At 45.8% G+C, this 57,671-nt stretch carries 43 protein-coding genes, 6 tRNA genes, 2 rRNA genes and 1 pseudogene (1 of these 52 running past the window's edge); 32 read left to right on the forward strand and 20 right to left on the reverse strand.

The features are described 5' to 3' along the window. From AC6R05_RS16840 to AC6R05_RS16850, 3 genes are all read left to right on the forward strand, one after another. Positions 1 to 1,266, forward strand: a 23S ribosomal RNA gene (locus AC6R05_RS16840); the annotation flags it as partial. Positions 1,267 to 1,359: 93 nt separating this feature from the next. Then, positions 1,360 to 1,475: ribosomal RNA gene (gene rrf, locus AC6R05_RS16845) — 5S ribosomal RNA — on the forward strand. 69 nt (positions 1,476 to 1,544) lie between these two features. Next, positions 1,545 to 1,635, forward strand: a tRNA-Ser gene (locus tag AC6R05_RS16850). 126 nt (positions 1,636 to 1,761) lie between these two features. Here AC6R05_RS16850 and ilvY read toward each other — a convergent pair. After that, positions 1,762 to 2,652 carry an HTH-type transcriptional activator IlvY gene (gene ilvY / locus AC6R05_RS16855; protein WP_150870594.1) on the reverse strand — a complete coding sequence of 297 codons (891 nt, stop codon included), beginning with the start codon at positions 2,650 to 2,652 and terminating at the stop codon, positions 1,762 to 1,764. 147 nt (positions 2,653 to 2,799) lie between these two features. Between ilvY and ilvC the strand changes: the two genes are divergently transcribed. Beyond that, on the forward strand, positions 2,800 to 4,284 hold the full coding sequence (gene ilvC, locus AC6R05_RS16860; protein WP_285466793.1) for a ketol-acid reductoisomerase: 1,485 nt from the start codon (positions 2,800 to 2,802) through the stop codon (positions 4,282 to 4,284). 273 nt (positions 4,285 to 4,557) lie between these two features. Here ilvC and ubiK read toward each other — a convergent pair whose 3' ends face one another. The 4 genes from ubiK to AC6R05_RS16880 form a co-directional block, all read right to left on the reverse strand. Next, positions 4,558 to 4,809 (reverse strand): ubiquinone biosynthesis accessory factor UbiK, encoded by a 252-nt coding sequence (gene ubiK / locus AC6R05_RS16865; protein WP_032551009.1) that lies wholly within the window; start codon positions 4,807 to 4,809, stop codon positions 4,558 to 4,560. A 120-nt stretch (positions 4,810 to 4,929) separates the two neighbouring features. Beyond that, positions 4,930 to 8,052, reverse strand: a complete 3,123-nt coding sequence (locus tag AC6R05_RS16870; protein ID WP_152467921.1) for a multidrug efflux RND transporter permease subunit — start codon at positions 8,050 to 8,052, stop codon at positions 4,930 to 4,932. An 11-nt stretch (positions 8,053 to 8,063) separates the two neighbouring features. Continuing rightward, entirely contained in the window at positions 8,064 to 9,170 is a 1,107-nt protein-coding gene (locus tag AC6R05_RS16875) for an efflux RND transporter periplasmic adaptor subunit (protein ID WP_500648088.1), read from the reverse strand. 17 nt (positions 9,171 to 9,187) lie between these two features. Beyond that, positions 9,188 to 9,769, reverse strand: a complete 582-nt coding sequence (locus AC6R05_RS16880) for a TetR/AcrR family transcriptional regulator (RefSeq protein WP_150870724.1) — start codon at positions 9,767 to 9,769, stop codon at positions 9,188 to 9,190. A gap of 179 nt (positions 9,770 to 9,948) precedes the next feature. Here AC6R05_RS16880 and rep point away from each other — a divergent pair, with 179 nt between their 5' ends. Continuing rightward, positions 9,949 to 11,967, forward strand: coding sequence for a DNA helicase Rep (rep, locus tag AC6R05_RS16885; RefSeq protein WP_032551015.1), 2,019 nt, complete (start codon positions 9,949 to 9,951; stop codon positions 11,965 to 11,967). Positions 11,968 to 12,021: 54 nt separating this feature from the next. On the opposite strand, the gene AC6R05_RS16890 is transcribed toward rep, so the two are convergent. After that, positions 12,022 to 12,435: a c-type cytochrome gene (locus AC6R05_RS16890; protein WP_032551017.1), complete on the reverse strand. Its 414-nt coding sequence runs from the start codon at positions 12,433 to 12,435 to the stop codon at positions 12,022 to 12,024. Positions 12,436 to 12,731: 296 nt separating this feature from the next. Here AC6R05_RS16890 and AC6R05_RS16895 point away from each other — a divergent pair. The 10 genes from AC6R05_RS16895 (at position 12,732) to AC6R05_RS16940 (ending at position 21,062) form a co-directional block, all read left to right on the forward strand. Then, positions 12,732 to 12,808 (forward strand) — tRNA-Arg (locus AC6R05_RS16895). Between the two features lie 49 nt (positions 12,809 to 12,857). After that, positions 12,858 to 12,933, forward strand: a tRNA-His gene (locus AC6R05_RS16900). Between the two features lie 67 nt (positions 12,934 to 13,000). Beyond that, positions 13,001 to 13,077 (forward strand) — tRNA-Pro (locus tag AC6R05_RS16905). Positions 13,078 to 13,120: 43 nt separating this feature from the next. After that, a tRNA-His gene (locus AC6R05_RS16910) sits at positions 13,121 to 13,196 on the forward strand. A gap of 10 nt (positions 13,197 to 13,206) precedes the next feature. Continuing rightward, positions 13,207 to 13,283 (forward strand) — tRNA-Pro (locus AC6R05_RS16915). A 1,099-nt stretch (positions 13,284 to 14,382) separates the two neighbouring features. Beyond that, complete coding sequence (locus AC6R05_RS16920; RefSeq protein WP_500648089.1) at positions 14,383 to 16,110, forward strand: dipeptide ABC transporter ATP-binding protein; 1,728 nt, start codon at positions 14,383 to 14,385, stop codon at positions 16,108 to 16,110. Between the two features lie 94 nt (positions 16,111 to 16,204). Next, on the forward strand, positions 16,205 to 17,758 hold the full coding sequence (locus AC6R05_RS16925; protein ID WP_331441003.1) for an ABC transporter substrate-binding protein: 1,554 nt from the start codon (positions 16,205 to 16,207) through the stop codon (positions 17,756 to 17,758). A 175-nt stretch (positions 17,759 to 17,933) separates the two neighbouring features. Further along, positions 17,934 to 18,911, forward strand: coding sequence for an ABC transporter permease (locus tag AC6R05_RS16930; RefSeq protein WP_500648090.1), 978 nt, complete (start codon positions 17,934 to 17,936; stop codon positions 18,909 to 18,911). 2 nt (positions 18,912 to 18,913) lie between these two features. Further along, positions 18,914 to 19,852 carry an ABC transporter permease gene (locus tag AC6R05_RS16935; RefSeq protein ID WP_032551024.1) on the forward strand — a complete coding sequence of 313 codons (939 nt, stop codon included), beginning with the start codon at positions 18,914 to 18,916 and terminating at the stop codon, positions 19,850 to 19,852. A gap of 187 nt (positions 19,853 to 20,039) precedes the next feature. After that, the gene (locus AC6R05_RS16940) at positions 20,040 to 21,062 is read left to right on the forward strand and encodes an SPOR domain-containing protein (RefSeq protein ID WP_500648091.1); all 1,023 of its coding nucleotides are present in this window, start codon (positions 20,040 to 20,042) and stop codon (positions 21,060 to 21,062) included. Positions 21,063 to 21,145: 83 nt separating this feature from the next. Here AC6R05_RS16940 and AC6R05_RS16945 read toward each other — a convergent pair whose 3' ends face one another. Beyond that, entirely contained in the window at positions 21,146 to 23,956 is a 2,811-nt protein-coding gene (locus tag AC6R05_RS16945) for a hypothetical protein (protein WP_500648092.1), read from the reverse strand. Between the two features lie 244 nt (positions 23,957 to 24,200). Beyond that, on the reverse strand, positions 24,201 to 26,480 hold the full coding sequence (locus AC6R05_RS16950) for an Ig domain-containing protein (protein ID WP_500648093.1): 2,280 nt from the start codon (positions 26,478 to 26,480) through the stop codon (positions 24,201 to 24,203). A 225-nt stretch (positions 26,481 to 26,705) separates the two neighbouring features. Here AC6R05_RS16950 and AC6R05_RS16955 point away from each other — a divergent pair, with 225 nt between their 5' ends. Further along, on the forward strand, positions 26,706 to 27,575 hold the full coding sequence (locus tag AC6R05_RS16955) for a hypothetical protein (protein WP_500648094.1): 870 nt from the start codon (positions 26,706 to 26,708) through the stop codon (positions 27,573 to 27,575). Here the strand turns inward: AC6R05_RS16955 and AC6R05_RS16960 are convergent. The 4 genes from AC6R05_RS16960 to AC6R05_RS16975 are packed head-to-tail and all read right to left on the reverse strand — an operon-like array spanning position 27,572 to position 32,427. Further along, positions 27,572 to 29,122, reverse strand: a complete 1,551-nt coding sequence (locus AC6R05_RS16960; protein ID WP_500648095.1) for a hypothetical protein — start codon at positions 29,120 to 29,122, stop codon at positions 27,572 to 27,574. The genes AC6R05_RS16955 and AC6R05_RS16960 overlap by 4 nt on opposite strands. 1 nt (position 29,123) lies before the next feature. Further along, positions 29,124 to 29,696: an ECF-type sigma factor gene (locus AC6R05_RS16965; protein ID WP_500648096.1), complete on the reverse strand. Its 573-nt coding sequence runs from the start codon at positions 29,694 to 29,696 to the stop codon at positions 29,124 to 29,126. Beyond that, positions 29,696 to 31,132: a chromosome partitioning protein ParA gene (locus AC6R05_RS16970; protein ID WP_500648097.1), complete on the reverse strand. Its 1,437-nt coding sequence runs from the start codon at positions 31,130 to 31,132 to the stop codon at positions 29,696 to 29,698. The genes AC6R05_RS16965 and AC6R05_RS16970 overlap by 1 nt, the downstream gene beginning before the upstream one ends. 2 nt (positions 31,133 to 31,134) lie before the next feature. After that, the gene (locus tag AC6R05_RS16975) at positions 31,135 to 32,427 is read right to left on the reverse strand and encodes a serine/threonine protein kinase (RefSeq protein ID WP_500648130.1); all 1,293 of its coding nucleotides are present in this window, start codon (positions 32,425 to 32,427) and stop codon (positions 31,135 to 31,137) included. Positions 32,428 to 32,770: 343 nt separating this feature from the next. Here AC6R05_RS16975 and AC6R05_RS16980 point away from each other — a divergent pair, with 343 nt between their 5' ends. Then, positions 32,771 to 34,012, forward strand: coding sequence for an NADH:ubiquinone reductase (Na(+)-transporting) subunit B (locus AC6R05_RS16980; RefSeq protein ID WP_285466785.1), 1,242 nt, complete (start codon positions 32,771 to 32,773; stop codon positions 34,010 to 34,012). 78 nt (positions 34,013 to 34,090) lie between these two features. Here the strand turns inward: AC6R05_RS16980 and AC6R05_RS16985 are convergent. The 4 genes and pseudogenes from AC6R05_RS16985 to AC6R05_RS17000 form a co-directional block, all read right to left on the reverse strand. Continuing rightward, a pseudogene (locus tag AC6R05_RS16985) lies at positions 34,091 to 34,348 on the reverse strand (DUF6482 family protein); the annotation flags it as partial. Between the two features lie 124 nt (positions 34,349 to 34,472). Further along, a complete protein-coding gene (gorA, locus tag AC6R05_RS16990; protein WP_500648098.1) occupies positions 34,473 to 35,828 on the reverse strand; it encodes a glutathione-disulfide reductase in 1,356 nt (451 codons plus the stop codon). A gap of 229 nt (positions 35,829 to 36,057) precedes the next feature. After that, positions 36,058 to 36,756, reverse strand: a complete 699-nt coding sequence (locus tag AC6R05_RS16995) for a glutathione S-transferase family protein (RefSeq protein ID WP_500648099.1) — start codon at positions 36,754 to 36,756, stop codon at positions 36,058 to 36,060. 169 nt (positions 36,757 to 36,925) lie between these two features. After that, positions 36,926 to 37,765 (reverse strand): 23S rRNA (adenine(2030)-N(6))-methyltransferase RlmJ, encoded by an 840-nt coding sequence (locus AC6R05_RS17000; protein ID WP_500648100.1) that lies wholly within the window; start codon positions 37,763 to 37,765, stop codon positions 36,926 to 36,928. A gap of 272 nt (positions 37,766 to 38,037) precedes the next feature. Here AC6R05_RS17000 and prlC point away from each other — a divergent pair, with 272 nt between their 5' ends. Next, positions 38,038 to 40,080: an oligopeptidase A gene (gene prlC / locus AC6R05_RS17005; RefSeq protein ID WP_152467933.1), complete on the forward strand. Its 2,043-nt coding sequence runs from the start codon at positions 38,038 to 38,040 to the stop codon at positions 40,078 to 40,080. A 68-nt stretch (positions 40,081 to 40,148) separates the two neighbouring features. Here the strand turns inward: prlC and asnC are convergent, their stop codons facing one another. Continuing rightward, complete coding sequence (gene asnC / locus AC6R05_RS17010) at positions 40,149 to 40,613, reverse strand: transcriptional regulator AsnC (protein ID WP_032551043.1); 465 nt, start codon at positions 40,611 to 40,613, stop codon at positions 40,149 to 40,151. A 98-nt stretch (positions 40,614 to 40,711) separates the two neighbouring features. Here asnC and AC6R05_RS17015 point away from each other — a divergent pair, with 98 nt between their 5' ends. The 3 genes from AC6R05_RS17015 to AC6R05_RS17025 all read left to right on the forward strand — a co-directional run bounded on the left by AC6R05_RS17015 (position 40,712) and on the right by AC6R05_RS17025 (position 45,468). Then, entirely contained in the window at positions 40,712 to 43,849 is a 3,138-nt protein-coding gene (locus tag AC6R05_RS17015) for an EAL domain-containing protein (protein ID WP_500648101.1), read from the forward strand. Positions 43,850 to 43,961: 112 nt separating this feature from the next. Continuing rightward, positions 43,962 to 44,741: a class I SAM-dependent methyltransferase gene (locus AC6R05_RS17020; RefSeq protein ID WP_500648102.1), complete on the forward strand. Its 780-nt coding sequence runs from the start codon at positions 43,962 to 43,964 to the stop codon at positions 44,739 to 44,741. A 121-nt stretch (positions 44,742 to 44,862) separates the two neighbouring features. Continuing rightward, positions 44,863 to 45,468 carry a hypothetical protein gene (locus AC6R05_RS17025; RefSeq protein WP_500648103.1) on the forward strand — a complete coding sequence of 202 codons (606 nt, stop codon included), beginning with the start codon at positions 44,863 to 44,865 and terminating at the stop codon, positions 45,466 to 45,468. Positions 45,469 to 45,535: 67 nt separating this feature from the next. Here AC6R05_RS17025 and AC6R05_RS17030 read toward each other — a convergent pair whose 3' ends face one another. Continuing rightward, entirely contained in the window at positions 45,536 to 46,414 is an 879-nt protein-coding gene (locus AC6R05_RS17030; protein ID WP_500648104.1) for a carboxylate/amino acid/amine transporter, read from the reverse strand. Positions 46,415 to 46,465: 51 nt separating this feature from the next. Beyond that, complete coding sequence (uspA, locus tag AC6R05_RS17035) at positions 46,466 to 46,900, reverse strand: universal stress protein UspA (RefSeq protein ID WP_032551048.1); 435 nt, start codon at positions 46,898 to 46,900, stop codon at positions 46,466 to 46,468. Positions 46,901 to 47,087: 187 nt separating this feature from the next. On the opposite strand from uspA, the gene ftnA reads away from it, so the two are divergent. The 7 genes from ftnA to AC6R05_RS17070 all read left to right on the forward strand — a co-directional run bounded on the left by ftnA (position 47,088) and on the right by AC6R05_RS17070 (position 52,454). Further along, on the forward strand, positions 47,088 to 47,618 hold the full coding sequence (ftnA, locus tag AC6R05_RS17040) for a non-heme ferritin (protein ID WP_032551049.1): 531 nt from the start codon (positions 47,088 to 47,090) through the stop codon (positions 47,616 to 47,618). A gap of 66 nt (positions 47,619 to 47,684) precedes the next feature. Further along, positions 47,685 to 48,008: a universal stress protein UspB gene (gene uspB / locus AC6R05_RS17045; RefSeq protein WP_032551050.1), complete on the forward strand. Its 324-nt coding sequence runs from the start codon at positions 47,685 to 47,687 to the stop codon at positions 48,006 to 48,008. A gap of 209 nt (positions 48,009 to 48,217) precedes the next feature. Continuing rightward, complete coding sequence (locus tag AC6R05_RS17050) at positions 48,218 to 49,411, forward strand: BaiN/RdsA family NAD(P)/FAD-dependent oxidoreductase (RefSeq protein WP_150870553.1); 1,194 nt, start codon at positions 48,218 to 48,220, stop codon at positions 49,409 to 49,411. Positions 49,412 to 49,723: 312 nt separating this feature from the next. Then, positions 49,724 to 50,194 carry a hypothetical protein gene (locus tag AC6R05_RS17055; protein ID WP_191907599.1) on the forward strand — a complete coding sequence of 157 codons (471 nt, stop codon included), beginning with the start codon at positions 49,724 to 49,726 and terminating at the stop codon, positions 50,192 to 50,194. A gap of 279 nt (positions 50,195 to 50,473) precedes the next feature. Beyond that, the gene (locus AC6R05_RS17060; RefSeq protein ID WP_032551053.1) at positions 50,474 to 50,743 is read left to right on the forward strand and encodes a PTS sugar transporter subunit IIB; all 270 of its coding nucleotides are present in this window, start codon (positions 50,474 to 50,476) and stop codon (positions 50,741 to 50,743) included. 11 nt (positions 50,744 to 50,754) lie between these two features. After that, positions 50,755 to 52,011 (forward strand): PTS ascorbate transporter subunit IIC, encoded by a 1,257-nt coding sequence (gene ulaA / locus AC6R05_RS17065; RefSeq protein ID WP_032551054.1) that lies wholly within the window; start codon positions 50,755 to 50,757, stop codon positions 52,009 to 52,011. Further along, complete coding sequence (locus tag AC6R05_RS17070) at positions 52,008 to 52,454, forward strand: PTS sugar transporter subunit IIA (protein WP_500648105.1); 447 nt, start codon at positions 52,008 to 52,010, stop codon at positions 52,452 to 52,454. The genes ulaA and AC6R05_RS17070 overlap by 4 nt, the downstream gene beginning before the upstream one ends. A gap of 125 nt (positions 52,455 to 52,579) precedes the next feature. Here AC6R05_RS17070 and AC6R05_RS17075 read toward each other — a convergent pair whose 3' ends face one another. Next, the gene (locus AC6R05_RS17075) at positions 52,580 to 53,467 is read right to left on the reverse strand and encodes a DMT family transporter (protein WP_500648106.1); all 888 of its coding nucleotides are present in this window, start codon (positions 53,465 to 53,467) and stop codon (positions 52,580 to 52,582) included. 136 nt (positions 53,468 to 53,603) lie between these two features. On the opposite strand from AC6R05_RS17075, the gene rmuC reads away from it, so the two are divergent. The 4 genes from rmuC to ubiB form a co-directional block, all read left to right on the forward strand. Then, a complete protein-coding gene (gene rmuC / locus AC6R05_RS17080; RefSeq protein ID WP_500648107.1) occupies positions 53,604 to 55,136 on the forward strand; it encodes a DNA recombination protein RmuC in 1,533 nt (510 codons plus the stop codon). Positions 55,137 to 55,201: 65 nt separating this feature from the next. Further along, positions 55,202 to 55,981 (forward strand): bifunctional demethylmenaquinone methyltransferase/2-methoxy-6-polyprenyl-1,4-benzoquinol methylase UbiE, encoded by a 780-nt coding sequence (gene ubiE / locus AC6R05_RS17085; RefSeq protein ID WP_032551059.1) that lies wholly within the window; start codon positions 55,202 to 55,204, stop codon positions 55,979 to 55,981. 85 nt (positions 55,982 to 56,066) lie between these two features. Continuing rightward, a complete protein-coding gene (locus AC6R05_RS17090) occupies positions 56,067 to 56,672 on the forward strand; it encodes a ubiquinone biosynthesis accessory factor UbiJ (protein WP_032551061.1) in 606 nt (201 codons plus the stop codon). Further along, positions 56,669 to 57,671: the 5' portion of a ubiquinone biosynthesis regulatory protein kinase UbiB gene (gene ubiB / locus AC6R05_RS17095; protein ID WP_032551063.1), read on the forward strand. It continues 632 nt past the right edge of the window; the window shows 1,003 of its 1,635 coding nt (coding positions 1-1,003); its start codon is at positions 56,669 to 56,671; its stop codon lies beyond the right edge, outside the window. The genes AC6R05_RS17090 and ubiB overlap by 4 nt, the downstream gene beginning before the upstream one ends.

The following is a 57,671-nucleotide window of genomic DNA, read 5'->3' on the forward strand; positions in this document are numbered from 1 at the left end:
AAGGCGCTTGAGAGAACTCGGGTGAAGGAACTAGGCAAAATGGTACCGTAACTTCGGGAGAAGGTACGCTCTTATCGGTGAAGTCCCTTGCGGATGGAGCTGACGAGAGTCGCAGATACCAGGTGGCTGCAACTGTTTATTAAAAACACAGCACTGTGCAAAATCGTAAGATGACGTATACGGTGTGACGCCTGCCCGGTGCCGGAAGGTTAATTGATGGGGTTAGACTTCGGTCGAAGCTCTTGATCGAAGCCCCGGTAAACGGCGGCCGTAACTATAACGGTCCTAAGGTAGCGAAATTCCTTGTCGGGTAAGTTCCGACCTGCACGAATGGCGTAATGATGGCCACGCTGTCTCCACCCGAGACTCAGTGAAATTGAAATCGCTGTGAAGATGCAGTGTACCCGCGGCTAGACGGAAAGACCCCGTGAACCTTTACTACAGCTTGGCACTGAACATTGACCCTACATGTGTAGGATAGGTGGGAGACTTTGAAACCGCGTCGCTAGATGTGGTGGAGTCGTCCTTGAAATACCACCCTTGTAGTGTTGATGTTCTAACGTTGGTCCCTGAATCGGGATTACGGACAGTGCCTGGTGGGTAGTTTGACTGGGGCGGTCTCCTCCCAAAGAGTAACGGAGGAGCACGAAGGTGGGCTAATCACGGTTGGACATCGTGAGGTTAGTGCAATGGCATAAGCCCGCTTGACTGCGAGAATGACAATTCGAGCAGGTGCGAAAGCAGGTCATAGTGATCCGGTGGTTCTGAATGGAAGGGCCATCGCTCAACGGATAAAAGGTACTCCGGGGATAACAGGCTGATACCGCCCAAGAGTTCATATCGACGGCGGTGTTTGGCACCTCGATGTCGGCTCATCACATCCTGGGGCTGAAGTCGGTCCCAAGGGTATGGCTGTTCGCCATTTAAAGTGGTACGCGAGCTGGGTTTAGAACGTCGTGAGACAGTTCGGTCCCTATCTGCCGTGGGCGTTGGAAGATTGAAGGGGGCTGCTCCTAGTACGAGAGGACCGGAGTGGACGAACCTCTGGTGTTCGGGTTGTCATGCCAATGGCATTGCCCGGTAGCTAAGTTCGGAATCGATAACCGCTGAAAGCATCTAAGCGGGAAGCGAGCCCTGAGATGAGTCTTCCCTGGCGCTTTAAGCGTCCTAAAGGGTTGTTCAAGACTAGAACGTTGATAGGCAGGGTGTGTAAGCGCTGTGAGGCGTTGAGCTAACCTGTACTAATTGCCCGTGAGGCTTAACCATACAACACCCAAGGGGTTTTGATGGACTCATAGATACAAACGCTTGAATGAGTTTGAAGAGAACAGAAACAGCTTTCCAGATTTTAAGAATTTGCTTGGCGACCATAGCGTTGTGGACCCACCTGATTCCATGCCGAACTCAGAAGTGAAACGCAATAGCGCCGATGGTAGTGTGGGGCTTCCCCATGTGAGAGTAGGACATCGCCAGGCTTTGATTTAGTTATTTGCTACGCAAATAACAACCTCAACAGTGTACTAATCTGTTGATGACAATTTGTTGGAGGGATGGCTGAGTGGTCGAAAGCACCGGTCTTGAAAACCGGCAACCGTTAATAGCGGTTCTAGGGTTCAAATCCCTATCCCTCCACCACCATTGAAAAGCCCGCTGAGAAATCAGCGGGCTTTTTTCATTTCTGTCGTATCGAAATTCAAGTAACAAAAAAGAGCACTAGCGTGCTCTTTTATGTCATTCTATCTATATAACTGTCTCTGATAGCTAATCCGTTAAATATTTCCCTTCTGCAACCTGCCAGAACGCTCGAATGAGTGGGTTATCTAATTGCGCTCGCTTACAGCATACGCCTAATTCAAAGGGCTTGATCGGTTCTATCTTTAAGCGTTCAACCTTATCTCTTACTGGGCTGTTATTGATCACCACATCTGGGGCAATTCCAATACCACACCCAAGCGCCACCATACTAACGATCGCTTCATGTCCAGATACCTGAGCATAGATATTAGGTTTGATTTTCAGCTTCTTAAACCAGGCATTGGCGCGCTCACGAGCTGTGCCTGCTTCTGGGATGATGAATGGCAGATCATTCCAATCGATGTGTTCAGACTGTAGTTGTTGGCTGAAGCTACTGACTCCTGCTGGAGAGATAACAGATAGCGGGATATCACTAATCGTTTCAAACTCCAGGCGTGATGGAAGAATATCTGGCTTTGCGGAAATAGCGATATCGACTTCGTCATTGAGGATCTTATCTATTGCTTGAGCTGGGTCGCCCGTTGAGAGTTTAAATTCAATATAAGGATGGAGAGCTCGAAACTCAGTAATTAACTCAGGCAAATGACTATAGCTTGCTGTCACTGAACAGAAGATTCGAATCTCACCTTTCAGCTCTTGCTCTCCGCCCTTTAAATGAAGGTTGTACTGTTGCCATTCACTGACAATATTGAGTGCAACGGGAAGCAGTTGTTTTCCTGCTGGAGTGAGGTCGACACTACGGTTATCTCGAATCAGCAGCTCTTGCCCTGTTTCATCTTCGAGTTTCTGTATTTGGCGACTTAAAGCTGATGGGCTGACGTGCATCGCCGCCGCAGTCTTGCTGAAGTTTTTGCTGTCACACAAATGTATGAATAACTGTAATGATTTTATGTTCATATACTACGAATGTTTCCACGTTGCATTAATTGCAATAACTAATTGTGAATATATCACTTTAAGCAACCGCATGTCTGTTTTAGTATGAACTCATTCGGTAACAAAGCTACCGACCTCAACGGAAAAATTCTTAAAAGGAGCGCCCAGATGGCTAACTATTTCAATACTTTAAACCTACGCGAGCAGCTAGACCAATTAGGTCGTTGTCGTTTCATGGACCGCAGTGAATTTGCAACTGAAGCGGATTACCTGAAAGGTAAGAAAGTCGTTATCGTTGGTTGTGGTGCTCAAGGCCTGAACCAAGGTCTAAACATGCGTGACTCTGGCCTGAACGTAGCGTACGCACTTCGCCAGGCTGCGATTGACGAGCAGCGTCAATCTTACAAAAACGCAAAAGAGAACGGTTTTGAAGTAGACAGCTACGAAAACCTAATCCCTGAAGCAGATCTAGTGATCAACCTAACTCCAGACAAACAGCATACAAACGTTGTTGAGACAGTAATGCCTCTAATGAAAGAGGGTGCTGCACTAGGTTACTCACACGGCTTCAACATTGTTGAAGAAGGCATGCAAATTCGTAAAGACCTAACGGTTGTTATGGTTGCACCTAAGTGTCCAGGTACAGAAGTACGTGAAGAGTACAAGCGTGGCTTCGGTGTTCCGACTCTTATCGCCGTTCACCCAGAGAACGATCCAAAGGGTGAAGGTTGGGATATCGCGAAAGCATGGGCTGCTGGTACTGGTGGTCACCGTGCGGGCTGTCTAGAGTCTTCATTTGTTGCTGAAGTGAAATCGGACCTAGTGGGCGAACAGACTATTCTATGTGGTATGCTACAAGCAGGTTCTATCGTTTCTTACGAGAAGATGGTTGCTGAAGGTATCGATCCGAGCTACGCAGGTAAGCTTCTACAGTACGGTTGGGAAACTGTTACGGAAGCACTAAAGTTTGGTGGTGTGACACACATGATGGACCGTCTATCAAACCCAGCGAAAATCAAAGCGTTCGAGCTTTCTGAAGAGCTAAAAGATCTAATGCGTCCACTGTACAACAAACACATGGATGACGTAATCACAGGTCACTTCTCTAGCACTATGATGGCTGACTGGGCAAACGACGATGCGAACCTACTAGGCTGGCGTGAAGAGACAGGTCAAACTGCATTCGAAAACTACCCTGAAGGTGATGTTGAAATCTCTGAGCAAGAGTACTTCGACAACGGTATCCTAATGGTTGCAATGGTTCGTGCTGGTGTTGAGCTAGCGTTCGAAGCAATGACTGCATCTGGCATCATCGATGAGTCTGCATACTACGAATCTCTACATGAGCTTCCACTAATCGCAAACACGGTTGCTCGTAAGCGTCTATACGAAATGAACGTAGTAATCTCTGATACAGCAGAATACGGTAACTACCTATTTGCTAACGTAGCTACGCCACTACTACGTGAGAAGTTCATGCCTTCAGTATCTACAGACGTTATTGGTAAAGGTCTAGGTGAATCATCTAACCAAGTAGACAATGCTCGTCTAATCGAAGTGAACGAAGCTATCCGTAACCACCCAGTTGAGTACATCGGTGAAGAGCTACGTGCTTACATGAGCGACATGAAGCGCATCGCAGTAGGCGGCTAATTAGCATCGCAAGAATTTAGAGAACTCCAAAAAAATTGGAGTCATAAATAAAAAACACAACATCTAATTAAAAGGCTTGGTCGCCGTTGACCAAGCCTTTTTGTTTTTACAGAGCTCGCTAACTTGCTCCTGAAGATGTGGACGATGTATGTCTTCACAATCACGCCTTAAAGCAATAGAAGAGTATTGCTTGGAATATACTTTCCAGAATACAAGCGAATAAAAAAGGGTTGATGCTTACACATCAACCCTTTTGTATTTCTGTATTTACGCTTACTTGTCAGCTAGCTTCGCTTCTAGATCTGCTAGTTTTTGTTCCATCTCAGTCAGCTTCTGACGTGTACGCAGTAGAACCTGAGTTTGAACATCGAACTCTTCACGGCTGACAACGTCTAGCTTGTTTAGTTGGCCTTGGATAACTTGGCGAACCTTTTGGTCCACATCAGAACCTAGCTCTTTCACTGGCTGAGGCATAGAGTCATGGATTTGTTTCGCAATCTGCTCTAGTTTTTTTGGATCAAACATATCAATTAAAACTCCTGATTATTTCCTACTATTCTATTTAATCGCAGTGGAGATGTCGCCTGTGGCGTATAAAAAAAGGTCACCGAAGTGACCTTTTTGCGATTAACGTGAAACTTGAGGTTAGTTGTTGTCCGCTAACTCACGGTGTGCCGCTTTCGCTTCATCGACACGTGCTAGTTTCTCTAAGTCTTTATCTTCAACAAAAACCGGTAGTGGTTTGTGTTTCTCTGCTAGGTAGCTGTAGATAACAGGCAACACGAACAGAGTGAAGATAGTACCAATTGCTAGACCAGCAACGATAACAATACCGATACTGAAGCGTTGAGCAGCACCTGCACCACTTGCGTACATCAGTGGGATAAGACCTGCGATCATCGCTGCAGTTGTCATCAGGATAGGACGTAGACGAACCTTCGCCGCTTCCATTACTGCTTCAATACGTGATTTCTTGTTGTGCAGTTGCTCTTCTTTTGCCACCTCACAGATCAAGATACCGTGCTTGGTAATCAGACCAACCAGTGTGATCAAACCTACTTGTGAGTAGATGTTCATGGTTGCTGCACCCCATGCAAGGGCAATCAACGCACCACAGATCGCCAGTGGTACCGAAACCATGATAACCAGTGGATCCTTCACTGACTCGAACTGAATCGCCAGTACTAGGAAGATGATCGCCAGTGCTAGACCAAATGTTGCGTATAGCGCGCTACCTTCGGTTACGTACTGGCGAGCCTCACCCATGTAGTCATGGTTGTAGCCACTTGGTAGTTTGGTCTCTGCAATGTTCTCAAACCATGCAATCGCATCACCCATCGCAGCGCCTGGAGCCGGTACTGCACCAATCGTTGCTGAGTTCAGTTGGTTGAAGTGAGGAAGAGAGCGAGGCTCTGCCACCACATCAATGGTAATCAAACTGCCCAGAGGAACGGCTCTGCCATCAGCTGCACGTACGTAGTAGTTGTTCATCGATTCAGGGTTCAGACGGAACTTACGTTCAACCTGTGGGATAACTTCGTACGAACGACCATTCAGGTCGATACGGTTTACGTAACCATCTGACATCATAGTACCTAGCGTGATACCGATATCTTGCATTGTCACGCCGTAAGCACCCGCTTTGTCTTTATCGATGTTGATCTTCATGGTCGCTGAGTCGTAGTTCAGATCAAGATCTGAGTAAACGAATAGCGGATTTGAAGATACTTCTGCCAGAATGTCAGTTGTGATCTGGAAAAGGCTCTCAAAGCTGTTTGGTGTTGTAATAACAAACTGAATTGGAAGACCTGAACCTGCACCTGGAAGCTCTGGCATTTGGAACGCCGTTACTGCCATTCCTGGAACATCTTTAACTAACTCACCTACACGGTTAGCAACGTCAGACTGACTGGTTTCACGCTCACTCCAAGGCACCATAGATGCAATACCAAAAGCTTGGTTTGCGTTTGGCACACCAGTAAATACCTGAGCGTACGCTACTTCTGGTTGATCAGATAGAATCGTGTTGACGTCGTTCATGGTGTTTTGCATGAAGTCTAGGTTCGCATTCGATGGTGCGGTACCCATAAGCATGATTACACCTTTATCCTCAGATGGCGCGAGCTCACTCGGGATAAATTTGAACAGCATTGGCAGACTTGCAAATACGATGATAGCGAAACCAATGAACACTGGACGATGCTGCATTACCGCACCAAGCATGCGCTCATAGCGATTCGTCATGCCATCAAGAACATTGTGTACCTTCTGCTCAAACTTGCTTGGCTCAGCGTGAGCTTTAAGCATTTTTGAACACATCATCGGAGAAAGTGTCAGTGCTACGATACCCGATACAAATACCGAACCGGCAAGTGTTAGTGCGAACTCTTTAAATAGTGAGCCCGTAATACCGCCCATCATCGCGATTGGCGCATATACCGCACCTAGCGTCAGTGTCATTGCAATAACTGGAACCGCGATTTCACGAGTACCGATGATTGCTGCACGAAATGGCGATTCACCAAGCTTGATGTGACGGTCGACGTTCTCAAGGACAACGATCGCATCATCTACCACCAGACCGATAGCGAGTACCATCGCCAGTAGCGTCATCAGGTTCCATGAGAAACCCATCGCCTGCATTACCATTGCCACACCGATTAGAGACAGTGGAATAGTAACGATCGGAATCAGTACTGCACGGAACGAACCTAGGAACAGTGTGATAACGACCAGTACGATCAAAGCCGCTTCAAGAATGGTTTTAATAACCTCTTGAATAGACTCATTGATTGCAATAGTCGAGTCATACATCACGTTCATCGAGATGTTGCTAGGTAGGTTCTTCTCTAGTTGAGGAAGAAGCTCAAGTACATCTGCTGCAATGTTGATCGGGTTTGCACTTGGTGCTGCGTTAATCGCTGCAACAACCGCTTCCTGACCGTTGGCACTTGCTCGGTAAACATCGTGGCTCTTCTCTAGAGAAACCTTAGCAATGTCAGATAGACGGATAATTTCGCCTTCGCCGCTTCGTACTACAAGATTCTCTAGCTCTTCAACATTGGATACTTGGGTATCAGCACTACCGTTATAAAGTACGAACTCACCCGTCGCTTGGCCCGTCGCTGATTGGTAGTTGTTGGCGTTCAGTACCGTCATCACATCGCTAGCAGTTAGGTCAACTGCCGCCATTTTTGATGGGTCTAGCCATACGCGTAGGGCGTATTTCATACCACCATATAGGTCAACCTTAGATACACCGTTTACCGTAAATAGCTGCGGGTTGATTACACGCTCTAGGTAGTCGGTAATCTGGCTCGAAGCCAATTCATCACTGGTAAAGCCAATGTACAGTACCGCCGTTGTCGAACCCGTAGACATGGTTACAGTTGGATCTTCTGCCTCTTTTGGAAGCTGGGAACGAACCGAGTTTGTCTTGGCCAGTATGTCAGACAGAGCTGCGTTTGGATCTGTGTTCAACTTCATGTTTACAGTAATGGTAGAGCTACCAAGAACCGAAGATGAAGTCATATAGTCGATGTTATCCGCTTGAGCAACAGCTTGCTCAAGAGGTTGAGTAATAAAACCTTGGATAAGATCGGCACTCGCACCGTAGTAACTCGTGGTAACGGTTACTACGGTATTCGTCATTTCTGGGTATTCACGCACCTGCATCTTGAAGATTGCTTGCAAACCAAGCAGAGCTATCAAGAAGCTGATGGATACCGCTAGAACTGGACGTTTAATAAAAACATCAGTAAAGCGCATTGTGACTCCAATTATAACTGAGGTGTTTCAGAAGGTGGTGTGATTGCATCACTCTCAACGACTTTCACCTTGGCACCATTACTTAGACGAACTTGACCTGACGTCACGACTACATCACCCGCTTTCACACCTTCAAGGATGTGTGCGACGTCTGTAGTACGTTCACCTACTTTTACTACGTGTTGTGTAACGCGCTTCACGCCATTTTCTTCAGTCAAGATGTAAACATTGTCACCGTATAGAGTGAAAGTGATCGCTGTTTGAGGCAGCGCAACTTGGTTCTCTAAAGTCGGTAGAATGATGTTTGCACGAGCGAACATACCGCTACGTAGCTTGCCATCACTGTTTGGAATGTCTGCTTGAACTTGAATCAGACCACTTTGCACGCTTACTGCTGGCTCGATAGCGCTGATTGAACCTTCAAACGGTGTCTCTGGGTAAGCATCAACGAAGATATCAACCGCTTGGCCAACATTGATTCGTGAGATGTCTGTTTGAGAAACCGTGAAGCGCAGACGCATCACACTGGTGTCTTCTAGACGAACAATATCAGTACCAGATTGAAGGTATTGACCTAGGTACACATTACGAATACCCACTGTACCGTCGAATGGTGCGCGAATTTCACGACGAGCGATCGAAGCTTTTAGGCTCTCAATATCAGCAGATAGAGAGAAGTAGTTCGCTTCTGCTTCATCGTATGCTTCTTTTGAGATAGACCCTTTCTTGAATAGGCCTTGGTAACGCTTGTACTTAGCTTGTGCTGCCGGTAGTCGCGCTTGAGAGCTCTTCAGATTTGCTTTCTCAACGTCTGAATCTAGACGTACTAATAGTTGGTCGCTCTTAACCTCAGTACCTGACTCAAAAGAGATTTGGTCGATAACACCGCTGGTTTCGTTTGCCAGTGTTACACCTTGGTTTGGCTCGATGAAACCGATAGCTTCGATTACTGGAACCCAGTCGATCGGTTGAACGTCAGTTACCGTTACCGGGAACTCAGGCTCAGGTCGGTTTGCCATGTACTCAGCAATTTTTTGTTGTTTGAACATGTTGAACCCAATAACGCTGCCAAAAAGAAGCACAGCAATGAGTAACATGAAGAAAGTCCACTTTTTCATTATGGTCAAAACTCCGATCAGTGTTTAATTATTGCGTCCCAGCTCGCTTCAATGGCAGCTTCTAAAGCCTCATCATCGAGTTGGTAAAAACCTAAAGAATGCTTGCGGGCGAGTGACACACTTGCCGCTAAGCTCAGTCCACCTAATACTTCATTATCAAGTGGTTTAAATAGCCCTTGCTCTTTGCCTTCGTTAAACAACAGCTCAACTTGGGCAAACATTTTTCTTTCTAGTTCCCTGAAAGTTTTACTATTTGTTACAGGTAAAGAGTCATATTGAACGCGGTTTTTGATCGCCGCTAAGTTAGTGCCAGCCAGGTTCCATATGTTGAGCCACATGGTTCTGTAACGTTGCTTAATCGGTGCGGAGTCGTCTACCCCGAACTGAACCGCTTCTGCTATACGTTGTGTAACCTGAATGCGCACTTCTTCAATTAAGTGCTCTTTATCATCAAAATAGCGATATATAGTGCCTGCAGCGACGCCTGCTTCTTTCGCCAACTTCTGCATTGAAAGGCCTTGAAAACCTTCCGCAGCAATCAGTGTTTCGGCGGCAGAGAGTATCTGTAAGCGCTTATCCTGAGAGGTATGATTGGTCATAATCTCATCACTAGTGAATGAACGTTCATTCATTATAGCTCAAGAACCATACATTTGTGCAAGTAAGTTTTATACAAAAAGCGTAAAAATCTTGTATAAGAGAACGTAGCATTCAAAACATTGCAGCATTATTATAGGCGCGAATTCCAATTGACCCCTGAGATGACATCGAGAATCTAATGAGACTGAACCCAAGACAAGACGAAGCCGTGAAGTACGTATCGGGCCCCTGCTTAGTATTAGCGGGCGCTGGATCGGGTAAAACACGTGTTATCACCAACAAGATTGCTTACTTGGTTCAGGAGTGTGGCTACAAGGCGCGAAACATTGCGGCTGTGACTTTCACCAATAAAGCAGCTCGTGAAATGAAAGAGCGTGTTGGACAGACATTAGGTAAGAATGAATCTAAGGGGCTGATCGTTTCGACCTTCCACACTATGGGTTTGAACATAATCCGCCGTGAATATAAGGCGCTTGGCTTAAAAGCGGGCTTTTCCCTGTTTGATGATCAAGACCAGCTTGCTCTACTCAAAGAGCTAACGGAAAAGCAGATTGATGGTGATAAGGATCTTCTGCGCCAGCTTTTGAGCACCATCTCAAACTGGAAAAATGACATGCTCACGCCAGATCAAGCAAAAGCGCGCGCCAAAGGTGAGCAAGAGCAGCTTTTTGCTTTCTGTTTTGAAATGTACCAAAAGCAGATGAAGGCGTATAACGCGCTCGACTTTGATGATTTGATTGCAATGCCAGTATTGCTGCTGAAAACCAATCAAGAAGTGCGTGAGCGTTGGCAGTCTCGTATTCGTTATCTACTGGTGGATGAGTATCAAGATACCAATACCAGCCAGTATGAGTTAGTACGTCTGTTGGTCGGTGAACGTGGTCGTTTGACCGTGGTAGGTGATGATGATCAATCGATCTACTCATGGCGTGGTGCGAAACCGCAAAACTTGGTGCTACTAGGTGAAGACTACCCGAACCTTCGTCTAATCAAGCTAGAGCAGAACTACCGCTCAACCAGTCGTATTCTGCGAGCGGCCAATATCTTGATCGCCAATAACCCGCACGTTTATGAAAAGTCTCTTTTCTCTGAGATCCCAGACGGCGAAAAGCTCAAGGTACTCAACGCTAAGAATGAAGACCATGAAGCAGAGCGTATTACCGGTGAGATCATCGCACACAAATTCTTAAATCGTACCGAATACAAAGATTATGCGGTGCTCTACCGAGGTAACCATCAATCGCGCTTGATTGAAAAAGCGCTGATGCAGAACCGTATTCCTTACAAGATCTCGGGTGGCACGTCATTCTTCGCTCGTGCAGAGATTAAAGATATCATGGCTTATCTACGGGTGCTGGTGAACCCAGATGACGATAATGCCTTTCTACGCATTGTGAACACCCCGCGTCGTGAGATTGGCCCGGTGACACTCGAGAAGCTGGGTAGCTATGCCAACATGCGTGGAAAGAGCTTGTTTGAAGCGAGCTTTGAGATGGGCTTGGAGCAAACACTGACAGGTCGAGGGCTAGAGAACCTACGCCGCTTCACCGATTGGATTGTGCGTATCTCAGATAATGCAGAGCGTGGTAATACGGTTGATGCCGTCCGCTCTTTAGTTCGTGACATTAATTACGAAGATTGGTTATACGAAACGTCAGCGAGTCCGAAAGCGGCAGAAATGCGCATGAAGAACGTCTCTGATCTCTATAGCTGGATTGTGGCTGACCTTGAGGGTGACAACTACGATAAAGAAGAGAAGACATTGAGAGAAGTGGTTCAGCGACTGACTTTGCGTGACATGATGGAGCGAGGCGAAGATGACGATGATGCCGACCAAGTACAACTGATGACTTTGCACGCCTCTAAAGGTCTTGAGTTCCCGTATGTCTATCTGATGGGGGCTGAAGAGGGAATTCTTCCTCACCAAACCAGTGTTGATGAAGGTAATGTCGAAGAAGAGCGCCGATTGATGTACGTGGGTATTACCCGAGCTCAGAAAGAGCTGACCTTTACTAAATGTCGTGAGCGTCGCCAATTTGGTGAGTTGATCAAACCAACGCAGAGTCGCTTCTTAGATGAATTGCCCCACGATGATGTTGAGTGGGAGACAGTGAAGAAACCTCAGTCGCAAGAAGAGCGTATGGAGAAAGGCCAAGCGCATATCGCTAATATCAGAGCGATGTTTAATAAGAAATAAGCGGAAAAACAAAAAGGAGACCATGTGGTCTCCTTTTTTAGAATTTTGGTTTGCTTACAGACCAGCGATCATGTGCTCGATAGCGTCTTTGATCTCATCGTCTGAACAGTCCATACATGAACCTTTCGCTGGCATCGCGTTGAAGCCGTTGATTGCGTGGTCCGCTAGGATGTCTCGGCCTTGAGCAATACGAGGTGCCCAATCCGCAGCATCACCAGTCTTTGGTGCGCCACTTACGCCAGATGCGTGACAAGCAATACAAAAAGTACCGTAAACAGTTGCGCCATCACGAGGACCAGTTGGTTCTGCTGCAACAGGTTCGCTACCAACTAGGTAAACTTGTCCAACGGGCTTGATGCGCTCAGCAATAGCGTCATGCTCTGCTTGGCTCAGTTCTGATGCGACCGCTGTCGTTGAAAAAGTCACTGCTGCGATGACAAGGCTTAAAATTCGACGAGACATATCCATTAAACTCACTTTACATTCCCAAGGTAAGTACGTGCCTACCAATTATAGTGTTAGAGGGGTGTGTTGATTTTAGTTGCAAAAAGCGACTGTTAAATCAATGTAAATAATGGGTGATTATATCCCGATAAGTTGTTGCAATAAACAACAACTTATAGGCAATAGGGGGTTCTAGTACTCAAATAAGGGGTTTATCACATATTAACTGTCGAAAAAGAGAGCAAACGAGAAAAAAAATAAAAAAAGTACTAGACGACCTAGGGTGATATACGTATTATTCCACTCCGCCGACAGGGCATGCGCCTGTAGCTCAGCTGGATAGAGCGTTGGCCTCCGGAGCCAAAGGCCGAAGGTTCGAATCCTTTCAGGCGCGCCATCCGGACACTTGTTTCAACAAGTGAGAAATTGGCAAGAAAGAAACAATGGTGGCTATAGCTCAGTTGGTAGAGCCCTGGATTGTGATTCCGGTGGTCGCGAGTTCGAATCTCGTTAGCCACCCCATTTTTCTTTTAAAGAATATCGGTAGCTTCGGCTCCCAGTTCTGATAAAATCGGAACAAAACATAAGTCGGTGAATAGCGCAGCTTGGTAGCGCATCTGGTTTGGGACCAGAGGGTCGGGGGTTCGAATCCCTCTTCACCGACCACTATTTCAATAATCGCTTTGGCGGTTATACAAAAAAATTAGTGGTGGCTATAGCTCAGTTGGTAGAGCCCTGGATTGTGATTCCGGTGGTCGCGAGTTCGAATCTCGTTAGCCACCCCATTAATTTTGTCGGTGAATAGCGCAGCTTGGTAGCGCATCTGGTTTGGGACCAGAGGGTCGGGGGTTCGAATCCCTCTTCACCGACCACTTTTAAGAAAGCTCATCAGAAATGATGAGCTTTTTTTCTATTTGGCGAAAATATAATGGTGTTTGCGGGGGCTGGAACGCCAGCCCGGTGAAAGCCCAGTCGCATCGCCTCCCTTTTCACTGACTATTACAAGAAAGCCTCAACTAGCCGTCCCGTCAGAAATGGCGGTCTTTTTCATATCTGAAATATATTAGAGGCTTGCACACTACCCTTTAGAAACTTGCCTGATCCACATCTCTTATCCTGTCATCCTTAACAGAGTTTGCCATCGATCTCTTTGAAAAACGCACAATCAGTGTTCTCTATCTATGGTGTTTAAATGCACTTAAAAGCATATGAACACCATCAAGTGGATAGGGTTTGCCCTAATTCTGTGCTAAGGCGAATAATTTATTGAAGTGGTTGATGAAACTTTGCACTAATATTAAGCGTAGTTGCCTTTTTGGGGCGTTTATCTGATTAAGAAAATGTTCTTTTTCTGGAGTTGGTGGGTGATTTATCACCAAACCTTATTGAGGAGATGTTTTATGAATTAGATAGCTTCACTTAACCTTATTGAGGTAAAGGTAAGACTATTGCCTACGGTGATTTTTCCTTTCAAATCTCTAGTATCCCCGAAATATTACTGCCTTTTTTGAGTAGATCTTACTATCAATTCTGTAAATAAATTTTGGTTTAAACTTCTGTTTTTGTGATGTTATTTGGATTAAGTGGCGGTTATTTTCACTAAAATTGGTTTATGTTTCTATATTGTTAATCGTTTTGTGGGATAATTATTCATCTAAAGTGACTAAGGGTAAAAAGTGCTTTAACGGTCTGAAAATCTTATACAAGCATATGTATAAAGGCGTTTGCTTGGCTTTTCTAATACGAAATAAGTGCTGAATTCTTCTTACTATATGCTTATCAAATGAATAATTATATGGTGTTTTTGCTTGCTTGACGTTTAATGTCGACTTTTTATCCTATTTTTGTTGCTTTTCTGTGAATTATTTGCCAAATTGTCATCCGTATAAAATATCAGAACATTATTCTGGTAAGAATGGATTCAATTTTGCAGACAGGGCAGAAAGCTGCCAAAGCAGTAGAGGTCTGGTAATGTCACTTTTAGAAGTAAAAAACCTTCGTATCGAATACCCATCTCGTCATGGTGTGCACGCTGCGGTGAAATCACTCTCGTTCAACATTGAGCGCGGAGAGATCGTGGGTGTAGTAGGGGAATCTGGTGCTGGTAAGTCAACGGTTGGTAACGCGGTTATCGATCTATTGAGCCCTCCAGGCCGCATCGCGAGTGGTGAAGTTTTCTTAGATGGTGAGAAAGTATCAGGTTTATCACCTGAAGATATGCGTAAAGTACGCGGTTCAAAGATCGGGTTCATCTTCCAAGACCCGATGACATCTCTTAACCCTCTTTTCACCGTTGAGCAGCAACTGAAAGAAACGATTCACGCTAACATGAACGTTTCTGATCAAGAAGCCTATGAGCGTTCCCTTGACTTGATGAATCAAGTGGGTATCCCGCAACCAGAAAACCGTCTGAAACAATATCCCCACCAATTCTCTGGCGGTATGCGTCAGCGTGTGGTTATCGCAATTGCACTGGCAGGTGAGCCAGATCTTATTATTGCCGATGAACCAACCACAGCACTGGATGTATCGATCCAAGACCAAATTCTAGGTCTGATTCGTGAATTGTGTATCAAGAAGAACGTAGGTTGTATGTTGGTAACGCACGATATGGGTGTGGTTTCTAACGTAACCGATCGCGTAGCGGTAATGTACCGTGGTGACTTAGTTGAGTTTGGTCCAACGGCGCAAGTTCTTGGTACTCCTGAGCACCCATACACGCACAGCTTGATCTCTGCGGTTCCACGTTCAGATCGCAAACTCGATCGCTTCCCTCTAGTGAGCTACATCGAAGAAGCGCACGAGATGGAACCTCTGGATGTTAAAAACCACTGGTTGGGTCAAAGCCAAGATCACCGTGAATACACCGGTCCATTATTGAATGTGGAAAACGTAAACCTGCGCTTTACCACTAAAGATTCGTTCTTCGAGAGCCGTCGCGAGTACGTTCAAGCTTCAAACAATGTGAGCTTTGAAGTGCATGAAGGTGAAACCTTTGGTCTTGTAGGTGAGTCTGGCTCTGGTAAATCGACAATCGCACGTGTGATTGCTGGCCTGTACGCACCAAACTCAGGCAAGGTAACGTTTGAAGGTGTTGACTTAACTAGCCTGAAGTCTGAAAAAGAGCGCCGTCCAATGCGTCGTCAGATGCAGATGGTGTTCCAAAACCCTTACACATCAATGAACCCTCGAATGAAGATATTCGACATCATTGCTGAGCCTATCCGTTTCCATAAGCTGACTCGTAACGAGAATGAAACGCGTCAGATCGTACACGATCTCTTAGATCACGTAGGTCTGGGTAAGATGGCTGGTGTTAAGTACCCACATGAATTCTCTGGTGGCCAGCGTCAGCGTATCTCTATCGCTCGTGCTCTGGCAACTCGTCCTCGTCTTCTGATCTGTGATGAACCAACGTCGGCACTGGATGTGTCGGTTCAAGCGCAAATCCTTAACCTACTAAAAGACCTACAGGATGAGCTGAACCTAACCATGCTGTTCATCAGTCACGATTTACCGGTTATTCGTCAGATGTGTGACCGAGTGGGTGTGATGCAGATGGGCACGTTGCTTGAGGTCGCGCCGACCGAGCAGTTGTTCCAATCACCTCAGCATGAGTACAGCAAACAATTGATTTCTTTAATGCCTGAATTTACAGGCTTACGAGAAGAAAAAGCAGTGGCGAACGCCGCGGTATAAATGTAAGCGGGTGAGGTTGAGCTCGCTTTAAAAATAAAACAGACGCAAATACAACAACTAGGGATCTGGATTCCCGCATGAAGGAGTTATGCAAATGAAAACCATGAAAAGCAAATTAGCAGTCGCTTTGATGGCAGCTGGCCTAAGCTTTAGTGCAGCAGCAGCAGATATTACCGTTGGCTACGCAGCTGACCCAGTATCACTTGACCCGCACGAGCAGCTGTCTGGTGGCACACTGCAAATGTCTCACATGGTGTTTGACCCTCTAGTACGTTTCACTCAAGAGATGGATTTTGAAGGCCGCCTAGCATCTAGCTGGGAGCGTGTTGATGAAACGACTTTCCGCTTTAACCTACGTAAGGGTGTGAAATTCCACTCTGGTAACGAACTAACAGCTGACGATGTTGTGTGGACTTTCGAGCGTCTACAAGCGTCTCCAGACTTTAAGTCTATCTTCACGCCATACGAGAAAATGGTAAAAGTGGATGACTACACAGTTGAGCTAGTATCGAAAGCGGCTTACCCACTAGTACTACAAACAGCGACTTACATCTTCCCAATGGACAGCAAGTTCTACTCTGGTAAGACTGCGGATGGTAAAGATAAGTCAGAGCTAGTTAAGCACGGCAACTCGTTCGCTTCGACTAACGTTTCTGGTACAGGTCCATTCATCGTTACTGAGCGTGAGCAAGGCGTAAAAGTTCAGTTCAAACGTTTCAACGATTACTGGGACACAGAGACAAAAGGTAACGTTGATAACCTAACGCTAGTACCAATCAAAGAAGACGCAACGCGTGTAGCAGCACTTCTTTCTGGTGACGTAGACATGATTCACCCAGTAGCACCAAACGATCACAAACGTGTTAAGAACGCGAAAGGCATCGACCTTGTGACGCTACCTGGTACTCGTATCATCACGTTCCAAATGAACCAAAACAGCAACGAAGCACTGAAAGACGTTCGCGTTCGTCAGGCGATTGTTCACGCAATCAACAACGAAGGTATCGTTAAGAAGATCATGAAAGGCTTCGCAACAGCCGCTGGTCAGCAAAGCCCAACAGGCTATGCAGGTCACAACGAGGAGCTAGTGCCACGTTACGATCTTAAGAAAGCGAAAGAGCTGATGAAAGAAGCGGGCTACGCAGACGGCTTCACGCTAACAATGATGGCACCAAACAACCGTTACGTGAACGATGCGAAAGTTGCTCAAGCATCTGCAGCAATGCTGTCTAAGATCGGCATCAAGGTTGATCTGAAAACAATGCCTAAAGCGCAATACTGGCCTGAGTTCGACCTATGTTCAGCAGACATGATGATGATCGGCTGGCACTCAGATACAGAAGATTCAGCGAACTTCAACGAGTTCCTAACTATGACTCGTAACGAAGAGACTGGCCGTGGTCAGTACAACTGTTCTGGTTACTCAAACCCAGAGATGGATGCAACAGTAGAAGCATCTAACACTGAAACTGATCCAGCTAAGCGTTCTCAAATGCTGAAAGGCGTTGAAGCAACACTTTACAACGACGCAGCATTCGTACCGCTACACTGGCAAAGTGAAGCGTGGGGCGCTAAGTCTAACGTTGGTGCTGCTGACGTAGTTAACCCAATGGTTATGCCTTACTTCGGCGACCTAGTTGTACAGTAATCTAGCTTGCTAGATGTGAGAGCCTGTTGGTTCAGGCTCTCGCTTTTTAAGTTGTTCTATTAAGTTTCGGTATTTAGTCTTCCTTCAGTCTGGCTAGATACCTTTTTTAAGACTGAATATTTGTTGTCTAGTTACGGACTTAACTAGATAGTCATGGATAGATAAGGGGCAAGGAATGTTTACGTTTCTGGTCAAGCGCCTGTTTCAGGCACTGATAGTGATGTTTGTGATCAGTTTGGTGGCGTTTGCCATTCAGGATAACCTGGGCGACCCGTTACGTGAGTTGGTAGGTCAGTCTGTTTCAGAAGCGGAGCGTCAAGCGCTGCGTGATGAGCTGGGCCTCAACGATCCCTTCATTACAAAATACACTCGCTTTGTAGGCGCTGCTCTACAGGGTGATCTCGGTACTTCGTACTTCTTTAAGCGTCCTGCTGTGGACGTTATCTTAGACAAGCTGGTGGCCACACTTGAGTTAGTGTTTGGTGCATCGCTTATCATTGTTTGTTTGTCGATCCCACTTGGGGTTTACTCGGCGATTCACCCAAAAAGTTTCTTTACCAAGCTAGTCATGGCGGGCAGTAGTATCGGTATCTCTATCCCGGTGTTCTTAACGGCCATTATGCTGATGTATGTGTTCTCTATTGAGCTTGGTTGGTTGCCTTCTTATGGACGTGGTGAAACCGCCAATTGGCTTGGTTGGGAGTCTGGCTTCTTTACGTTGGATGGCCTTGCACACTTAGTTTTGCCAAGTATTGCACTCGCTTCTATCATGCTACCGCTGTTCATCCGTCTGGTACGTTCTGAGATGCTGGAAGTACTGAGCTCTGAATACATCAAGTTCGGTAAAGCGAAAGGCTTACCACTGAACAAGATCTACTACCAACATGCGCTAAAAAACACCATGTTACCTGTACTAACGGTGGGTGGTGTTCAGATTGGCACCATGGTGGCTTACACCATTCTTACTGAAACCGTATTCCAGTGGCCGGGTACCGGCTTCCTATTCCTTGAAGCGATTAACCGAGTGGATACACCACTGATTACCGCATACGTTATCTTCGTTGGTCTGATTTTCGTAGTAACCAACACCATTGTTGACTTGCTATACGGCATCATTAACCCAACAGTGAACATTACAGGGAAAGGAGCATAATCATGGAACAATCAACAACAGCTCCATCTCGTTGGGAGCGCTTTAAGCAGTCAGACATTCTGTACTACTTCTTACGTGACAAAGTGGCGATGTTCAGCTTCGCTGTTTTTACCGCATTCTTGGTGATGGCTCTGGCTGCACCGATTCTCGCGCCGACTGATCCATATGATGTGACGTCTATTGATATCATGGACTCAGAGCTACCGCCATCATGGATGGAAGATGGTGATGAGCGTTTCCTATTGGGTACGGATGAGCAAGGTCGTGACATTCTATCGACCATGCTTTACGGCTCTCGTCTGTCACTAACGATTGGTTTCTTGGCGGTAGGTCTTCAGCTAACACTGGGTATCATCATCGGTTTGTCAGCGGGTTACTTCGGTGGTCGTATCGATAGCTTCCTAATGCGTTTCGCCGATGTTCAGCTCTCTTTCTCAACCATGATGGTTGCGATCATTGTTTCGGCTATCTTTAAGGCGAGCTTTGGTAGTGATTTCTACGCCCAGTATGCAGTAGTGATGCTGGTGGTGATCATCGGTATTGCCGAATGGCCGCAGTATGCGCGTACGATTCGTGCATCGGTATTGGCAGAGAAGAAGAAAGAGTATGTGGAAGCGGCACGAGTGATGGGCTTTAAAGCACCTCGTATCATGTTCCGCCACATTCTACCGAACTGTCTGTCTCCAATTCTGGTTATCTCTACGGTACAGGTGGCAAATGCCATCATGTCAGAAGCGGCACTTTCTTTCCTAGGCCTTGGCCTTCCGGTAGACCAGCCATCACTTGGCGCATTGATCAGCATCGGCTTTAACTACATCTTCTCTGGTGCATGGTGGATTACTGCCTTCCCAGGTGTGGTGCTGGTAACGCTAGTACTGGTAATTAACCTACTTGGTGACTGGTTACGCGACGTATTTAACCCGAAAATCTATAAAGGTTGATCCCGAGCGATTGATTTTTAATAAAAAAGCTCACTAAACTAAGAGTCGTAAGCAATTACGGCTCTTTTTTTGCTTATAGTTTAGGAACTATGAGTTATTGATGTAGTCAATAATGTCTTAAATGGAATTCATTTTTTATCGACACCAAGTCGGTAATAATTTTACCCTTGAGGGTTGAGTGATGGGTATGAAATTGACAATAAATGCAGTATGTCGTGGTTCTCGTAAAGGGTTGGGGTTAGCGTTGCTCGCGGTTGGGGCGTCGTTGTCTGGCCAAGTACATGCGGAATCGGTGCTTTGTGATGCGACTCAAGCCAGCACAGACCAGCTGCCTCAACTAGAAGCTTCTTGTCCAATCGGCAAAGGAATATGGGGGAGTAAAGCACCCAAAACCCATTCAGAAAGCAATCTATTCTGGGTTCAGTGTGGCCTGCTCAATGACCCACTGCCATTAGAGAAAGCGAAACCTATCTACAAAAACATCTCGACTAATGTATGGATGAAACCAGAGCAAGGTAACTATCGCTGCTTGATTGGCCCATACTCTAATTATGCTGATGCACGCAAGGAGCTGCTTCAGGTTCGTAAGGTATCGGGCTACAAAGAAGCCTTCATACGTATGGTTGATAAATCTCAATCAACTAATGTAGCACCACTGGCGGCCGCGACTGCAAAAGCGGATAAAGCAGCAGCTCCTAAAGCTCGAGTAGAAGCGCAACCTATTGAGCGTACTGCGGCAAAAGCACCTGCGACGGCAGCGGTTGCCAAAGCTTCTGCGCCAGCACCTAAGGCTCCTGCTCCAAAAGCAGTAAGCAAACCCGCTTCTGAGCCGATGGCAATTCAATCTCTGCCGGATAATTCGAAAAGCAGCAGTGATGCAGAGGTCGAGGTGCGTTTAACCGCTTCTGTGTCTGGTAAGACTTATTCTGTTCCTTACATTCTTGATGGCAAACAACAGTTTTACATGGAGCAAGGTAAACCTTGGAGTCGCTTAGATTACGACCAAGCACAAAAGACGTGTAATGGTTTGGGTATGGAGCTACTGAGTGAAGATGATTGGCAAACCATTTTAGATTCAAAAGTAATGGAGCAAAAAGACTGGCCAATGCACCTTCCGTACTGGGGCGCACAGAAGAAAGGCCTGTTTACGAATGGCAATGTCACTCAACTTAAAGGCTCATCACTTCTTAACGTGATGTGTGTGAAGTAGCTTAAATAGTATTTGAGTTACCATAGGCCAAAAGGTCCAGATAAAAGAAACCCCAGCGATGTGCTGGGGTTTCTTGTTTTTGCTTAGTCTACAGACATCATTGGTAGGTTATCTACAATGCTGAACATCTTATCTTTATCGCTAGAGAATAGGCCGTATTCAGGGGCAGATTGGTAAACTTGACCTGGAATTTGCCCAGGTTCACGGCTCCACATCATACCGATGTAAAAATCGCCAAAGTCACGACCAATGTAACGGAAGCGAGTTTTATAATCTGACATCTCACCTGTTTCTTGAGCTTGAAGTAATGGGTTGTCCACATCATCAGCGACTAGCTCCCATTCACCTGGAGTGTGAAAGCCTTCTGGTACAACAGAGTCATAGTTGTAAGTTGCTTGGTCATAGCTATACTGGCCAAAGCTATACGTTAACTCAGTGTTATCACCTTCACCGTCGCTTTCTACCATCAAATCAAATTCAACAGTACCTTCGCTTACTTTATTTTCAAGAGGTTGAATCTGTGCGAATGGTGTGTCTGTTGAATCTAGCCAAAACAGCTCATCAGTGCCGATCTTAACCAGAATCTGGTATTGAGCTTCGCCATTTACCTCAGTTTTCTTTTGGTAAAGCATTTCATAGCGGCTTTCACCATCATCAAGCTTCCCATCGTTTAGGCTTACAGTCCAACAGTCTTTCTCTTGAGCATCTACATACCCAGTTGCATCATCGAGCTCTTTTAGCATCTCAATGATTTCACTGCCGTCCCCTAGAGCTAAACCATTATTTCTAAAGCTATGACCGATATTGGCTTCGTAAGGAGAACTGTCACCATTCGTTGCACCCCAACAAAATTTCAAACCACCAGTGGAATCGTTCTTCATTAAACTTGCGTAAGCTATTTCACCGTCATTTGGAGCAAAGCTCCCCATCTTCCACTCTTGGTTATTGAAGTGTGCTTCTGTAAATCCGAGTTCTGGTGCTGGTGGATCAACCTCATCACTTGGCTGTACATTTGGTAATGCAAAGGCAACAATTTTAGATTCAATATCATTCTCTTCATCGCCAGAGAAGTTAATCCCTTTAGCTACGTAGAGCATGACACCATTAGTTTCCGATGTAGGTGTACCTTTCAGTGTGACTAAGCCACTTGCGTCTACATTTACGGAAACACCAGGGATTGGATTGCTTGCTGGCTCATTGTCGTGAGCAGCGTAGTTTGCGTAGTATTCAACGTCACCAGAAACATTTGAGGTAAATAACTCACTAATATCCAGCTGCTCAGAGAACTCTTCACCAGCCTTAAGTGACCAGGTGTTAGTGATAGTCTTTTGAAGCTCGGCTTCAACCGCCTTGTCGATAGCAATATCACCGATCGCAATAACTGGTAAATCAAAACTTGCTGGCTCTGAAACCATGAATGTTGCAGCGTGTCCATCATCGGCAGTGATGTTGAACTGTTTGATATCTTCTGTTGGCGTTTCCGGGTGACCTGAGATAATTAGTTTGCCTAATTTAGCATCGTATTTTGATGTCAGACCTTTTACAACAGAGCTAATGTTAGAGTCATAAGTTAGAGTATCGTCCTCACGGTCTGTAAATAGGCCGCTAACAGATAGTTCTTCTGAGAACGCTTCACCCTGTTTCATTACCCAGTTGTCAGTAATCTCGCGCTGTATTTCTGATTGTGCTTCTGGATCTACTTTTGGTGCAGTGTTTACCAGCGAAACATCGAATGAGAATGTAGTATTTAGTTCACTCAGTACTTTTGAACCAGCAGTGGCACGATCATCAGCTGTTAGAGTCACAATGTAGCTGCTTAGGGTTGGTACAAAGCTTTCCTTTGCTGAGACTGTTAATATCTCGCCCTCTAGCGTAACAGTAATCTCTTGTTCACCATTCACTTTCGCGCGAGCGGTAGCAATGCTTTGATACGCTCCTTCAGCGCTGTACTTATCTTGGAATAAGTTTTCAGGGATAGTAATAGTATGCGTAAACCCTTGGCCTTCAATGACTTCTAATTTCTTAAATTCAGATTCAAGGGTAGCTTGTGCACTAGAGTCAACGAGTAGCTTGTAGTTAGATACAGCGGTTTCTGGTTGGCTTGGATCGATAACAGGCTTCTCGTTCACAAGTTCATCAGAGCCCATGTTCTCTTCTGTTACGATCTCTTTAGATGCTTCTACAGCGGTTTCTGTAATGCTATTTGCATTGTTTGCGTAGGCTGTAGGATCTTGAGCTTTTGATTCTGTAAGAATTTGTGCTGTTTTGTGTAGCTGGGCGCTTTCAAGATCGTCTTTTGATGTAGCTACAAAGTCTGAAAATAGATCGATAGGCTCTTCAACCGAACCGCCTAGATCTTTATTGACAGTAGCTGTTGCAGCTTCAATTGAGCTATCGTTTTTTTGCATTTCGATAGCAACAAGATCGGTAATCGGCGAGATAACTAATGAAGTTTTATCTGTACCTTCAGGGGTGCGGAACACAACACTGTTAGCCATTGGCTGACCTTCGTGATCGCTATCTTCGGTGTATGTTGCCAATAACTCAGAAACATTTTTGCCGTTAGGATTCAGTGCATATAGTTCATTAGCTAGAGCTTTGTCCATATCACCAGGACGGAGTGTTTTTAGTGCTAGTTTTCCATCAATCTCAGTGTCTGCAGGAAGCGTGATTTTGCCACTTTTGTCGGTTAAACCAAAAATGGTATCTGTGCCAACCTCTAGAACACCAGGTTGACCAACGTCGTCAAATACAACTGCATTTTCGAAGTAACCATCGAAACCTGTAATCACAATACCGCCCGGTGTCGCTCCATCTGATGAGCCACCGTCTGAACCGCCACAACCTGACAGTGCAATTGCCACTGACACTGCTAGTAAACTAACCTTCTTCATTCTTTTCATCCTTACCGAGTGAAATCTGTACTTATTTGAAGTGATTTATAAAAACTGGCAAGGTTTTACCGTGTAGGAGACTGTGGTTCAAGATACGGAAAATAAGGAAAAAACCGTAAAGAATCTTATAAAAAGTGGATGAAATATTGGGTGATTTCTGAAGTGAATGTGTTGTGAGTGTTTGTATCTGTTGGGTGAATAAAGCCCCGCGAGAGCGGGGCTATGTATTAGATAGGGGAGTTAGTTATTTGCCCCAAGCGTCGTGGATGCGTTTGATCGCTTCCTCTTGATTTGATTTGATAAAGAAAAAGCCGTTGTCATCATGGCCGTAACTATAACCTTTGTTGTGATCGCCAACACCGATAGTTAGTTCACCAAAGTCGCGGTAAGTAAAGTAGCGACGAGTTACAACACAGTTACAATCGTCGTTGTCTTCAACTAGACCTAGGTATGGATTGATCAGCGTTTCATCGTAATCATCAACATTTTCACCAACAAGCCAATTATCTGACCAGCTTTCACCTGGTTCGGTGATTGGTGTTGCTGTGTACGTGCCCTCTGCAAGATTCTCAGCATTCTTACCCGTCATTGAGTAAGCAAACTTATCCAGTAAAGGGTAAAGGTCGTTATATCCACCGTCATCATCAACAAGTAGGTATTCATCAAGCGTTACATCAACAGTCATGTCGTTTTGGCTTGGGTAAGAGAACGAGTTGTAGTTAACACCATCTTCTACTTCTGTTGAGTCCATCCAAAACAGCTCTTTATGACCAGTAGACTCTTCAATTAGCATCACAACCTGATAATCACCATCTTTCGTGATATTTTGGTAAAGCATTGTTGCCGTATCTGTACCTGCATCACCAGGTAAATCGACAGTGCCGTTATTGTTTAATGTGACTGCGAAACAGTCGTCATCTTTGAGTAGATTCTCACGACCAAGATCCCAGTAGTTGTGCTGCATGTTGTCTAGCGTGCTTAACCAGTCTTCACGACTAAGTGTTGAGAAGTCACTTGAGTCATCTGTCGCAAAACATAGTTCATTCTGGCCGTTGTTTACGCGTAGAGATGCAAATGCTACCTCTGCATCACCGTAGTCAAAGCTACCCATTTGCCATACGCCACCTTTATCGAAGTGTGCTTGAGTGAAGCCTAGTTCTGGTTGTGGTGGTTCTACTGGTGTACCTTCTAAGATTTCAGGTAACGTAAATGTCACGTAGGTTGGTTCGTTATCATTATCAACGCCACCGACATTGAAAGTTTGTCCTGCTAGGTATGACTTACTTGGTGTGCCCGAAATAGTAACGATTGAACTTGTGTCTTCCGTTGGGGTAATAGTTAACCCATCAACAGTTAGACCCCCAGAACGATATTTAACGATGTCACCATCGGTATCGTTAAATAAGCCTGCTAAGTCGATTGTTTGGTTAAACACCTCACCTTCTTGAAGTAGCCAGCCATTTATGACGTCTTGCAGTCTTTGTTGCTCTTCTACGACAACTTCTGGAGCTAGGTTTTCAGCTAGCTTAATGACTTTAAGATTCAGCGGGTATGACAATGCACCATGCTCATCTTTTGCGAAGATTTGGTAATCGTAAGTACCAGCATTAGTAAGGTCGCCACTGATAATGCCCGTGTTGCTATCGATCACTAGCCCATTTAGATCGTCAGCGAGCTCTTTGAGTTCAAACGTTAATGTATCGCCTTCTGCATCTTGGAAAAAAGTAGAAGCATCTAGGTCTAACCAAATATCTGAAGGAGCGAGAGTAATGTCTTTCAATACACCATTTTCACTATCTACTGGACGAGAGTTAGGTGTCACCGTGATAGGGCTATCATCTGCAGGAATATTTACGATAGGCGAGAAGTCATCCAAGCTTTCTTTATTTTCAATGATTGCTTGAGCTTCTGCAGCAACAGCGTCAGTCAGTTCTAGTTGTTTTTCGACAGTTAATTCTGAATTATCAACCAGTGTTTCACCGATAGCGTTTAGTGCTTTTGCTTCCTCAGTGCCATCTGCAATGTAGTCTCCAAAGATAAGCTCTTGAGATGCTGTTAGGCCTGAGTCTGTCACTGACTTAACAACTTTTTCTTCTGCTTGCTCTTGAGTCAGCTCTGTATCAGCAGCTTTTGCAGCTTCTAGTTGTTCAACAACCATGTTTGTCATTGGGTTGATGATGGTTGAACCTGCTGTTGTAGCTAGTTCGAAGTCGTTTGCAACTAGACCGCGTGTTTTATCGATTGTTTTATCTTTGATTGCTTTGATAAATACAACGCTGTCTTTGTGCTCGTTTGGTAGCGTGAATTGACCATTTTCATCTGTTTCGACTTGGAGCTTCTTATCAGAGGCATCAAGTTCGAAGTTGCCATCTGTATCAACCCACACTTCTGCGTGTTGTAAATAACCATCGATAGCGGTAATCACAACGCCACCTGGTGTTGCACCAGAACTGTCACCATCAGAACCACCACAACCGGTTAGAGCGAAAGCCACTGACGCTGCTAGTAAACTAACTTTTTTCATTTCATATCCTTTGTAGAGAGCTCTAGCCAAGCCCTATTTGTTTCATTTTCTGAGACTTATATTAATTGGGTGAATGTTTTACTTGGGATTGATCGCTTTTTCAACACACGTAAAACCAGAAAAAAACCGTAAAATTTATTTGATTTTTATTTGCTTGAGCGCTCTTCAAATTGATTTCCAATTTCAATAGCATGCTGCCCCGAATTGGCTGAGTGGATAATAAAAATGAAAAAATGGATAGGTTTGAGCTTATTGCCGTTTGTTGCTGTGGCGCAAACAACAGAGGGCAGCGATAAGTATGGGTACTCGTATTTTACGGTTGGGTTAGAAAATGTGAATTACCAAGAGTACTACGGAGGACTCAAGTCAGACGTAACGGTGACCAACCCGATTTTAAATACCGGTGGTTTGTATTACGTTAATGAGGATTTTGATTTCTCAATTGATGCTTTGGCCTCCTTTTCTCCTCAAAGCTCAAAAGAAGATTGGGTGAACAATGGATCTTCAGTTCAGCATAACCAAATGGAGTACTTGAAGACCGCCACCAACATTCAACTTCACTATAAATTACAAGACAATTGGCGCGTGATTGGTGGGCCTTCTCTTACCTATCAAACATTTACTCGCTATGGTGTTAAAAACTTCAGCGAAGATGGGAACAAGTATTTTTATGGTACTTGGGAAGAGACCTCTACAGATATCTTTGTGGATGTAGGTCTTGCTTACGACAACGGTAGCCTAAACTTAGCAGATAAATGGCATGTGAGTGGTAAAGCGACATTTGGTTTGCCGGTTTGGAGTGTCACCTCAAATACTCGTTTTGAAGACGTAGACTTTTACGATTTCGGTTACCGAGCGGCGATTGAGGGCAGTGTCAGCTATGAATTGAGACCAGGTCTACATCTTGGTTGGTACGCCATGTTTGGTTATGAAAAGCGCTTTCAGTCGGACACCGAATCCGTGACCACCAGTTATTGTAAAACCATGATTGATGGAAAATGTACTGAGTACGAAACTGAGCAAGTTAATGCGACACTACCTGAAGCCGATACCTATACATTTAGTACCGGCTTGCAGGCGTTATGGAGTTTTTAAGCGTTAGGGTCTAGATATCGAACATTGAGTTTCATCTCTTCAACCTTATGACGCCACTCTTTCTTGGGGCGGAGTATGATGCTAAATACTTCGCCATGTTTGAACTTATCGAACTCGAAGAAATCAACATCAAAATAAGAGTACTGAAGGTGGCCTAGTGGTTGCAATCCACATTCGATAGGCTCAAGTTGTTCACCCACGGTTTGACCAATGATGTCGCCGTATACCCCTTGCCCGCCAACGGAGAAGTGATCAAATTTGTCGAGCAAATCTTCGCAAACCACTGTGGTGTTGTAAGACTGGACATTGAGGTCGCCGTCCATTTGATCTGGCCAATCTGGGTTACCGAGTTGGTAGTTACTAATATGCATGCCATACCAGCCTAGGTAGTAGTGGCCATCGTTAGCTAAATACATATAGTTGAGTGGTGTTAGCTGCAGAGCTTCTAAACCTGTCACGGTGTTTATGCGCTGTTCTATTTGCGCTCTCGAGGCCACCGTATAGGTCTCATACTCATTGCCCATTTTCACTTGCGTCACATGAGCGGTCGTGAAAGTCGGGTGATCTGGGTAGGTCTCTAAAATTTTCCAGCGCATGTCGGTGTCAAAAATGGACTGATTGCTAGAGACAACTAGGGTATCGCCATCGACATGATACCCTCCAACTTTACGCAGGTCATGCTCACTTGGGCAGGTGGTTAGATTGCTTGAAGAGGCAAAGAACACTTCATCATTGATAAACTTAAAGGCTTCACAGTAGACCTTTTCATAGTTGTAGGTCTTACCAGCAAATTGGTGGTTGGTTTCTAGTCGATACCAAGTTTCACCGATCAAAGGGTGTAAGCCATCTTCCTCTAAACCTGAAGACATGGATGGGAGTGAAAAGCTGGTGGTCACCCAGGCATTCTCTTCCGAGCCGTGATAATCATCTTTAGCGCGAGCAATCAGCTGAGTGGGCGCTTCTCCAACTTTTGGGGTGCCTTGGACACTCGTTCTACCACCGAGATTTGAAACCGAAAATTTCGGATGATTGACAGCAATCTGCGTCGTCAGCAAGTCACCATCAGGGTCTTCAAATAGGCCGGTAACATCAATCGAGTAGTTAATCGGAGAGTTTTCGGTAAAGGACCATTGATTTATTTCGTGTTGAATACTTTGCTGTACTGCTGGGTTTACTTGTGGTTTCTGGTTGCGATCGGCGCGGTCTTTGTCGTCAGCGACAATCAAGGTTTCGGTATCGCTGTAAAATTTCTCAGCTGGGTCCTCAAATCGATCTGTTTGGCTTTCGAAAGTAGCTGCTGGGAATGAAACCTCTGACAGGGTTGTCTCGGCTTTGCTTTTTATCAGTGTCGTTGATGAGGTACGGCTTTGCGTAGGCTGAGCGTTCATGGCGGTTTGTGCGCCTTCAGCAGCGGTTTTTTTGACTGAACGTAACGAGTCACCTCCGATTAAACGGGGTGCATTCACTTCTTCAGAAGCAAGCCAAGGTGGAAGCAGAGCGAAGGCTCCACAGCCAGATACAACCAAGAAACAGAGGCGTTTTTTCATGTTAAACCAGTTTGCTTTGCAACCAACAACGGGAGAATTTGAGGTCTTTCTCTATCAAGCTCGCGCTGCACTCAAGTAGCTCGCTGATCTCATAGTTTCGCATGCCCATTAGATACTTGAGCTTCAGCGCCTGAGATTGACGGGGATAGTGAATGCTAAAGTTATCAATGGCTTTGTCCATCATCATGAACTGCTCAAACTTATCACCGTCTTGGTCGCTAATTATGGTCATCTGCTGACGCTTTTGTGCCTGAAGGTGGCGAGCGTTATCGATAAGAATCTGGCGCATCACCTTAGCCGCCATCAAAAAGAAATCTTTTTTGTTCTCGATCGATTGCAGGTCTGAAGACGATATCTTCAGGTAGGCATCGTGAATTAACGCGGTGGTGCTGTTCATGCTGTCGCTCAGCACTTGGTTATCGGTACCGTATTTTTGTGCACTACGATTACGCTCTTGTTGAGCGATCTGACGAAGCTGCAGGTAAGCGAATTGGTACAGGTCTGCTTCGGCGCTTTTGTCACCGGATTGCCACTGGTGGATGATCTGTGTGATATCTGGAGTTGCAGTTGCCATTAGCTGTTAGACCTCACTTTAGTAAACTCAGAAACAGATAGGGTGCTGATATTATGGGATTTATCTGGGTTTAGCGAAATTTTTTGTTTGAATCTGTAGAGGATGCCTTGGTCCCAGTTTTTACCTGCAGGCAGGTATTCCCACGCCGTGAAATGCTGTTGAGGTATGGAGTCGTACCAACGAACTGAAACATTCATCTGAGCAAGGGATGCTGTTGGCTCTGGGTTACTCAACCACCACATGTCGCCAAACTTTTCAGTCACATCTTTTGTGTATTGCTGGTGGTTTGTCGGACAGGTTTCAGGTTCGCTAGGCCCTAGCAGAATGCGTTTATCCTTTACCAGTAGGCACTCTGTGATGATGTCCGCGTGCTGGTATTGGGTATGCTGCCAGATACCTTCATAAGGAATGTGGTTACCACGCTCATTGGTGTAGGTGAACCAGATCATCTCGCCCTTGTTGGCATGACGCATATGCTCCTTCTGGCCCAAGCCTTGAGTTTTCTCCATCAAGAGTTCGGTCTCGGTATCGAAGTCCAAAGCGACCGTTCGATATTTCCAGTCTCCTTCATCGTTGTAGTCTTCGATTGAGAACCCACTTAGGTCGTGGCGAGTGCAGCCCGTTTGTGCGCAACTAGTAAAGCCTGTCCAACTATCGCCAACGGATAATGGCTCACGGATGATTTTTTGAGGTGTGTGGTAAGGGCGCAGGTTACAGCCATTGAAGTAGTCGCCCGTTCCTGGGAACTGAATCAGCTCAGTGTCAGTAATCTGGTAGCTTAACTCGCCAATTGGCCCCTTATATTTTGGGTTAGCCTGATGAGCCAGATCGTAGAAGCAGGCTCTGCCCGCATAATCCTTTTTGGCGATGATGATGTTGTGTAGCACTTTGTCTTTTGGAGAGAAGATGATCTCTTCAGATGCAAAGTTATCCTTGATGTATTCCTGACTCTGATTTAGGTGTTCAGCCGCTTCCTTAACGGAAACCAAATCGATCCCAAGGTCTTGGTCATCTAGGTAGCTTAAATCTAGGTTTTTAAGTTTCTTTTGAAACTCGACATCCGACAACACCTTGCTGGCTAGGATGATCTCATCACGGTGCTCCGGCGTGTCATCTAATGACAATAACAGGCGCGTCATATTGATGCTGCGACTTGGGCGGGTCGATGACAACGTTGGCGTAATGACTTCTTGGCCAGATAGAGTAGTCAGCAGGTAACCCGAGTTATCGGTGCCAATAAAAAAGCTCACAATATCACCAGAGTTGTATTGGAATGCCCCTTTATCGGTGGTGCCCGAGAGATTTGAGCTGGTCTCGTAGTAGAGCCCTGAAACTGGTGAATCGATGAAATATCCAGTCAGAGGTTGGTTATCATCAGCGTGTGCGGTTAGGCTCAAAGCGCACGTTGCAATAAAAGGTAAGAGAGCTTTTTTCATAATCAGTTACTAGATGAATTTGGTTTATTTTTATTAGTCACGGATTTTTCTGGCGCTGGCGTAAGCATTGCCAGTAGCATTTTTTGCTTAACGTCTTTGGGTAAATCTGGGTTTGACAATATTCGACGTCTTGTTAGTTCGAGCATGGTACCTACCGACATTTTGGCAGCATCACTGCCCTTAGCATGAAACAGCAGGCTTGTTACCTCGTACATCATCTCCTCGGCAACCTGCTTCTCTTTTTGCAGTTGCAGGTTCTTGTTGAAGATTGCGGTCGAGAAGGTCGCGCCTGAAATCAATAACAGGATGGTCAAGGCACTCTGTACTGGGCGGCGTTTCAGTAGCTTAGATAGGGCATGGAGTGGATGTTTCTCTCGAAGCGAAATAGGGCGACACTCCAACATGCGTACAACGTCTTGGCGCAGCTCACTCACGCTGGCGTAGCGTCTATAAGGCTCATGGTGTGTCGCTTTTTCAACGATAAGATCGATATCCAAGTTGGAAGAAGAATCGAATATCAGTGCCAGAATTTTACCCAGAGAATAGATGTCACTTTGCTGAGTCAGAAATTGCCCAGCAGCTTGTTCTGGGCTTGCGTAAGCCTTGCTATAAGCTGTGAGCAGAGATACATCGGTGTTTTTGTCTGGAACTGGCTGTTTAACCTTTTGAGTCAGGTTGAAATCCAGAATCTTAGGTGAGCCTAGTGGATCAATTAAGATGTTTTCTGGTTTGAGATCGGCGTGCAGTACCTGCTTTTGGTGTGCGTGTTCGATAGCAGAACAGATCTCTTTAAATAGATTGAGCTTTTGTTTTTCATTCAAAGAACGGTTCTGCAAGTGCAGCGAGAGCGTTTCCCCCTCTACACGCTCCATCACGATGTAGACTGACTCCTCATAGACCCCACCATCGAACACTTTGGCGATACAAGGGTGATTGAGGTGAGCAAGCAGTTGCGCCTCTTGAAATAGCGCGTGTTCACCAAGGATATGCGAGAGTGCGGGTTGAATGAATTTCACCGCTAAATCTTGCTCGAAGGTTCTGTCTGCTCGGCTCGCAGCATAAACAATTCCCATACCACCGCGCCCCAGCTCATGAGAGATCTGGTACTTGTCTACTAAGGTGTTGGTGAGGTCGAGCTCTGTTTCGGTTGCTTGCTGTGCGTGGAAGCCGAACAGCGATGTGATCTGCTCTGAAGGTTCTTCGTTAATAAGTGGAAGAACTTGTTGGTATAAGCCGGGTTGTTCAGCCTTTAATCGCTCTAGGTAAAGACTTTTTTCTTTATCTGACAGATCCATGAGGTGATAGAAAACCTCAGTGGAGCCACTGCTTTGTTTTTGCACAACTGATCTTTTTTATATCTTTATTATGCGAGCATTCTATAAGAGTTTTCGATGTTTTTTCGACATTTTTATCAATTACATATGAAAAAATGAGCTAATGAGTCGCATTTTTAAGAAGAAGGATGAAAATTTCAACATGTGATCTTCTCCCCAAAACTTGAGCCTTACATTTTCTATCTCAAAGCTGAAGTTGGGTAAATATGTGAGGGTTTAATTATTGCTAGGGCTTATCTAAATTGCTCTCAAACACGGTTTGTTTCGTATTGCTAGTGACTCACTGAAATGAGGTTACAAAGATATGAAATTGAAGAAGTGGATAGAGGGGGTCTCCCCTCAATTCGAAGCGGGTGGTAAGTACGAAAAATGGTACCCATTATATGAAGCGGCAGCGACCATATTCTATACACCCGGCCATGTGAATAAGGGGCTGACCCACGTCCGAGACAGTATCGATCTCAAGCGCATTATGATCATGGTGTGGCTAGCAACTTTTCCTGCGATGTTTTGGGGTATGTATAACGTCGGTCATCAAGCTGTCATGGGGTTGAGTGCGACCTACTCTGGTGCAGAGCTGTTAGCCGTGATTGAGGGAAACTGGCGTTTGGCTTGGGCCTTTGGTAGCGCAGAAGCTCTCACATCAAGTGGTTGGCTAAGTCAGATGTGGCTTGGTGCTCTCTATTTCTTACCTGTTTATGCCACCGTGTTTGTTGTAGGGGGCTTTTGGGAGGTGTTGTTTGCCATTGTGCGCAAGCATGAGGTGAACGAGGGTTTTTTCGTTAGTTCGGTGCTGTTTGCTCTGATACTGCCGCCAACGATTCCACTCTGGCAAGCTGCATTGGGTATCACCTTCGGTATTGTGGTTGCCAAAGAGATCTTTGGTGGTACAGGCCGTAACTTCCTTAACCCAGCTCTTGCGGGGCGTGCCTTCCTCTACTTTGCTTATCCAGCTAACATGTCTGGTGGCTTAGTATGGGTAGCGGCAGACGGTTATTCAGGTGCGACACCATTGAGCCAATGGTATGAGGGCGGTAACAGTGCGTTGATGAACAACATGACCGGAGAATCAATCTCTTGGATGGATGCTTTTATCGGTAATATCCCAGGTTCGATGGGGGAAGTATCATCGTTGCTCATTATGCTCAGCGGTTTGGCACTCATCGTGATGAAGATAGCTTCATGGCGGATTGTCGCAGGGGTGATTGTTGGTCTTGTGGCGACTTCTAGTTTGTTAAATCTGATCGGCTCAGAAACCAATGCGATGTTCTCTATGCCTTTCTATTGGCACTTTGTACTTGGTGGTGTGGCTTTTGGTACCTTCTTTATGGCGACCGACCCGGTATCTGCAGCCTTTACCAATAAAGGGAAGTGGGCCTACGGTATTTTGATCGGGGTGATGACGATAGGAATTCGAGTGCTCAATCCGGCCTATCCAGAAGGCATTATGCTCGCAATACTGTTTGCTAATTTGTTTGCGCCGCTGTTTGATTTCATTGTTCGTGAGGGCAACATCAAGCGCAGAAATCGACGTATGGCGCGTTAGCGAGAACAGCGTAGGCAAAAAAGAGGACTTATTGAGAAGTCCTCTTTTCAATTGGATTGTTGTGCAATAGATAGGTAATCACCATCTTAGGTCAACGCTGAGTGGCATATCGCTACCACACTGCTCACCACACATTTCGTCGTAAGCGCTGTTATGAATCAGGGTCGCTGACGTGATTGATTGGTCGTTGAAGTGATCACGCACTTGGTTAAGGCTCATAAACTTTTTCGGATGATGGTCACTGTCCATTACCAGTCTACGGTTATGGTCTGTGACTTGATAAGCAAGGTAGATGCCGCCTTCAAAAGATTCAATCAGTAGGTTCATAACACACTCCGATGTTTCGTTAAGAGGAAATCCTTGTCTGTTACGTTGAAATTTTGAGCAAAGTTCAGAGCGGGCACAAAAAAAGCAGACCGGAGTCTGCTTTCTTAATCATTCGATAATGTCGCTTATGCGATTAACGCATGGTAACGAACTCTTCCGAACCAGTAGGGTGGATGGCCACAACAGAGTCGAAGTCTGCTTTGGTTGCGCCCATCTTCATTGCTACGCCGAAGCCTTGAATCATCTCGTCAACAGTGAAACCGATGCCGTGTAGACCAACTACAGTTTCTTCTTCGCCAGCACATACTAGCTTCATCTTACAAGGTTGACGGTGTTTGGTTACTGCTGTGTACATTGCAGTGAAGCCAGACGTGTAAACCTTGATGTTGTCTTTGCCGTACTTCTCTTCAGCTTCTTGAGTCGTTAGACCAATGGTGCCGATTGGTGGGTGGCTGAATACAACAGTAGGAACAAGATCGTAGTCCATCTTCGCGTTGGTTTTACCGTTGAATAGGCGCTCAGAAAGCTGACGACCGGCTTTAACAGCTACTGGTGTTAGCTCGATACCACCTTCCATGATGTCACCTACACAGTAGATGCCAGGAACGTTAGTCGTTTGGTACTCGTCTACCTTGATGTAGCCGCGCTCGTTCGTTTCAACGCCCGTTGATGCTAGGTTAATTGCATCTGTCGCTGGGTGACGACCGATAGCCCAGATTAGGGTATCAACATTTTGGCTCTCACCGTTTTCTAGATGCAGAGTCAGGCTGCCATCCGCCTCTTTAACCACTTCTTTTGGTACAGAGTGAGTGTGTAGCGTTGGACCTTCGGCGTCCATCACCTCTACTAGCGTCTCGATGATCATTGGGTCAAAGCTACGTAGTGGAGACTCTTTACGGCAGAATAGATGTGTTTCTGTGCCTAGTGCGTGCAGAACGCCCGCAATCTCAACTGCGATGTAACCAGCGCCGATAACCGCAACGCGCTTTGGTTGCTCAGCTAGATCGAAGAAGCCGTTTGAATCAATGCCGTACTCAGCGCCTGGAATGTTTGGAATCGTAGGACGACCACCCACTGCGATCAGGATGTGATCTGCTGTGTAGTGTTCACCGTTCACTTCAACCGTTTTCTCGTCAACAAACTTAGCAAAGCCTTTAATTACGTTGACTTTGTTGTTGCCTAGAACACGATCGTAAGATTGGTGGATACGACCAATATAAGCTTGGCGGCTCTCAACCAGTTTGCTCCAGTCGAAGCCTTTTACATCTACATCGAAGCCGTAGTCTTCTGCGTATAGGTTCATCGCTTCTGCAACTTGAGCACCGTGCCACATTACCTTTTTAGGAACACAGCCAACGTTTACACATGTGCCGCCTAGGTCTTGTGCTTCGATAAGTGCAACCTTTGCGCCGTACATTGCTGCACGGTTTGCTGATGCGATACCGCCAGAACCACCGCCGATACAGATATAATCAAAATGAGTCGCCATTACTTTCTCCAAGAGCTTATTAATTTTGTTGATAACAATTACATTGGGGTGCGTCTGAGTGAACTCAACGCTATCAACATGAATTGTTACCTATCCTATGCTGCTATCATAAATCGAGTCTAGCAATTTACTAAATGGGAAAAAGTGACATTGCTTATGACAAATAGCGATGAGACCGCAACAAAGCGGAATAAGACATTACTCCGCTTTGTTGAAATGGATGAGAAGTTTAGCCACAGCAACTGCTTGAGCCACATCCGGTCTGAGCTTGCACGTCCTTGCCATCAGCGAGATAGGTGTTGGTTAGGTAGAAGTCGCTAAACAGCTTAACGAAATCTTCTGAAACGGTTTTTTCGACTAACCCTGACTCTAGAACGTTCTTCTGCCACGTCTGCATTTTTGGCAAACCACAGAAGAAGTCGTAGCCCGAGTGTGCCTTCACGATCGCTGCACGGTGCAGCAGAGGTAGCCACGCCATATCAACATTGCTCATCTCATCTGATTTGAAGAACTTGGTGTTACCGGACAGTTGATTTTCGGCTTTGTGGAACGCCTTAATCAGCTTCTCTGCACGCTCCTCAAACGTTGCTTGGTCCTTGCTACTCATGGTACCGCACTGTGCCAAGTAGTGTTTAGAACCTAGGTAGCTCCACGCACGGTCTAATGCGCGTTGTTCGTTAGTCACGCCTTGCTCTAGTGGACCGAACTCGTCTTCGATGTATTCGATAATCGCATCCGATTCGAATAACGCTGTGCCAGACTCGGTCACCATCACTGGTACTTGGCCGTTTGGCGAGATATCCAGGAACCATTGTGGTTTGTCTTTCAAGCTGATGTATTCAATCTCGTAAGGGATCTGTTTTGCTTCTAGCGCTGCAGTAACACGTTGAACAAATGGGCAAATTTTGAAGCTGATAACTTTAATCATGGGGTCTTTCTCACTCTAAGAATTGGTTTACCTACACCCTTAAGACGAAGGTCGGTGAGAAAAGACGAAGCTGAGACGAAAAAAGTTATCTTTTAATAAAGAAAAAGTGCAGCGAGAGGTTCGCTGCACTTTTATGTTTTTGATTCTATTTGAATAAATTCAAGATGATTTATTCAGGAACAATCCAGTCGACTTTCCAATGGCCAGTTGCTGGCGCAATCGCGTCTTTTAGGAACGGCAGAATCTCTTTCATCTGGCTTTCCAGTTTCCAAGGCGGGTTAATCACGATCATGCCCGAAGCTGTCATACCGCGTTCATTGGTGTCTGGAGATACGCCGAGTTCGATTTGCAGAATCTTGCGAATGCCAAGACCTTCTAGCCCTTCGATCATGTCTTCGATATCACAGCGGTTCACCACTGGGTACCAAATTGCGTAAATGCCCGTAGCCCAGCGTTTATGGCTTTGGAAGATGGCGTTTACGACGTCACGATACTCTTTCGCTAGCTCATAAGGTGGGTCGATCAGAACCAGACCACGACGCTCTTTTGGTGGCAGGCTGCCTTTTAGTCGCTTGAAGCCATCTTCTTTGTAGATAGACACTTGGCGATCGCGGTGGAACTCTTGCTCAAGCAGTGGGTGATCGGCTGGGTGAAGCTCTGTCAGTACCATACGATCTTGTTCACGCAGGTGAGCACGCGCAACACGCGGTGAACCTGGGTAGTAACGCAGCTTTTCACCGTTGTTGAGAGTGGCGATAGCGTCTAGGTAGCTTTGAATCTCTCCTGGAATCTGCTTTTGATCCCAAACTCTAGCGATGCCTTGTTTGTACTCGCCGGTCTTTTCTGACCATTCATGAGTTAAGTCGTAGCGACCAACACCAGAGTGGGTATCGTGATAGACAAAAGGTTTGTCCTTCTGCTTCAGTGAATTAAGAATAAGGCTTTGTACAATATGCTTAACCACATCGGCATGGTTACCCGCGTGGAAGCTGTGGCGATAACTTAACAAATTAAACTCTCGTAACACTCTCGCTATAGAGTGTGGTTGGTGTCGGTGGGTATTCTGTCTCCATTATATACCGCACTAGCCAAGAAATTCTTCCCAAAATGTGTGTGTCGTCGTGAGGGTGAACGGTTAGTTATTGGTTCTACTATTGAAATTTGCGGTTATGGACACTATTTAATAACTATTCGCATGTAATTATTAGCTAATTCAGCCCAATACTGTAAGACGACCCAATTACTTAAAGACGCAAGTCTCCAAGCCAAAGGAATGTTTATATGTCTAACCCGCTATTAACCTTCACGGACCTACCACCGTTTTCACAGATCACCCCTGCGCACGTTAAACCAGCGGTAGAGCAAGTGATTGAAGAGTGTCGCAATAAGATAGAACAAGTACTTGAAGGTAATACCTCACCAAGTTGGGATAACCTAGTGGCTCCAATTGAAGAGGTGGACGACCGCCTTAGCCGCATTTGGTCACCAGTGAGCCATATGAACTCAGTCGTGAACAGCGATGAACTGCGTGAAGCTTACGAGAGCTGCTTGCCGCTGCTTTCTGAGTACGGTACTTGGGTTGGTCAACACAAAGGCTTGTTTGAGGCATATAAAGCGATCAAGGCGAGCGACGAATTTGCATCACTGAGCCAAGCTCAGAAGAAAACCATTACCGATGCGCTACGCGATTTCGAACTGTCGGGCATTGGCCTACCAGCTGATGAGCAGCATCGTTACGGTGAGATCAGCAAGCGCATGTCTGAGCTGGGCTCGCAGTTCTCAAACAATGTACTTGATGCGACCATGGGTTGGAGCAAGCAGATCACTGACGTTGCAGAGCTTGCTGGCATGCCGGAATCTGCATTAGCTGCAGCGAAAGCCGCCGCAGAAGCGAAAGAACAAGAAGGCTACCTTCTTACACTAGATATTCCATCTTACCTGCCGGTGATGACCTACTGTGATAACCAAGCACTGCGCCAAGAGCTGTATGAAGCGTATGTGACTCGCGCATCAGACCGTGGTCCAAATGCAGGTACATGGGATAACAGCGAGATCATCACCGAGCAACTTAAGCTACGTCATGAAATCGCACGTATGCTTGGTTTTGGCACCTATAGTGAGAAATCTCTGGCAACCAAGATGGCAGAGACGCCTGATCAGGTACTGGGCTTTTTGAACGACCTAGCGGTGAAAGCAAAACCTCAAGGTGAGCGTGAAGTGGAAGAGCTACGCCAGTTCGCGGAAAAAGAGTTTGGTGTGTCTGAGCTGGAGCTTTGGGACATCGCTTACTACAGCGAAAAACAGAAGCAGCACCTATTTGAGATCTCGGATGAAGAGCTGCGCCCTTACTTCCCAGAGTCAAAAGCTGTCTCTGGTCTGTTTGAAGTACTCAGCCGTGTGTTTGGTATGACGGTAAAAGAGCGCGAAGGCGTAGATACTTGGCATGAGTCGGTGCGCTTCTTTGACATCTTTGATGCTAATGAAACCCTGCGTGGCAGCTTCTACCTAGACTTATACGCACGTGAGCACAAACGCGGTGGTGCGTGGATGGATGACTGTCGTGGTCGTCGTATTACTCAAGCTGGTGAACTGCAAACCCCAGTGGCTTACCTAACGTGTAACTTCAACAAGCCTGTGGGCGATAAGCCAGCGCTGTTTACCCATGATGAAGTGGTGACTCTGTTCCACGAATTTGGCCACGGTATTCACCACATGCTGACTCAAGTGGAAGCAGGTGCGGTTGCTGGTATCAACGGTGTGCCTTGGGATGCGGTTGAGCTACCAAGTCAGTTCCTAGAAAACTGGTGCTGGGAAGAAGAGGCGCTAGCCTTTATCTCGGGTCACTACGAGACCGGTGAAGCGCTACCAAAAGAGATGCTAGAGAAGATGCTAGCGGCGAAGAACTTCCAATCGGCGATGTTCATTCTGCGTCAGCTAGAGTTCGGTCTGTTCGACTTTACGCTTCACACCACGTATGACCCAGAAGTGGGCGCACGTGTACTTGAAACACTAGCAGATGTGAAGTCTAAGGTTGCGGTACTGCCAAGCCTAGAATGGAACCGTTTCTCTCACAGCTTTAGCCATATTTTTGCCGGTGGTTACAGTGCGGGTTACTACAGCTATCTTTGGGCTGAAGTATTGTCATCAGATGCATTCTCTGCATTTGAAGAGGAAGGTATCTTCAATACTGAAACGGGTAAACGCTTCCTAAACAACATCCTTGAGATGGGTGGCAGTGAAGAACCTATGGAGCTATTTAAGCGCTTCCGTGGTCGTGAGCCACAAATTGATGCGATGCTGCGTCACGCAGGTATCAGCGCTTAATATTGTGCTGGTCAGAATGTAAAAAGAGCCTCTTTGTGAGGCTCTTTTTGTATCTATACACCAACCTATTATGGGTTCACATTGCGATTGATTGGGTTTTGCAGCGAGATCAGCGTCTCGGTTGATTGCACTTCATCAATCGCCTGCAGTTTATCAATCAGCACGTATTGCAGCTCTTCAATGGATTTACACATCAGCTTTACAAAGATGTTGTAAGCGCCTGTGGTGTAGTAGGCCTCGACCACCTCATCGAGCGCGTTTAGTTTAGCAATCGCAGAATGGTAGTCTTTTGCGGCATTGAGGTTGATACCGATAAAGCAGCACACATCGTAGCCAAGCTTTTTGGTGTTCACCACCACCTCTGTACCTTCAATGACTTCTGCCGATTTCATCTTCTCTATGCGCACGTGAATCGTCGCAGGGCTGACATCGAATTGCTTCGCCATTTCAGCATAAGGGGTGCGAGCGTCTTCCATTAAGGTTTTAAGAATGGCGCGATCTAGATCATCAAGACGAGCGGTTGAAGTCGGCATGCAAACCTCGAGAATTGGTTGAAAGTTTAATAGCTAGAGTACACATCATAGCCAAGGGTGATAATATTAGCAGCAAGTATGTTGTTAGGGTGAGCTTAGTGCGATTTTCGTTATTTTTTATTCTTTTGATTTGGAGCTTTTGGGTTTCTGCTCAATCAAAAGATGTATTGGTTGTTCACTCCTACCACCAAGGCTTTTTCTGGACTGATAACTTTCAAAAAGGACTGGCCACAGAGCTTGACCGTGATGGCATTCCCTACCGAGTGGTTTACTTAGACAGTAAGCGTGCTCAAAGCGAAGAGTATTTCGATAAACTCTATCAGCTCTACCGTACTAAGCTTGCCAATGAAGAGTTCTCCGCTGTCGTAGTCAGTGACAACAACGCCCTCAATTTAATGAAACGACTCGCCCCAGAGCTCAATGGTACTCCGGTTGTGTTTGGTGGTATTAACAACTATTCACCCTCGATGACAGAAGGTCTCAATGCGACAGGGATAACCGAAGATATTGACCTCAATAGCAATGTCACTTTGATCCAGCGCTTACAGCCGATGGCGAACAAGATCTACATCGTTTCAGATTTCTCAGTCACGGGGGAAGCAGTTCGCGCACAGGTGGATCGCCATTTGGATCAGTATCCACAACACGCCTCTTTTATTGAACACTACCAACCTCGTTCGTATCGCGAATTGGTGAACTTCGCTCAGCAAGCTGATATGAGCAAAAGTTTACTGTTTTGGGTTTACTATCGAGATGAGAAAGGCAATATCAGCAATGACGATGACTGGCGTGAGCTGAACAAACTGACCAAAATGCCTATCTATATGGTGCATGATCTTGGCTTAGGTTTTGGGGCTATTGGTGGTGTGATTCAGAGTGGTCTGAGCCAAGGGCGTGAAACTGGACTCACTTTACGCCGTATACTTGCTAACCCTGCTCAAGAGTTACCACCAGTGGTTGAGGGCGCAGCGGAGATTAAGCTCGATTACCAGCAACTCAATCGCTGGGATCTTGGTGAATATAGCGACCTGTCGGCGACCTTTTACAATAAACCTCAACCTTTCTTTGAACGTTACCAAGATGAGATTCGCACTCTAGGTTTGTTGTTTTTAGCGATGGGCTGTGTGATCGTAACCTTGGTTTACTACCTGAATCGTCTAAAGAAGAGCGAGCGTGATAGCCGCAAGAGTCAGATTCTGCTGGAGTCTATCTTTGATCAGAGCTTACAGTTTATGGGCATTATCGATCGCGAAGGGGTTTTGCTCTCGAGCAACAGTAAGCTGCATGAGCTGTTCTATAACCAAGGTTATCAAGTCGGCACGCCTATCTATCAGCATCAGCACTGGGAAGACGCAGCGAGCGAGTCTCTTAAAATGTACTTCATGGAAGCACAGTCATACACGTCTCTGCGTTTCGAAGCCGAGGTGTGGTGCCGTGATAGAGGCGTACTGGTGCTCGATATCTCACTTAAGCCAATGCCGGATAGCGAATCCAGTGAGTTGCAATTCCTGTTTGAAGCACGTGATGTGACCTCGAGAAAGCTCGCTGAAAACAAGCTATTCCAACGTGAGGCGAACCTTAAGCTCTATTACGACAAGCAACCCGTAATGATGATTACGTTGGATGAAAACAACCGCATTCAGCAGGTCAACCAATTTGCTGAAGAGCTATTGGGTTACCCGTTAAGCGAGCTACTTGGTCATCGCCCGCGTGAGTTTTACGTCGACCGAAATGCCATGATTCCGCGTCAAATCCTCCTTCAACCTCAGCATAAGTCGCGTGGGGTATGGCGTCGTGATATCCAATATCGCCATGCTGATGGCAGTAAGATCTGGATTCGTGAAAACATTAGACCGCTGGTGGATTCAAATCAGCTGCTTATTGTTGGTGAAGACATCACCGAAACCCACGAACTGGCAGAGCAGTTAGAGTACCAAGCACGTTACGACTTATTGACTCATACCTTCAACCGCAACCACTTTGAGCAAGAACTGCAGAAGGCTTTGAAAGAGGTTGAAAGTCATATGCGCACTCACGCTATGTTGTTCCTCGACTTAGATCAATTGAAGGTGCTCAATGACACCGCAGGCCATGAAGCGGGTGATGCAGCGATTCTGTTCAGTGCCGGCTTGCTTGAGAACGTGCTGCCCTACAATGCGGTACTCGCACGTATGGGCGGAGATGAATTTGCGGTATTACTAAAAGACTGTACTGAGCGAGATGCGGTTAATGTGTGTCGCAGCATTATCGCAATGATGGGTGACAACGCCTTCCTTTGGGATGATATTCAACTCAACCTTACCTGCTCGATCGGTATTCGTTTGATTGACCATACGGCGGCTTCTCCACAGATGGTGCACGCTCAAGCGGATGCGGCCTGTCATGCAGCCAAAGAAGAGGGAAGAAATCGCTACAACCTTTACCATCAAGATGATGAAGATCTGCGTCGTCGTCATTTAGAGATGGAGTGTGTCAACTTGGTACACGAGGCACTGGCTCATGATCGTATCGAGCTGTTTGCCCAGCGAATCCTTGGCTTAGATAAACAGAGTGAGTTGATGCATTTTGAGATACTGGTGCGAATCAAGAATCACAATGGTGAGTATATCTCTCCGGGGATCTTTATGCCGGCATCTGAGCGCTACAATATCGCTCATCTGATTGACCGCCAGGTGGTGAGTCAAACTCTCGCTTGGTTGGAAGAGAACCATGGTGTGATTGATGAATTAGGGATGTGCTCTATTAACCTTTCTGGCCACTCAATGGGTAATCGCGAGTTTGTTGAGTTCTTGATTGATAGCCTAGAACAGTCTGCAGTGCCGTGCGACAAGATATGTTTAGAGATCACTGAGACTGCGGCGATGAGTAATATGAATCAGGCAATCGAGCTATTTACCCAATTGAAAGAGCTAGGTTGTATGATCGCTCTGGATGATTTTGGCTCAGGCTTGTCTTCGTTTGGCTACTTGAAGAAGCTACCGGTTGATATCGTGAAAATTGATGGCCTGTTTGTGCGTGATATTGATGTCAACGAAATGGATCATGTCATGGTACGCTCGATTAACGATCTCGCCAAACAAATGGGTAAATATACGGTAGCGGAGTTTGTTGAGAACACCCAGATCATCGATAAGCTCATCGAGCTTGGGGTCAACTACGCACAAGGCTACATTATCGGTCGTCCGAAGCCTTTGCCTGAGCTGGTGGAAGAGCTAAGACAAGAGCGTCTGGTCTAATACGCCTCGTATCGCCATATAGATAGTCATTTCAAGATTACGTATTTGTGAGGCAATCAGGTAAACTGGTTGCCTCAACTGTTTTGAATCATCGAGTCCTCTGGAGACAACCTTGCAACTACAACTGATTTGCGAAGACGCAAGCCAAATCGAACGCCTCAATGAGCTAGCAGCACGCTGGCACCTTTCTCATGACGAGAACAGTGTATTTGCCTTGGTGCTCACCAGCGAACGACTCGAACTACGCAAAGTCGATGAACCAAAACTTGGTGCAATCTTTGTCGACTTAGTGGGTGGTGCGGTAGGACACCGACGTAAGTTTGGTGGTGGTAAAGGCCAAGCTATTGCCAAGGCTGCTGGTCTGAACAAAGGTACGACGCCAACCATTCTTGATGGTACGGCTGGCCTAGGGCGTGATGCATTTGTATTGGCATCATTGGGTTGTAAAGTGCAGATGGTTGAGCGTCACCCTGTGGTTGCGGCTCTGCTTGATGACGGCCTGCAACGAGCTAAGCAAGATGCGGATATCGGTGCTTGGGTCAGTGAACGTATGAGTCTGATTCATGCCTCAAGCCATGATGCGCTAGATAAACTGAGCGCCGATCCTGAATTCGCTCAGCCGGATGTTGTTTATCTTGACCCTATGTATCCACACCCAGAGAACAAGAAAAAGTCAGCTCTGGTGAAAAAAGAGATGCGCGTGTTCCAATCTCTTGTTGGTGCCGACCTCGATGCGGATGGGTTATTACAGCCTGCTTTGAAGCTTGCCGCGAAACGTGTTGTGGTGAAAAGACCTGATTATGCGGCTTGGTTGGACGAGCAAAAACCGAGTATGGCGATTGAGACCAAAAAGAACCGTTTTGATGTGTACGTAAAAGCATCAATGACTTAGCGGAAGACAGAAAAATCGTTCCGTCAGAAATACGCTAAAACTGAATTTTTTGCTTGCGGTAGCCGTGTTAGAGATGTATATCTAACTAAGAATTATTATTATTCTTAGCTGGAGTTGTAGCATGGCTAAACGCTTTTGTAAGTTAAATCGTCGAGACATTACTGAACACCTAGGCGAAATTCACCGTTTGGTGAGTGAACCTAAATTTGTGTGCCGTTCGTGTGCTCGTTCGTCTGCCGATAAAGCGAATCTGTGTAAGCCCGCAGCGATTCCACCGGCGAGTTGCCAAAGCAAGCCAGATATCGAAAAGGTAGCTTGTGGTCTGCTTGCTGAAACACTGACCTCAGCGCCAGCTAATGCGCTTAGCCAAGAACCTCTAAACTTAGCTTCATCAGCTAAGAGCACCTCAAATAGTAAGTCGCAACTGGTGGTTAAGAAGATACAAGCTCAAAAGCTACAGGCTAAGAAAGCACAAGCGATTCAGGCAATGGATACGCAGTTATCACCTTCTTCTGAACTGCTGGATAAGAGCGAGCTAAAACGCGCGAAGAAAGTGGCGAAAAAGCAGAAGAAGTACAACAAAAAGCTGGCTAAGATGATCAAAAAGCAGCAAAAGCTGTACAAGAAAAGCCGCAAACTGCAGAGCCAGTTGGAGAGCATCAACCTGCAAGTTGATAGTGCTGCTTTACCATTGAATAGCGCCTCCAAAGTGAGTCATATTCATTAGTCCAACAGACATAAATAGAATTGAATTAAAAAGAGCGACCTCAGGTCGCTCTTTTGGGTTTTGGCAGTTAAGCTCGGCTAAGGCTCTGCTCGACACGCTTCTTAACCCAAGTCTCATTCACCCACAGTGACAACAAGATAATCCCGCCACCAATCGACAACCTTGTCAGGTCAACATCACGGTTCCAGATTAGGATATTCACCACCAAGCCCGCAGGCACCAGCGCATTGTTCATCACCGCAAGTGCACCCGCATTGACCATGCTTGCGCCCTTGTTCCAGAAGAAGTAGCCCAAACCAGAGGCGATTAAGCCAAGGTAGATCAAGATGCCCCACTGAGTGGACGTAGTCGGCAGCTTATCTGGATTGCCCAGTAGTAAGAAAGCGACCGATGCCACGCACAGCGCGCCCAAGTAAAAGTAACCAAAAATAGTATGCTGAGGCAGCTCAATCGACTCTTGTTCCATAATGGTTTTGTAGCCAACCTGACCAATGGCAAAACAGAGGTTCGCACCTTGAACAACAAGGAAGCCCATTAAGAAGTTGTCATTAACACCTGCGAACTTAATGAAAGCCGCACCCGCCACTGCGATCGCTGCAGTTACCAAGTACCAAGGCGAGAACTGACCTTTTAAGAAGTCATAAATCAGGGTGACGTATATCGGTGTGAAGACGGTGAATAACAGCACTTCTGGTACCGAAAGCAGCAAAAACGACTGATAGTAGAAGCAGTACATCAAGCCAAGCTGAATACCACCGATGGTCATCAACTTCGCGATCAGTTTTTTTGAAATGCCTCGGAATTTCAAGAAAGGAAGGAACACCAGTCCGGCAAGCGCAACACGCATCCAGACAGAAAACCATGAATCAACCTGACCCGCGAGATAAACCCCGATCAGGCTGAAAGAGAAGGCCCATAGAAGGGTAACACCAACTAAATAACGCATAACAATAATTCGTAGTGAAAGTATGCGCTTATGTTACCCAACTGTAACGAATTAGTCTTCTGAATCCCGCAATGGAATGACCAGCATATCGACTGGTGTAGCGTTGATCAGTTGACGAGTTGATGACAATAACTTGCTCCAAAAATCTTGATGGTGACCGCAAACCACGAGATCCACGTTGTACTCTTTGATGGTGTCACACAGTTCATGGCTGAGATCCCCGCTGCCCACTAAGGTATGGGTGATCGGGTACTGCGCGTGGTCAGCAAAATTGCTCAGCTGGATACGAGAAGCTTCCATAGCATTGTGTTGAGTTTCTGCCATGTTGATATCAATCAGCCCGGTATAGAGCTCTGCATAGTTGATATCGATGTGGATAAAAGAGACTTTGGCATCCAGCGGTTTCGCTAGTGCGACTGCTTTGTCTACGATCAGTTTGCTGTCGTCAGATAAATCGACGGCGACCAAAATATGTTTGTAACTCATACCGCTATCTCCTTACTCATTGTCTAACTAAAGATTAGCACTAAGGCCGGTGTTTTTTTGCTGAAGTGATCGCATATCCACCCTCTTGCGTAAAACCACAGCGAAACAACGGTTAACTAATAGCCTGCGAGATATTCATAAAATAGTGATATAGTAGGGAAAACGAAGGCGTAACTAGGAGACTTAAATGCTGTCTACAACTATGGTTGAACAACTGAATGAGCAAATTAATCTAGAATTTTTCTCATCCAATCTATACTTACAAATGAGTGCTTGGTGTGAAGACAAAGGATTTGAAGGAGCAGCAGAGTTTCTACGCGCTCATGCAGTGGAAGAAATGGAACATATGCAGCGTTTGTTCACTTATGTGAGTGAAACGGGTGCAATGCCTATTCTAGGTGCAATCGAAGCACCAAAGCATGAGTTTGAGAGCCTAGGTGCTGTTTTCCGCGAGACTTACGAACATGAGCAGATGATCACTGAGAAGATCAACAAGCTGGCTCACGTTGCTTTCAGTACACAAGATTACTCTACCTTTAACTTCCTACAGTGGTATGTCGCTGAGCAGCACGAGGAAGAGAAGCTATTCAAAGGTATTCTGGACAAGCTAGAACTTGTTGGTGAAGACGGTAAGGCCCTATTCTTCATTGATAAAGACCTAGCGCAATTGGCAAAAGATGGTTCATCTTCAATTATGGATGCTCCTGCAGCGGTATAAGCTGTAAGAAAAAGCTCTGATTGTCTTTTTCTTTTGAGCGTCCTGTGAGGGTGTAGGGAGGAAAGGATGATCAGTGGCGATACTATTCTATTTGCATTGATGGTTGTAACCTGCGTGAACTTGGCTCGCTATGTTACGGCACTCAGAAAACTCATCTATATCATGCGCGAGGCGCACCCGCTTTTGTATCAACAAGTCGATGGTGGTGGTTTCTTCACAACCCATGGCAACGTGACCAAGCAGGTGAGGCTATTCAGCTATATCAAGAGCAAAGAGTACCATCATCACCATGATCCGGTGTTTACCGGTAAGTGCGATAGAGTACGAGAGCTATTCATTTTATCGGTCTCTCTGTTGGGTGTAACGTTACTAGCGGCATTCTTGGTTTAAACCAGAGTGATGTAACATTAGAGTACCCAAAAGATGCGTGGCATTGCGCCCACTCTGAGCGCGATGTGAGCAATTGCAAAGTTAAAATTTGACGCTAGAATAGCGAGCAAAGAGTAAGGATGTGCTGATAACGCACATCCTTTTTTATTGGTAACGTCACTGGTATAGGAAGTACTGAGTGATGACTGGGTAAGATAAAGCAGAACACAATGAGTGAAAAATTTGATGTCATCGTAATTGGCGCAGGTGCCGCTGGCCTAATGTGTGCCGCTGAAGCGGGCAAACGAGGTCGACGCGTGCTAGTGGTCGATCATGCCAAAAAGCCAGGTCGAAAAATTCTGATCTCGGGTGGCGGTCGCTGCAATTTCACTAACTACGACGTATCTGCTAACAACTACCTATGTAATAACCGTCATTTCGTTAAATCAGCGCTTTCTCAGTACACCAACTGGGACTTCATCTCCATGGTGAGTAAATACGGTATTGAGTTTGAAGAGCGCGACCATGGACAGTTGTTCTGTGTGAATGACCATACGGCGAAAGATATCGTCAGCATGCTGCTCGCAGAGTGTGATGACGCTGGTGTTCAACAGCGCTACCGCTGTGATGTTCACTCGATAGAAAAAACCGAAGCAGGTTTTCAGCTGCACCTGAATACCGAGCAGGTTGAGTGTGAATCTTTGGTCGTTGCCACCGGTGGCTTGTCGATGCCGAAACTGGGTGCGACGCCATTTGGTTATAAGATCGCGGAACAGTTTGGTTTGTCTGTAATCCCAACGTGTGCCGGTCTGGTGCCTTTTACTCTGCATAAAGAGGATAAAGAGGATTTCGCTGAGCTATCTGGTATTGCGATCCCTGCAGAAATCACTGCGCAAGATGGCACTCTGTTCAAAGAAGCGCTGCTGTTTACCCATCGTGGTCTGTCGGGCCCTTCTGTTCTGCAAATCTCGTCTTTCTGGAAAGCAGGTCAAGCGGTTTCGATTAACCTAGTCCCTGAAGCGGATGTGGCTGAGCTGCTTGAGCGCTCACGCGAAAAACATCCAAATCAAAGCCTTAAGAATACGCTGGCGAAAGTACTACCAAAGCGCTTGGTTGAAGCTCTAATCGAGCGTGAAGAGCTGCAAGACAAGCCACTCAAGCAATTCAATGAAAAGCAACTGGCCGCGATTACAGAGCATCTAGAAAACTGGAAGATCGCGCCGAATGGCACTGAAGGCTACCGCACTGCTGAGGTCACGCTAGGTGGTGTCGATACCGATCATCTATCATCAAAAACCATGGAGTGTAAGACTGTATCAGGCTTGTACTTTGTTGGTGAAGTGATGGATGTTACCGGTTGGTTGGGGGGTTATAACTTCCAATGGTGTTGGAGTTCTGGTTTCGCAGCAGGGCAGTGGGTATAGCGGTCTAATAGCAAGATCCAACAGATACCTACCAACAAGTTGAAGTGATGGGCAAAGCCGATGGAAAGGTTTTTTGCTCATCTGTTTAGCTCCCATACTCTCTTCTTCTTTCTTCGAACAATAGGTTTCGGTCATCGAATAATCAGCGCAACCCATTATTTAATAATAAGTATTTCAATTTCTGGTGAGGGTTAATGTGAGACATTTGACTTAGAACAGACGAAATATGATTTAATATAGCGATAATGGCGTATATAATTTATTGAGTTAACAAACGGACGTAATAGGTATTGCTGAATGCAAATTAAGAAAATGGACGCACCGCTCGATATGCAAATAGGTGCTAGATTTGATACGAAAAATCATGGTTACGTCACCGTTATCGAATACTACAATACCCATACTGTTATCGTTGCGTTTGAAAATACAGGTAATATTCGTGCTATTACAGCTGCGAAGTTACGTAGTGGTCAATTATCAGATCGATCTGTCCCACCTCAATCCACATTAGTAGGCGAGACCATTCAATCTCCTAAGCACGGTATTCTAACGATTACAGCGGTAGAATCTGGAAATATCGTGGTAATGGCAAATAGAGAAGGTGAAGAAGTTCGCATGCTGCTTGCTGCAGTACAAAAAATGCGAGACCGTGAAGAAGAGGATATTTCTGATAAAGAACAACCTAAAATGCCAACTTCTTTAAGCGCTCTGACCAAAAGAAATAAAAAGACAAAAGACGTTAATAGCTTGCTTAAAAAAATGCTTACCGATTACGGGAAATAACCTCAATTTTAATACTGAACTCCTATCATATACTCAGATCACACTTTATATTTCATCTTATATTATTCCTCCGGTTTATATAAAATCACCTCTTCACTCTTAAGTGGTATCGACGATAAAATCGTCTTTTTCTTTATTTTAATGAGATCTGCATCACAAGGTCATTTTGGTTTTGTGATGGTGATCTATTCTGTTTTTGGGGCTTTTCGATACTATTCTTATCAACAAATAAACGGAGACAATATAGTTTCCTATTAAAACCCTACAGAGATTTATATTATGAAAAAGATTATGGTTGTGTGCGGAAATGGTCTTGGTACTTCTTTAATGATGGAGATGGCGGTTAAAGAAGTTGCGGGTAAAATTGGTTTGGAAGCTGAAGTTGATCATGAGGATTTATCTTCTGCAGCGTCAAGCACGGCTGATATTTGGGTAGCAGCAACGGATGTGGCAAATCAATTATCTGAAGCAGGTAAAACAAACATTGTAAGCCTAGCAAATATCTTTGATAAAGCTTCAATTGAAGAGCAACTAAAAACTTTCATGTAAGGAAGTAAATAATGGCTAATTTCTTTGAGTTCATGCTTGGCTTATTAAAAGAGCCAGCAATCATGGTCGGGTTAATTGCTTTTATTGGCTTAGTTGCACAAAAGGCAGATGTATCAACCATATTAAAAGGCACCATTAAAACCGTTATGGGTTTCCTAATTTTAGGTTTTGGTGCTGGCGCTCTTGTTGGCGCACTAAATAACTTTTCAGTGGTATTTACCGAAGCTTTCGGCGTAAGTGGTGTTATTCCAAATAACGAAGCAATTGTTGCATTAGCGCAAGAAGCCTTCGGTTATGAAATGGCACTGATTATGTTCTTCGCTTTCGTTGTGAATATTCTACTGGCTCGTTTTACTCCGCTTAAGTTTATTTTCTTAACCGGTCACCACACCATGTTCATGTCGATGCTAGTGGCTGTAATCCTGTCTACGGGCGGCATTCAAGGCACACTTTTGGTTGCGATGGGCTCTGTGATTGTGGGTTCTCTGATGGTGATCATGCCTGCGCTTGCTCAGAAATACACTGAGAAAGTAATGGGTACCGATCAGCTAGCGATGGGTCACTTTTCTACCTTCTCTTACCTAGTATCGGGTTACATTGGTAGCAAGTTTGGTGATACATCGAAGTCGACGGAAGATATCAACGTGCCTAAGAGCCTGATGTTCCTTCGCGATACACCGGTAGCAGTGGCAACAACTATGGCGATCTTCTTCATGTTCGCGTCTATCTTTGCAGGCCCAACCTTTGTTGAGTCGGTATCGGGCGGCCAGAACTGGATTGTATTTACCTTCATGCAATCGCTTGTGTTTGCTGGTGGTGTATACATCGTACTGCAAGGTGTGAAGATGTTGATTGCTGAGATTGTTCCTGCATTCAAAGGCATCTCTGACAAATTGGTTCCGGGGGCGCGTCCAGCGCTAGACTGTCCGATGGTATTCCCTGTTGCTCCTAATGCGGTATTGATTGGCTTCTTGTCTTCATTCGCTGCAGGTCTGATTGCAATGGGTATCCAAGGCATGTTCGATTGGACAATCATTGTAGCGGGTGTGGTTCCTCACTTCTTCGTAGGTGGTGCTGCAGGTGTTTACGGTAACGCGACGGGTGGTCTACGCGGTGCGGTGCTGGGTGCCTTTACTCAAGGTCTTTGTATCTCATTCCTACCGATGTTACTGCTGCCAGTGCTAGGTGGTATGGGTCTTGAAGCAACAACATTTGCTGACTTTGACTTCGGTGTTGTTGGTCTTATTCTAGGTTGGATTGTGTCATGAGCATTTTAAAACTAACGGGCGATAACATCGTTATCTCAACAGAGCAGAACTTATCGGTTGATGCCGCACTAGAGATCACTTGTTCAAAGCTCATTGAAAGTGGCAAGGTAGAGCAATCTTACCTAGAAGCGATTCAACAGAAACACAAAGACATTGGCGCATACTATGTGCTGGCACCAAAGATTGCGATGCCACATGCTCGCCCTGAAGATGGTGTTAACGAAGCTTGTCTGCAAGTAACGGTATTCAAAAAGGGTGTGGATTTAGAGTCGGAAGATAATGGCGAGGTGTACTTCTCTATTACTCTGGCGGCGATGGATTCAGACAGCCATATTCAGACTATCATGGCGCTCTCTGAGCTGTTCCAAAATGATGATGATATTGATGCCATCATCGCAGCGAACACCAATAAAGAGATTGCAGATATCTTGGCGAAATACTGATTATTCGCTCCTGCCCCCACGATTAAGAAGGCCCTCACTATGAGGGCCTTTTCTTTGTCATTTATATCTACTTCGCGCTTTTTAGCGACTTTTGTCTACTTTAAGGCGATTTTACCCTTCGTAGATTATTTGCCTTTTGAAAGCTTGAGCTGTTGAATCACCAAACCAGTAATGATCAGCACCAAACCAAATAGTGTCGATGGATGAATCTCTTCACCAATGATGGTTGCGAGTAGCATCAATGAGATAAACGGTGATGCAAAAATCAGGTTACTGATACGCGCGGTGTTATTGGTGGATTTGAGTGCTGATAGCCACAATACAAAGGTAATCCCCATCTCAAACAGGCCAACATAGGTGACAGCTATCCAGCCTTTAGTGGTGATCTGACTAAAGCCTTGTCCTTCGTATAGGGTTAAACCAATCGCAAATGGCAGTGCGACTAAAAAGCCGAGTAACACACCAACCACAGGATCGGCTTTGTTTTTGGTGTTTAAGATCCAGTAACCTGCCCAAAGTAGTGTCGATAACAGCGCTAAGCCAACACCAAGTGGGCTATCAAACTGCATCCCTAATACATCGCCCTTGGTCGCGATCACAACCACACCTAAGTAGCTAAAGGTACAAGCCACCCAGTCTTGCTTGCGAATTTTCTGCCCCAAGAAAACAGCAGCCATTAAGGTCAAGGTAATCGCCCAGCTGTAGTTGATGGCTTGAGCTTGAGAGGCAGGGAGCAGGTCGTAAGCTTTGAATAGAATCAGGTAATAGGCCAGCGGATTGACGAGGCCGAGTAGCAAGTAATACAAAGGGTTAGCAAAAAAGGTGGTAGAGAGCTGAGAAAGCTTACCTTGGAAGTAACAGATAACGATCAGAGCAATCGAAGAGACAACGCTGGCAATGGTCAGCATTTGAATCGGTGAAAACTCAGCTAAGGTTAGCTTAAAGGCTGTGGCTACCGTTGACCAGAGTAGTACCGCGGAAAGGCCAAAGCCGAGGGCGCGACGTTCGTTCATAAAAGCTCATCAAGTTGAATAGGATAGAATACGGACGCCTAGTCTATCTGTCGAAATTTAATACGGCAAACTGGACATTTATCCAGTATCAAAATACCATTTAATGAGTTATTTCCAATTAGGCTAAGTTACTACCATGCAATGGATTATCGAGCACCAAACGACCCTTATCGCAGCCGCTTCAACCGCGGTGATCAGCGGGGGCCTCGTCGGTTGGTGGATTAAACAGAAACTCTCATTTCAACAGCAGCTATTAGAGCAGCAGTTGGAGTCTGATCGTCAGTTGCATGAGTCGCAAACTACGCAGCTTAAAGCCTCCTTGGCCGAGGCACAGCAAGAGCTGGATGAACTTGATGATGAGCGTGATAAAGCCGCATTTGAGCTTAAACAAGCTCACGGTAAGGTTATGGCTGCAATGGAGAAGTTGCGCTATTTCGAAGCGGTTAAGCAAGAGCGTCAGCAATACTTTGATGAGATAAATATTCTTAAAGATCAAAAGTCGGAACTTGAAGCCGAGCTACGTGAGCAAGAAGCACGTCACGACCAAGAGAATCTTGCTAATCACGAAAAACTGCAGCTTTTGGAGCAAGCCGAAACGCGTTTGAAGCAACAGTTTGAGCATCTTGCTAACCAACTCTTTGAAGCGAAAACTGCAAAAGTCGATCAGCAAAATAAGCAGAGTTTAGAAGGTCTACTATCGCCACTTAGAGAACAACTTGAGGGCTTCAAGAAACAGGTCAATGACAGCTTTAGCCAAGAAGCCAAAGAGCGTCACACCTTAGTCCATGAGCTAAAAAACTTGCAGCGCCTTAATGAAAGCATGACGCGAGAAGCGGTTAACCTGACCCAAGCACTTAAAGGTGATAACAAACAGCAAGGTAACTGGGGCGAAGTGGTACTGGCGCGCGTATTGGCAGAGTCTGGTTTGCGAGAAGGACACGAGTATCAAACTCAGGTCAATCTACAAAATGAAGCGGGCAAGCGTTATCAGCCAGATGTGATTGTTCACTTACCTCAAGACAAGCAAGTGGTGGTCGATTCGAAAATGGCGCTAGTGGCGTATGAGCGCTACTTCAATGCAGAAAGCGATGCTGAGCGTGATGTCGCACTGCGTGACCACTTAGTTTCACTGCGCGCGCACATTAAAGGCCTGAGTCAGAAAGATTACCATCAACTGAAAGGCATTCAGAGCCTCGACTATGTGCTGATGTTTATTCCGGTAGAACCTGCATTCCAAGTAGCGATTCAGGCGGATCCGAGCCTAGTCAAGGATGCGATGGAGCAAAACATCATTCTTGTTAGTCCAACCACTTTGTTGGTGGCGCTGCGTACCATTGATAACCTGTGGCGCAATGAACGTCAGAACCAAAATGCACAAATTATCGCTGAACGTGCGAGTAAATTGTACGATAAGCTGCGTTTGTTCGTAGATGATATGGAAGGCCTTGGTGGGGCGCTTGATAAAGCAAACCAAAGCTATCAAGGGGCAATGAATAAGTTGGCAACTGGGCGAGGTAACGTAATTCGCCAGGCCGAGAGCTTTAAACAGTTAGGGGTTGAGGTGAAGAAGCCGATCGCCGTTAGCCTGACAGACCTCGCGCAAAACGAGGCTTTTTCAGAAAATGCCTCGTTAGTAGAAAGACAACCCGCTGAGGATAAAGTAAACTAATCGACCGCAGCGCGCTCAAAGGCTTATTGCGCTGCCGTTGAGGACTTACCAGGGTAGAGAACAGCATGACGGACACCAGTGTGCAAACAAATACAGCAGTAGAATCAGAAACCACACACTTTGGTTTTGAAACAGTCGCAAAAGAAGAGAAAGTTGCGAAAGTTGCAGAGGTTTTTCACTCTGTAGCCGCGAAGTACGACATTATGAATGACCTGATGTCGGGTGGTGTTCACCGTCTATGGAAGCGCTTTACGATTGATTGCAGTGGCGTTCGCCCTGGTCAACGCATTCTAGATCTTGGTGGCGGTACTGGCGACCTAACCGCAAAATTCTCGCGCATTGTAGGCGAAAATGGCCACGTAATCCTTGCTGACATCAACAACTCGATGCTGAATGTTGGCCGCGACAAGCTGCGTGATAGCGGTATTGTTGGCAACGTTCACTACGTTCAAGCGAATGCAGAAGAACTGCCATTCCCAGACAACTACTTCGATTGCATCACTATCAGCTTCTGTCTACGTAACGTGACAGATAAGGATAAGGCTCTGCGCTCAATGTTCCGCGTTTTGAAGCCGGGCGGCCGTCTGTTGGTATTGGAGTTTTCTAAGCCAGTGCTTGAGCCACTTTCAAAAGTGTACGACGCCTACTCATTCCACCTGCTACCAAAAATGGGTGAGATTATCGCGAATGATGCAGACAGCTACCGCTACCTTGCTGAGTCGATTCGTATGCACCCAGACCAAGAAACGCTGGAAGGCATGATGCAAGAAGCAGGTTTCGAAAATACTAAGTACTACAACCTAACCGGCGGCATTGTTGCGCTGCACCGCGGTTACAAGTTCTAAGACAGAACCCAAGTAAAATCGACAACGAATAATAAGATACAACGGATAGGTTTCGGCTTATCCGTTTTCAAAGGTAAGGACAGTCATGCCATTTGACCCACTAGTAACGGCGGTTATCGAAACCTCTTTGAATACTCTCGTCAACGACGACCCAGATTTGGTTCGTCGTTTATCGCGTTTAAAGGGCCAGATCATTCAGGTGAATCTCAAAGAGCTCAATAAGACTCTGACATTTGTGTTTAGCCAACAGATAGACGTATTAGCGGATTACGAAGGGCAGCCAGACTGTTACCTCTCTTTGAACTTATCAGTACTTCCAGAATTACGTGAACAATCGAACATCACTAAGCTAATCAAGCAAGATAAGTTGATTCTTGAAGGTGATATTCAGTTGGCGCAGAAGTTTGCTCAACTGATGACAGACTGCAAGCCAGATCTTGAAGAGTGGCTATCGCGCGTCACCGGTGATGTTGTGGCGCACACGTTAGTGCAAGGTGTGAAGAACGTTGGCGGTTTTGTCGCGTCTCAAGCCAACAAACACCAGAACCATTTTGCACAAGTATTGACTGAAGAGTGGAAGATCGCTCCGGCACCGTTAGAAGTCGCACACTTCTGTGATCAGGTTGATGATGTAAAAAGCGCAGCCGCTCGCCTTGAAGCTAAATTGAACGCTCTATTGGAGAAAGCATGACTCCAACAGAACTGAAACGTCTTTATCATATTATTAAGGTACAGTTGGAGTACGGCCTTGACGAACTGATGCCTGAGCACCAGTTGACCAAAGCGCCGTTGCTGGCAAGAAAGTCTCTTTTTTGGCTCAAAAATCGCCATCAAGATAAAGAATTGGGCCACCGCCTGCGTTTAGCATTGCAAGAGCTTGGCCCTGTGTGGATTAAGTTTGGTCAGATGATGTCGACACGACGCGACCTGTTCCCTCCGCACATAGCTGATCAGTTAGCCCTGCTGCAAGACCAAGTGGCGCCGTTTGACGGTGAGTTGGCCAAACGCGATATGGAAAAGGCACTGGGTGGCAGTTTAGATAATTGGTTTACCGACTTTGACATTAAGCCGTTGGCATCCGCATCCATCGCACAGGTGCATACGGCAAAGCTCAAAGATTCCGGTCGCGAGGTCGTACTTAAGGTAATTCGCCCTGATATTCGCCCTGTGATTGATGCAGATCTAAAACTGATGCACCGAATGGCGCGTATAGTCGCCAAGTCGCTTCCTGAAGCACGTCGTTTAAAACCGGTTGAGGTGGTCAAAGAGTACGAGAAAACGCTACTCGATGAACTCGACCTAAGACGTGAAGCGGCTAACGCAATTCAGCTGCGTCGTAATTTTGAAGGCAGTGAAGAGCTGTATGTTCCGGAGGTACTACCGGATCTGAGCAGTGAAACCTTGATGGTCTCTGAACGCATCTACGGTATCCAAGTATCGGATATCCCAATGCTAGAAGCCAATGGCACCAATATGAAGCTGTTGGCAGAGCGCGGTGTTTCGGTGTTCTTTACCCAAGTGTTTCGTGACAGCTTCTTCCATGCTGACATGCATCCGGGCAACGTATTCGTAAACCCAGAGAATCCAGACAACCCACAATGGATCGGTCTTGATTGCGGCATTGTTGGCACGCTAAATGGCGAAGATAAGCGCTACTTGGCTGAGAATTTACTGGCTTTCTTCAACCGCG

It is taken from the genome of Vibrio sp. R11-SG3-ISO9 (assembly GCF_059834255.1).

Excerpts from the sequence above, each read along its gene's own strand:
- prlC (WP_152467933.1), top strand. The coding sequence starts at position 38,038 with ATGTCTAACCCGCTATTAACCTTCACGGACCTACCACCGTTTTCACAG.
- AC6R05_RS16960 (WP_500648095.1), bottom strand. The coding sequence starts at position 29,122 with ATGAAAAAACGCCTCTGTTTCTTGGTTGTATCTGGCTGTGGAGCCTTC.
- rep (WP_032551015.1), top strand. The coding sequence starts at position 9,949 with ATGAGACTGAACCCAAGACAAGACGAAGCCGTGAAGTACGTATCGGGC.
- AC6R05_RS16880 (WP_150870724.1), bottom strand. The coding sequence starts at position 9,769 with ATGACCAATCATACCTCTCAGGATAAGCGCTTACAGATACTCTCTGCC.
- AC6R05_RS17070 (WP_500648105.1), top strand. The coding sequence starts at position 52,008 with ATGAGCATTTTAAAACTAACGGGCGATAACATCGTTATCTCAACAGAG.
- AC6R05_RS17090 (WP_032551061.1), top strand. The coding sequence starts at position 56,067 with ATGCCATTTGACCCACTAGTAACGGCGGTTATCGAAACCTCTTTGAAT.
- AC6R05_RS16970 (WP_500648097.1), bottom strand. The coding sequence starts at position 31,132 with ATGAAAAAAGCTCTCTTACCTTTTATTGCAACGTGCGCTTTGAGCCTA.
- AC6R05_RS16955 (WP_500648094.1), top strand. The coding sequence starts at position 26,706 with ATGAAAAAATGGATAGGTTTGAGCTTATTGCCGTTTGTTGCTGTGGCG.
- ftnA (WP_032551049.1), top strand. The coding sequence starts at position 47,088 with ATGCTGTCTACAACTATGGTTGAACAACTGAATGAGCAAATTAATCTA.
- AC6R05_RS17075 (WP_500648106.1), bottom strand. The coding sequence starts at position 53,467 with ATGAACGAACGTCGCGCCCTCGGCTTTGGCCTTTCCGCGGTACTACTC.
- ubiK (WP_032551009.1), bottom strand. The coding sequence starts at position 4,809 with ATGTTTGATCCAAAAAAACTAGAGCAGATTGCGAAACAAATCCATGAC.
- uspA (WP_032551048.1), bottom strand. The coding sequence starts at position 46,900 with ATGAGTTACAAACATATTTTGGTCGCCGTCGATTTATCTGACGACAGC.
- AC6R05_RS16935 (WP_032551024.1), top strand. The coding sequence starts at position 18,914 with ATGGAACAATCAACAACAGCTCCATCTCGTTGGGAGCGCTTTAAGCAG.
- AC6R05_RS17030 (WP_500648104.1), bottom strand. The coding sequence starts at position 46,414 with ATGCGTTATTTAGTTGGTGTTACCCTTCTATGGGCCTTCTCTTTCAGC.
- AC6R05_RS17055 (WP_191907599.1), top strand. The coding sequence starts at position 49,724 with ATGGACGCACCGCTCGATATGCAAATAGGTGCTAGATTTGATACGAAA.
- AC6R05_RS16945 (WP_500648092.1), bottom strand. The coding sequence starts at position 23,956 with ATGAAGAAGGTTAGTTTACTAGCAGTGTCAGTGGCAATTGCACTGTCA.
- AC6R05_RS16975 (WP_500648130.1), bottom strand. The coding sequence starts at position 32,427 with ATGGATCTGTCAGATAAAGAAAAAAGTCTTTACCTAGAGCGATTAAAG.
- AC6R05_RS16930 (WP_500648090.1), top strand. The coding sequence starts at position 17,934 with ATGTTTACGTTTCTGGTCAAGCGCCTGTTTCAGGCACTGATAGTGATG.
- rmuC (WP_500648107.1), top strand. The coding sequence starts at position 53,604 with ATGCAATGGATTATCGAGCACCAAACGACCCTTATCGCAGCCGCTTCA.
- uspB (WP_032551050.1), top strand. The coding sequence starts at position 47,685 with ATGATCAGTGGCGATACTATTCTATTTGCATTGATGGTTGTAACCTGC.
- AC6R05_RS16980 (WP_285466785.1), top strand. The coding sequence starts at position 32,771 with ATGAAATTGAAGAAGTGGATAGAGGGGGTCTCCCCTCAATTCGAAGCG.
- ulaA (WP_032551054.1), top strand. The coding sequence starts at position 50,755 with ATGGCTAATTTCTTTGAGTTCATGCTTGGCTTATTAAAAGAGCCAGCA.
- AC6R05_RS16890 (WP_032551017.1), bottom strand. The coding sequence starts at position 12,435 with ATGGATATGTCTCGTCGAATTTTAAGCCTTGTCATCGCAGCAGTGACT.
- AC6R05_RS16950 (WP_500648093.1), bottom strand. The coding sequence starts at position 26,480 with ATGAAAAAAGTTAGTTTACTAGCAGCGTCAGTGGCTTTCGCTCTAACC.
- AC6R05_RS16925 (WP_331441003.1), top strand. The coding sequence starts at position 16,205 with ATGAAAACCATGAAAAGCAAATTAGCAGTCGCTTTGATGGCAGCTGGC.
- AC6R05_RS17060 (WP_032551053.1), top strand. The coding sequence starts at position 50,474 with ATGAAAAAGATTATGGTTGTGTGCGGAAATGGTCTTGGTACTTCTTTA.
- ubiE (WP_032551059.1), top strand. The coding sequence starts at position 55,202 with ATGACGGACACCAGTGTGCAAACAAATACAGCAGTAGAATCAGAAACC.
- AC6R05_RS16995 (WP_500648099.1), bottom strand. The coding sequence starts at position 36,756 with ATGATTAAAGTTATCAGCTTCAAAATTTGCCCATTTGTTCAACGTGTT.
- AC6R05_RS17050 (WP_150870553.1), top strand. The coding sequence starts at position 48,218 with ATGAGTGAAAAATTTGATGTCATCGTAATTGGCGCAGGTGCCGCTGGC.
- gorA (WP_500648098.1), bottom strand. The coding sequence starts at position 35,828 with ATGGCGACTCATTTTGATTATATCTGTATCGGCGGTGGTTCTGGCGGT.
- AC6R05_RS16870 (WP_152467921.1), bottom strand. The coding sequence starts at position 8,052 with ATGCGCTTTACTGATGTTTTTATTAAACGTCCAGTTCTAGCGGTATCC.
- AC6R05_RS16940 (WP_500648091.1), top strand. The coding sequence starts at position 20,040 with ATGAAATTGACAATAAATGCAGTATGTCGTGGTTCTCGTAAAGGGTTG.
- ilvC (WP_285466793.1), top strand. The coding sequence starts at position 2,800 with ATGGCTAACTATTTCAATACTTTAAACCTACGCGAGCAGCTAGACCAA.
- AC6R05_RS16920 (WP_500648089.1), top strand. The coding sequence starts at position 14,383 with ATGTCACTTTTAGAAGTAAAAAACCTTCGTATCGAATACCCATCTCGT.
- ilvY (WP_150870594.1), bottom strand. The coding sequence starts at position 2,652 with ATGAACATAAAATCATTACAGTTATTCATACATTTGTGTGACAGCAAA.
- AC6R05_RS16875 (WP_500648088.1), bottom strand. The coding sequence starts at position 9,170 with ATGAAAAAGTGGACTTTCTTCATGTTACTCATTGCTGTGCTTCTTTTT.
- asnC (WP_032551043.1), bottom strand. The coding sequence starts at position 40,613 with ATGCCGACTTCAACCGCTCGTCTTGATGATCTAGATCGCGCCATTCTT.
- AC6R05_RS16965 (WP_500648096.1), bottom strand. The coding sequence starts at position 29,696 with ATGGCAACTGCAACTCCAGATATCACACAGATCATCCACCAGTGGCAA.
- AC6R05_RS17025 (WP_500648103.1), top strand. The coding sequence starts at position 44,863 with ATGGCTAAACGCTTTTGTAAGTTAAATCGTCGAGACATTACTGAACAC.